We start from the raw sequence: 56,458 nt of genomic DNA on the forward strand, positions 1-56,458 counted from the left end.
TTTCACCCTTTTTAAGTTTTTTTGCAGCGTTATAATACTCTGGCACTAAATCACTTGCTGTTGCATACGGTAAATCACCGCCATTATTTTTTGCACTTGGGTCAATTGATTTTGTTTTTGCTAATTCGCTGAATTTATCATCAAGCTTTTTACCTTTTAAGCCTTTTAATTGAGCAATTATGTCCTTTGCTTCTTTTTCACTTTTTACTAAAATATGCTTTGTTTTAACTGCTTCTGGTAATACAAAGTCTTGTAAATGTGAATTATAATAATCTTTTATTTCTTTATCACTTATTTTAATACTTTTAAATTGTTGTAATAAGTATTCTTGAGCTAATAAAATTTCTTTAGCACTTGCTAAGATTGTTTTAAATTCTTTGCTTTGGTCGTATTTATTTTTAATAGCTTCTTTTGCTAATAATTTTTTTATTAAAATTTCTTTTATTAAACCTTCTTGAGCTTCTTTTGGTAGCACAGAAATATCTTGAATTTGATTTTGAGTTAATTGTGCTAAATATGGTGCTACTTCTTCGCTAGTAATCTCACCACCATTATAAGTTGCAATTGTAGCTGCATTTAGGCTAAGACCACAAAAAATTCCTGCTAAAACTAATGATAATTTTTTCATTTTTTCTTCCTTTTTTATTAAAAATTTATATTGATTTTACAAATCTTGCGTAAAAATTTAGTAAGATAAGCTTATGCAAAGAAAGTTAGAAATTAAAAAAAGAATTTTAGAGCATTTTAAAGATGCTAAAACAGAACTAGTGTTTTCAAATGATTATGAATTATTAATTGCGGTTATGCTATCAGCTCAATGTCTTGATAGTAGAGTAAATTTAATAACTCCTAGTCTATTTTCACATTACAAAAATGCGCAAGAATTGGCAAATGCGAATTTGATGAGTGTAAAAGAATTAATTAAATCTTGCAATTTTTATCAAAATAAAGCAAAGAATTTAATCTTAATGGCTAAGGAAGTTTGCAATAAACATAACGGAAAAATACCTTTAAATTACGATGATTTAATATCTTTAGCAGGAGTTGGTAAAAAGACTGCTAAAGTAGTTTTAGCTGAAAGCTTGGGGCTTAATTATTTTCCTGTAGATACGCATATTTTTAGAGTTGCACATAGATTAAAATTAAGTAATAAAAAAACTCCCGATGAATGCTCAACTCATTTAGAAAAAGTCTTTAAAAGTGATTTAGCAAAGCTTCATCAAGCTATGGTTTTATTTGGTAGATATATTTGTAAGGCTAAAAAACCAGAATGTTCTAAATGCTTTTTAAGTGATTTGTGTAATGCAACTTGCAAGCAAGAGAATTTATAAATTACAAAAAAGACATTTTGCCTTTATTTATTTTGTTTTATTTGTAGTTTTTTGCCTTAATGTGCATTTAAAATTTTTAGATTTTTGTGAATTTTTAATGCAGGATAGATATATTTTAAAAGTTTTAAAAAATTATGAAAAAAGCAAAAATAACAAAAATTATTATGTCTTACACCTTGCTTATAAAGATGTAATAATCTATACAACCACAAAGCAAAAAATCAACTCAAATAAAATAAGTATAAATTTTGCTGCTAAAAATAAACTAGATTTTTATGATTATTTAAAGGCTAGATTTTATTTACCTAGTTATAAAATACAAGAAGAAAAACAAGAAGATGAAAAGGCATTAATTAGCTATTTTAAAAAGCAGCATAGTGATAAAAAAATGCAAGAATTTTATCTTGCTTTATTTTTTGCAAAGCCAATTTCAAACGAACTTAGAACTGATGTTAATTATTATGGAATTGCACATTTATTAGCAATTTCTGGATATCACTTAGGGCTTATTTATTCAATATTATTTTTTACGCTTATGTATTTTTATAAATACTTACAAAAAAGATTTTTTCCTTATCGTTCAATACATTTGGATTTGGCTATAGTGATTTTTATATTTTTATTCTTTTATTTTATTTTAATTGGGCAAGTGGCTAGTTTTTTTCGTTCTTTTGTAATGGCAATTGTGGCTTTTTATTTTGTGCTTAAATCTATAAAACTGCTTTCTTTTTCGCATTTATTTTTATGTTTTATGATTTGTATTAGTCTTAATCCATCTTTTTTATTTAATATAGGTTTTTTCTTTTCTTGTCTTGGAGTGTTTTATATATTTTTATTTTTACATCATTTTAAATTTAAATCTTTGCTTAATGCTTTGTATTTTGAAAGCTTTGTGTTTTTAGCGATGATTATTCCTGTTTTATATTTTTTTCCACTAATTAGTTTTCAACAATTTTTAGCTATTTTAATTACGCCTTTATTTGTTGTTTTTTACCCTTTAGTTTTATTTTTACATATTATAAATTGTGGTGCTTTATTTGATGGATATTTATTAAAATTCTTAGCTTTTAAAATGGCAGGAGATTATTTTCATTTGGAATTTAAATATTTTATTTTATACTTAATTTTATCTTTTTTAGCTATTTTTAATAAACACTTGCTTATTATTATAAGTATCATAAATATTTTATGTTTTATAGTTTTATTATGAGGGTTAGGATGAAAATTTTAAGCATATTTACAAGTTCAATATTATTTGCAGGAGCTATTGCTCCTAATGTTATGTATCAGGATTATTTGGATTTAGCTTATGGCTTTAAAAAAGAGTTAAAAGTATATAAAAATGATTTAAGTGTAATTGATTTTAAAATACAAGCACCTAGTTTTTATGCTTCAAATAATTCAGGAAAATTCAAAAGAGAATTTACAAACATAGGTGCTTCTTATATAATCGGAGCTAGTCATTTAATACAAGATTATCTTAAGCAAAACGGAGTTTTAGAATTTTCTAATATTCCTACTTATGTTATAAATTCAAATAATAATTTTAAAAAACAAGACCCAAACTCTCAAAGAGATTTTTCTATTTTTAGAACTCATAAAATAAATATAAATGAAAGTGCTAATTTATTTAAAAAAGATTTTTATGTAATTCAAAATGCAAATTCTAGTGATGAAATAGAAAAATATCAAGATAATATGCAAACAAAAAAAGAGCTATTAGATGAAAAGCGTTACTCTTTATATGTTAGAAGTGGTACTGGGGTTAATTATCTTGGTTTTGATGATTTTGAAAAAGGTGTTGTGAAATTAAACGATTCAGATGTAATAGCAAGTGCTGGAATTTTATATCTTGATAAAGATAAACTTACTGATATAAATATAGGAAGACTTGATTTTAATGCAGGAAAGAACTCTAGACTAGATTTTACAAATAATATAGCCCCTGGTGATAGCGGTAGTGCTATTTATGTTTATGATAGTGTAGATAAAAAATATTATGTAATAGGAGTTGCAAGCAAAAGTGATTGCAAAAATCCTTATTCATACCCGTATAATTGTACATATTCAAAATATGAAACTATTAATTCTTTTATAATAAACGATTTTAAAAATTCATATACTATAAATACAAACGAAAGTGATTTTAAAATCACAAATGCGAATTTAAGTGCAAAAAATACAATCTTAAATGCAAAAAGCAATGATATTGCCTTTAATCATACCTACACTAATTATTTAAGCAAAGATACTTTTAATAAAAGACTTGAAAGCTTAAAAGACGATAAAGATGTTGTTTTTAATAAAGCAAGTAAAATTGTCCTAGAAAGTGATGCTGATTTTGGCTCAAGCGTATTTTATTTTAACGAAGATAGCAGCATAGTTGGAAACAAAAAACTATTATTAGGCGGAATTGTAGTTAATAAAAATGCAACTTTATCATACGATGCACTTAGTGCTAAAAATGATTTTTTACATAAAATTGGCGATGGCGTTTTAATAATTAATAATTCAAGCCAAGGGGCTGGAATAAATATTGGTGGCGGAGAAGTAATATTAAATAATAAAGATAATAAAAATAGCTTTAGCAATGTTTATATTACAAATCAAGCAAAACTAAGTTTAAATCAAGCAAATACACTAGATACAAATAATTTATACATAGCAGATAACGCAGCTACAATTAATTTAAATTCAAACGACTTAAGCTTTACTAGCACCCTTAAAAATACAAGCTATGATACAGTTTTTACAGGTAGTGCAAAGCTTAATTTTAATATAAAAGAAAAAAATATTTTCAATGCTAAAATAAACTCTTTAAGCCTTAATGCGGATAATTCTACTATAATTTTTGATAATACAATAAATGCTAATGATTTTGTAGTAAATAATTCAAATATCACTTTACAAGCTCAAGCTTCACAACATTATTATTTAGATAGCATAAATCAAAATATTGCAAATAAAAATAATCTTTCATATCTTAGCTCTCCAAGAGAATTTAAAGAAAATAATTTTACTTTTAATACAATAAATCTTAATAATAATTCAAGCCTAACTTTAAACAACTCAAACTTAAATGCAAAAGAAATTAAGCTAAAAGATAGCTCTTTAAACCTTGCAGAAAATGCTGCTTTTTATGCTATTAACAATATAAAAAATAATGCTGGAATTAATTTTTCTGATGCAGGTTATAGCGTAGATAAAACATTTAGCTTTACTCAAGAATTAAAAGAAAGTACTTTTAATAACACCTTTGCTAATTTAAAAGCTAATTTAAGCTTAGATAATTCAAGCATAAAACTAAACAAAAACTCAAGTTTTACAGGCAAGATAACAGGAGTAAATAATTCAAGCTTAATTGCACAAAATGCTATTTTAAACTCTAGTATAAATATTGAAAATATAAATGCTAATAATTCTATTTTTAATATAAATGCAAATTCTCAAAGCATAATTTCAACAAAATCAAGTTCAGGGCAAAATAACGCTTTAAATGTAATAATAAATCCTGATGAAGATAAAGATAAAATCCTACTAGCTTCTTTAGCAAATACACAGGATAAAAACTTTTTTACAAGTTTAAAATTAAAAGATGCTTTTAGCATTAGCAGAGCAAATATAGTTTATGAACAAGAAGAAAATACTGCAAATTGGTACTTGCAAAAAACAAAAGAAGGTAAAACTCAAGATTTAATTACAAAATACTTCATCACAGAAGAAAACAAAGAAGCAACAAAGGCAGTAAATACCTCACTTGAACAAGCCTTTTTTTCTTTTGTCTTAGAGTGGAACAATCTTACAAAAAGAATGGGAGATTTAAGAAAACATTATTTACTTAATAATGATGATTATGCTGGTTTTTGGGCAAGATTATATCACGGACAAAGCTCTTATTTAAAAAGCAATAAATCAGTGTTTTTAGAAAGTCAATTTGGGGTAGATAAAAGATATTTAAGCGATAATGCTCAAATCTTTTCAGGGGTGGTATTTAATATTGCAAATTATAAATTTAATAGCCCTAATTTAGATGGAAATTCTAATTCTTTTGGGCTTGGAATTTACTCATCAATATTATTTGATAATGGCTTTTATTTAGATTTAATTGCAAAATATTTAATGTATAAAAATAATTATGATTTTATAATAACAACAAGTAATACAAGCGTTAAAAATAACAAAATAAATCATAATTTTATCGCATCAATTGAAGCTGGATTTTATGCTTATTTAAATGATTATGTATATTTTAATCCTCAACTTGAATTAATAAGCGGATATCTAAGCAAACAAGAAATTGAATCTAATTTTATAAAACTTAGCTCAAAATCAACCATTCCATTAAGTCTTAAAAGTGCTGTTTTTGCAGGTTATGATAATGAATATTTAGGTATTCGTTTTGGTTTAGGACTTGCTAGTGACTTAAAAAATAGTGCTGATAAAATAGTAAGCGATAGGGTTTTTAGCAAGACTTATGCAGGTAAAAAAGATACAAGAATGTTTGTAAATTTAGGTACTTCTTATGTAATTGATAAAAAGCAATCTTTTAATTTTGAATTTGAAAAGAGCTTTTTTGGAGACTTAAATATTGATTACAGTATAAACTTAGTTTATAGATACGCATTTTAATCCTTTTAAAAAGGATTAAAATTATTTTACTTTATTAAATCTATCAAAAAATTCTTGAATTTTTTGCTTAAATATATTAAATTGCTCGTCCTTAAAATAAGTACAAGCAAAATAACATTTATTTTCAAAATAAGCATAAGATACACCTAAACCATCGCTACAAACAGGATGAAAATAAAACACATCACAATATTCATTTTTACCTAAAGAGCTTGTTGAAACAACGCTAGAACAAACATCTAAATACATTTTAGAATTAAAAAATTCCTTTGCTTTATTATCCTTTATGCAAGGGATTAATTTTTCTAACATAAACAAATGTCTATCTATTCCTAAACCCTTTTTGCAATCTTTAATGCGATTTTTATGTTCATTATTTGCTAATAAAAAATCTTCTTTTGTAAAAGTTTTTAAAGCTTGTAATAATTCAACACTAATTGCCCTAAGGCATTCTGTTCTAGCATAATTATATTCTCTTACATCAACTGCTTCATACATTGATACATATTTTGAATACACAAAATAACTAGCATAAGCAATAGCAGCTTGCATAATAAAATCCTTAGAAAAAGAATCTAAATTAAACAAATCAACACAAAACATTTGATTTTTACTTTGCTCTTTTTTGTATTCTTCATATTCAGCCTTAACGTTTTTTACAAATTCATCATCAAAATACTGCTCAATGTATTCTAACTTTACAAAACTATCAGCTTTTTTTAAATTTTTATGTATGTATTCTAAAATAAAAGCAACACTAGCACCATCAAAAAAACTATGCTCTGCGTTAATATAAATATTTTTACTGTTTTTATTATAAATAAAGTTTAAACTTTTGTAATGATAAATTACTGCGTTATAAAGCATATAATTTTGTTCTTCATTTAAATCTTTAAACTCTTTATCAATTATGCAAATATTAAAACGAGAATTTTCCATAATCTCAAAAAAACAATTGTAATCTTCATATTTATCATACAAATAAGCAGCCTTGCTTTGCTTGCAAAAAGATAAATGTGCTAGGCTAAATTCTTTTGCTTCTTCTTTAAAATCAAAATCTACAGCACTGATTTTATCTTTTAAAATCCTAGCCTTGTAAAGATTATTATTGTGTAAAATACTAATATAATCAGTCTTTAAAAAAGAAAGTGCAAAATCATCATTTAAAAGCTTAGGAATTCTGCAAGCTCCTTTTAAAACATCAAATTGCCTAGAACATACTTTTTTATTTTGTGTATTTTTAAATTCTAAAAGATTGTTTTCATAATCTTTTATCAAGTGTGCAAGGGTAAAAATAAAATCATTTAAATCGTATTGACAAGGTAATTTAAAGGAAAAATTACTTTGTATTGCTAAAGCCTTTTTTGTGCTTAAATAAGATTTTCTCCAAGCTCTTTGAAGGTATGAACTTTGCATTGCTGTATCATATTGTATTAATTTTTCTTGCAACTTTACTGCATAATTATCAAAGAATTCATCAAATAATTTTTTATCAAAGCTATCATAAGCTAAAGCGTGTTTATAAAAACTATCTTTTGTTTGTTTTATACTTGGTATTTGCAATTTCATTATTCTTTCTCCAATGCTAATTTAACACTCCATACAATAAAAACTATTGTTAAAATAATCAAAACACTTTCTAAAGCATTATGAAAAACATTATCGCTAACATAATAAAACATTTTTTCTTTATCTAAAAACTTTGCAAAAGTATTCATTTTGTATCCTTTCTAAGCTGTTTAAACAATGCAGCTCCCATAATAAAAAGCAAATACACGAAAATAAAACCAGTAAAAGAACCCATAGCCTTAATTCCTTCAATTTTTCCTGTAACAACTACCGCAAAAGAAACTAAAGCAATAATTATGCACCAAAAGGCTGCTTTAAATTTATTTTCACTTTTTGCATCATCACTAGTCATAATGCCTAAAGATATTGCCGCTGAAGTTATTGTTGTAATAACAAAGGAAATAAATAAAAAAACTGTTATTATTTGAGTGAGTTTTGAAAATGGAAAATCTTGCAAAATTCTATAAATAGTGCCTTCGTAATTGCTTGAATTTGCCATTGCAACAATTTCTTTACTCATTTGCACCTCATCAAGCAAACCATAACCAGAAAATACACTAAACCAAACAACCATAAAACCAGTAGGAATCATAATTGAGCATAAAATAAATTCTTTTAGCGTTCTTCCTCTTGATATTTTTGCTAAAAACACTCCTACAAATGGCGTCCAAGTAATCCACCAAACAATGTAAGCTAAAGGATACCAAACAAGCCAATCTCTACTTTTAAAAATATACAAATTAAAGCTATGTGATATTGTTTTTGTAATAACTTCGCCTATTGAAGTAACAATAACGCTTATAAAATAATGCGTTGGTCCGCTAATAAAAACAAATAAAAGTAAAATTATAGAAATTATCATTGTCCAATCGCCTAAAATCTTCATTCCCTTAGAAATAGGTAAAATAGAAGCTAGTGTAAAGGCTAAAGATAAGCATATTAATATTATTATTTTGTAAAAATCAGAGCTAAAATCAGTATCAAAAATAATCTTTAAACCACTACTTACTTGACCTACCGCCATAGCAACACTAGCACTAACGCTAAGTGCAATGCTAATTATTGCACCTAAAATAATTATTTTTGATATAGGCTTAGTAAAAATTCTATTTTTAAAGGCTATTTCAACACAAGCTTGTGGAGCAAAAGCCCCATTGTGTCTATAAGCAAAATATGCAATTATAATCCCACCAAAAGTATATAAAGCCCAAGCAGGCAAGCCCCACACAAATAAGCTTATACTCATAGCATTTTGCATTGCTTCTTGTTGGTCGTAATTTCCATTAATACCAATAGGAGAAGTTTGATAATGCCACAAAGCTTCCAATGGTCCGTAAAATACAATTCCAACCCCAATACCAGCTGTAAAAAGCATACTCATCCAAGAAAAGGTTGAATATTCAGGCTCATGAGAAGATAATTTAATTTTTCCATATTTAGAAAAAGCAATGAACAAGCCTAAAACTAAGGCTAAAAGCGGAAGCCACAATATAAACCAATCAAAACTAACATAAAAAAATGTAGTAACCATAATTACAAAATTCGTTAGTTCTTTGGGATAAATAATAGAGATAATTGCTATAACTAAAACAAAGGGGGCGGATATTTTAAATAAATTACTCTTTTTCATTTTAAACTCCTAAATGATTATTTTTATCAAATATTGTAGTTTAAAATGCTTAGTTAAAAATTATGAAGAAAAAGCCTAAGTTAATAGGCTTTTAAGAAATTATAGTTTGTCGCTATTGTTTGCTAGATAATCAGCTACACCTTTTGGGTCTGCTTTCATAGCTTTTTCACCTTTATGCCAACCAGCTGGGCAAACTTCACCATGCTCGTTTGTAAATAGCATTGTATCTACCATTCTAATCATTTCATCAATGTTTCTTCCTAGTGGTAAATCGTTAATTACTGCGTGTCTTACTGTACCATCTTTGTCTAATAAGAATGAACCTCTAAGAGCTACTGCTTCATCAAATAATACATCAAAACCTCTTGCGATATCTTTTGTTAAATCAGCTACAAGTGGGAATTGTACATTACCAATACCACCTTGATTTACTGGAGTGTTTTTCCATGCAAAATGGCAAAATTCGTTATCGCCACTAATTCCGATTACATTAATTCCTCTTTCTTGGAAATCTTTAAATCTTTTGTCAAAAGCAATAATTTCACTTGGGCATACAAAGGTAAAATCTTTTGGATAAAAGAATACTACTGTTCCGTTTTTACCCATATTTTTGTATAGGTTGAAATTATTTTCTATTGTATTGTTTCCTAATACAGCTGGAGCTGTAAAATCTGGTGCTTTTTTTGTTACTAACATTTTTGTCTCCTTAAATAATAATTTTTATTAACAAACAAATTATAAAAATTACAGTTAATAATTTGGTTAATAAAAAGAATATTTTTATCCTAATTAAAAAATTGTATTATAAAACAAATTGTTTAAAAAGGAAAGTTTATGTTAAGTGTAGAAAATATTTTAAAAGCAAAAATAACTGAAATAATCTCAAATGATGTAAGTGCTATTTTAAAATGCCAAGTTGAAAGCAAATTCTTTTTTGTTTTACTATCTAAACATATTTTAGATGAGTTAAGATTAAAAAAAGATGATACTTCATATTTAATTTTTAATGCTTTAGATGTTGTGCTTTCTAAAAATGAATGTGCTACAAGAATTGCTTGTGAAAATGAATTTAATGGCAAAATAACGCAAATTCAAAACACAAATTCTTTTAGCTTAATTACAGTATTATGCAATAACTTTGAGATTAAAGTTCAATGCAGTTTGCAAAAAGCTAAGCAAATGAATTTAAATATTGCCGATAATGTAAATGTATTAATTAATGCTAATAATATTTTACTTGGTATAAATGATGGCTAAAAATAAAATCTAAAAGAGCTTAAAAATCTATTTTTTTGATATTTTGAGATTTTATAATCTAAAAAAATATCAAAATTTCTTGCAATTTGTCTTTGGAATTTAATATAAATATCATCATCTTGCATTTTATTTTTATAAAAATTTCTTTCATAAAGCAAAGAAAAGGTGTTAGTGTTTTTAAAATAAGAAAAAATAAAAGAATTATCAAAACTCAAATTATTTTTAAAAGCTTTAGTGCCTAATAAATAAGCAAATAAATAATTATTGCTAATCTTAGCTAAACCTAATTTTAATTTTAAATTTATTTTATTTTGAGATAAAATATCACCATAATCTAAAGAAAAAGAATAAGATAAAGGATAAAAAAGCATATTAAAATCACTCAAGCTAGTAATTGATAGTAAAGAAAATTCATCAATTTTTAATGAGTTATGATTAATTTTAAAAGAACTTTTAAAAAACTCAATTGTATTGCCCTTTGTAAAAGCATAATTATTTTCAAAGATATCGTGCATTGCAGGACGCAAAGAAAGGTGTAAGTAGTTTTGTCCTTGATGTAAAAAACCATACGAAATTCTACTTTGATAATTTGTATTTAATATGCTTATTTGCTCTTTTGCTCTTTTTAATTTTTCTTTTTTAGTCTTGGAAAGATTTAAAGATATATTGTGTGTAGTCTTTTTATAAGTTTCAATATCAAGCTTTTTTTTGCTTGCATAATACATACTAAGTTCATTTGCAAGAGCTAAAACTTTATAATTATTGCTTATTATTTCATTGTTTAATGCAATTTTTTTTGCTATTTTTACATCTTTTATGCTTAAATCATCACTTAAAGCTAAAATAGTATTTGCCCTACTTGCTCTAAAAGAATATTTAGTAAGTAATTTATTTTTATTCATTGAATGCAAGGTTTGTAATAAAAAACACTAATAAAAAAATCCTTTCTTAAATCTAAATCTTTTTTAGCATTTTCAAGCAACCACAAAATATTGTATGAGCAATTATTGCTTAAAAATAAATAAGAAGAAGAGCTATCTTTTAGCTCCCAAAAATGCTTTAACAATCTTTCAAGCTCTATTTTAGTAAGTTTTAAATCATATTCATATAAATCTCTATTTTCGTTATCTTTATAGCTTTTAATCATATCATAATAAGCTCTTATTGAATACTTACCTAAATATCCACCAAATAAACCTTTATACATAAGCACAAAAGGATTTTGCTTATTTTCATCAACATCAGCAGCAAAATTAATCGCATAAGATAATAATTTATTATTACTAGCATCATTAAAAAGTAAAAAAGTATGCCCAAACATTGAAGCAGGAGAATTTATATACGAAGACGCAAATACAATACTAGCGGAATTAATATTTAAATAATCTTTTAATTTATTAAAATCACTACAATTTAAGCTTAAAAGATTAGTTAAATTCAATTTTTTTTCTAAAAACTCCTTTCTTAATGCAAAACGACAAATAGCATGTAAATTATCATTGCTGTAATCAAAAATTAAAGCACTTTGTTTATTTATATTTTTAATCTTTTTATTTTTATAAAAATCTTTTTTTATGTATAAGGCAAATAAAGTTGCTAACAGTTCTTCCTTTGCATCTTTATTGGTGTTTGAATAAAAGAATTTATTTATTTTATAAACTTTTTTTTTCTTTTTCATCATAGACATTAAAATATTCGTTATTAATCTGGCTTTTTTTATTATTAAAATGCAGTAAATTAAGCCATTCTTTATCTTTGTATAATTGTAGTTTTAAAGCCTTATTGCTAAGTTTTACAAACTCATCTTTGCTAATGTAAAGTAAAGAAAAATAATAAAAATACTTTTTTAAAGTATAGAAATCGCATCAACTATATTAGCACCTTGAGTATTTTTATCTTTATAAATTGCAATATAATTAGCTCTTAACTTTTCTTTAAATTCATCATTGTTTTGAATGTCTAAAAGAGCTAATAAGGTATCTAAATATTCTCCTTGACCTAATGCAATTTCATTTGATAAAGCATCGGCATTTGCATTAGCAAAGTTAAGTGCTTTTTCATTGCTTACAAGTTCTGTTTTTTGACAATTAAGAGTTCCTGAGCTAATACCAAAGGTTTGATTAGCACTAGTTGAGTTAAATGTAGCTTGCAAAGCATATAAAATAGCATTATTTGGATTTTGAATAATCACACTACCTAAACCACAACCTGTTTGAGAATTTGCAGCAGCAAATCAAAAACTAGCTAAAATAGCTGAAAATAAAATCTTTTTCTTAACTTTTCTCTTTTTTTAAAAAAAACTTATTATATATTTACTAATTAATATCTTTGTAAGAAATTTTATTACACAAATTATATTTACTAAATTAGATTACATTCTATTTTTAATAAAAAAGGATTTTTATGTTTAAATACTACGCATTAATTACAACTTTAGCTTTTGCAAGCAGCATTGCCCCGCTTTCAACTGATATGTATTTACCAGCCTTAAGCTTGGTTGAAAACGACTTTGACACAAGTGCTTTTTATACCCAGCTTTCGCTTACAAGTTTTTTTTGTGCCTTTGCTTTTGGACAATTAATTTATGGTCCTTTAAGCGATGCTTATGGTAGAAAAAAGCCCTTAATTATTGGTTTAATTTTATTTATTATTTCTAGTATTATTTGCATTAGTGTTGAAAATATTTATATTTTTATTTTATGCAGATTTTTACAAGCTCTTGGTGGATGTGCTGGGGTTGTAATAGCAAGAGCAATAGTAAATGATTTATTTGATAGCAAAAAAGCACTTAGCGTATTTGCGATAATGATGGTTATAAGTTCTTTAGCCCCTATGCTTTCTCCTAGTTTTGGAGGATTGTTATTAAAATTCTTTTCTTGGCATAGTATTTTTATTTGCTTATTTGTTTTAGGAATAATTTTGCTTTTAATGGTCTTTTTATTTTTAGATGAAAGCTTAAAAAGCAAAAGTGAATTTTCTTTACGACAAAGTTTTACAAACTATAAAATAGTATTAAATGATAAAATCTTTTTAAGCTGTGTTTTACTAGCTTCTTTTGCTATTTCTTCAATGTTTGCTTATATTACAAGCTCTTCTTTTATTTTTATTAAAGAATTTAATTTAAGCGAACAAGCTTATGCGATTTTGTTTGGAGCTAATGCTCTTGGTTTTGTTATTTTTGCAAATATAAACGCATATTTAGCAAAGAAAATTCAAATACAAAAACTATTAAGCTATGCAGTAAAAATTATGTTTTTAGCAAGTATTTTAATGCTTATTGTAGCAAGTTTAAAAATATTTATTTTATTTGAAATGGCTCTTTTTGTTTCTTTAGCTATGCTTGGTTTTATCATGCCTAATACAACAGTTATTGCTATGCAAAGATTTAAAGCCTTATCAGGAAGTGCTAGTGCTTTAATTGGCGCTATACAATTTGCTTTTGCTACCTTTGTATCATTTTTAGTAGGTTTTTTACAAGCAAATAGTGCAATTGCTTTAGCAAGCGTAGTGATAATTTGTATGCTTTTAGCAAATATTATTTTTACTCTTGCTTTTAAAAATAATAATTAGAGCTTATTTTACTCTAATTATTTATGTCTATAAGTAATGCGACCTTTATCAAGGCTATAAGGCGTAAGTTCAACTTTAACCCTATCGCCAGGCATAATTTTAATATAGTGCATTCTCATCTTACCTGCGATATGGCATAAAACAATATGTTTATTATCAAGTTCTACCTTAAAAGTTGCATTTGGTAATGCTTCAATTACATTTCCATCTATTTCTATTACATCATCTTTTGCCATTTTTACTCCTTTCTTTAAATTGATAAAATTTCTGCTTTATTGTTTATAATTGCAACACAATGTTCATAATGTGCAGTATTTAAACCATCATAACACTGCGTCTCCCAATCTCCACGAACATTTTTAGGACGACCATCTTTTTGACAAATCATAGGTTCAATACAAAATACCATTCCATTTTTTATTTTTGGACCTCCTTTTGCATTATCTCCTGCTGATAAATAGTTTGGAATTTCAGGCTCTGCGTGTGGTTTTTTGCCAATTCCATGACCGCAAAAACCAAGCAAGGGTGTAAAACCTGCTTTTGTAATATAATCTTGTAAAATTTTACTAAGTTCTTTAAATCTCATTCCTTCTTTAATATTATCAATCGCATTTAGCAATGCTCCTTTTGCACAAGAGATTAATTCTTCATCTTTTTTACTAATTTTTCCTATGCCAAAAGTTCTTGCTGCATCACCATAATATCCATCAATAATAGTGCCAACATCACAACCTAAAATATCGCCTTCTTTTAAAATCCTATCATCAGGAATTCCGTGAATGCAAGTTTGATTTAAACTAAGACAAATTGCACCTGGAAAACCATAAAGACCTTTAAATGCACATTTTGCATTGTGGCTTAAAATAAATTCTTCAGCCATTTTATCAACCTGCTTTAAGCTCATACCTACTTTTGTGTTTTGCTCTAAAAAATCAAGCGTCTTTGCTACAAGTTCATTTGCTTTTCTTATTTTTTCAATTTGTTCTAATTTGTATATATCTATCATTCGTTCTCCTTTGAAACTTTATACCCTAAAAAAACTAAAAATAAAGCCATTATAATTTGTAAAATATGCTCACTTTTATTACTTAAATTTGTTTGTAAATATATGCCGTTAAACATAAAAATAAATGCCCCCGTGTAAATTAATAATTTACTTAAAAAACCTGTTTTTGCAAACCTAGTGCAAGGGCAATAATGTGATAATCTTTCTATTTTTTCACTTTTACTTGAATTTGCTTTAAAAAACCAAGCCATTAGACCAAAGAAAGTAAGCACACTAAGAATTATTAGCATTAATATACCTTATCCAAGAATCAAGATGAAGCTTTTCATCGCTTGTATTTGTGCTAATTCCGTGACCTGGATATAAAATAAAATTATCTTTTAAATTCTTTGCTTTATTTAAGCTATTAATCATAGCCTTTGCATCAGAGTAAGGAAAATCCCATCTACCAATGCTTTTATAAAATAAAAAATCTCCACTAAAATAGCAATTTTCAAACTCAATTATACTACAACCTGGAGTATGCCCTGCAAAATGATGAAAAGTAAATTCAAGCTCGTCAAATATTAATTTTTCTTTATCTTGTACGGCTTTTGCATATTTTGAATGCTTTTTAAAACCTTTAGAAAAATTATCATCAAGCATAAAAATATCATCGCTAGGGCAATAAATTTCACAATTGAAATATTCTTTTACATCTAAATTATCCCACACATGGTCATAATGCCCATGAGTGTTTAAAATGGCTGCAAGTTTTGTGCAATGTTGTTTAATAAAATCTAAAGCTTTATAACCTGGGTCAATTACAACATCTACATTTTTACCTTTAACAATATAACAATTTGTCTCATAAACTCCACACGCTTGTTTAATTATGTTCATTTTGCATCCTTAAAAATTGTTCTTTTATGCTATTTGCACTACTTAAAAAATCTATTTTAAGCTCTTTTGCTGAATTTATTTTTTCTTTTAAGTCTTTTACTAATAATTTTGCTGGGTCAATTAAATTAGCCTGTGGAAAATATTTTGCAAATTCTTTATGTAAAAAAGGATAATGCGTGCAAGCAAAAAGTATGTTTTCATAATCTTTTTTTACAAAATATTTTGGCATAAGCTCGTATGCTTTTTGCTTATTTGCTTCTTCTACTAAAGAAGCAAATTCAACTGGCGCTATAATATTAGCATTTATATTCGCATCAAAACAAGCCTTTTGATAAAGACCTGAATTTAAAGTTGCTTGAGTGCAAAGAATTAAGCTTGAATTGTTTAATTTTTTTATTGCCTTTATCGTATAATCACTTATAAAAATCAATGGAATTTTGCTTTTTAATTCATCTTTTATAGTACAAGCAGTATTACAAGCTATTATTATAAAATCAAATTCTTTTTTGTTTAAAAAATCTAAAGAATCTTGACAAATCTTAATAAGTTCTGTTTTGTTTTTATTTCCAAAGGGCATATTTTTATTATCTGCATAGTAAAAAATTTCATTTTTTAAATTATTTTTTATTATTTCAAATAAAACACTAAAACCACCTATTCCGCTGTCAAAAATAGCAAAACTCATAAATACCTTCTTGCAAATAAATATCTTTTAGCCCAGTAAGGAGTGTATAAATTTTGCACTCTTGCCCCACCGTGAGTTGATAAATGTATAAATCTATGATTATTTAAATAAATACCTACATGCAAACCATTTGGACCTGTGCTTTTAAAGAAAACTAAATCTCCAGTTTTTAAATTTACTTGCTTTACAAATTTTCCACCTTTTTTTTGAAAAGTGGTTGTTCTTGCTAAATTAATATTAAAGGCTTCTTTAAAAACACTTTGAGTAAAAGCTGAGCAATCAGTACCCTTTATATGACTTACTCCGCCCAATCTGTAAGGTGTATATTTATATTTTTTTGCTGCTTTTAAAATTTTTTCTTGCAATATATATTTATCATCTAAATAATTATCTTTTCTGTAATCAATGAATTCTTTATTTAAAATAGGATATTCTGCCTTTGGCGTATTATTTTCATAGCTACAAGCCACAAATAATAAAACCAAAGGCAAAAAAAATTGCCAACGCAAATTATAGCCCCACTGCACTTAAAGTTTTATATTTACTCATATACATTTGAGCTTCAATTTTTCTCATTGTATCAAGTGCTACTTGAACAACAATTAAAACCGATGTTCCACCAAAATAAAATGGAACTCCCATAAAATGTGCTAACAACCAAGGTAAAGTAGCTATTATTGCTAAATAAATTGAGCCGCTTAAGGTTAATCTTGAAGCGATTTCATTTAAATAATTTGCTGTTCCTTCTCCTGGACGAATTCCAGGTATAAAACCACCTTGCTTTTTAAGATTTTCTGAAATATCTTTTGCATTAAACACTATTGAAGAGTAAAAATAAGCAAAAAAGATAACAAAAATAAAAGTAAAAATGTGAAATACAAAACCATTAGGATTTAAAAAATCACTAATTTTCATAATCACAGGATTTGTACTTGCTTGCAAAATAGTAGCCGGAAAAGTTAAAATAGCAGATGCAAAAATAGGAGGAATTACACCACTAAGATTTAATTTAATAGGAATATAATTCATAATTCTTTTATTTTGATTTTGCATTAAAACCTTACGACTATAAGAAACAGGAATTCTTCTTTCTCCTAATTCAACATAAATAATCGCAGCAACAGCTAAAATAATAACAAGAGCAATACCAATAACTACTAAGAAATTTAATTCTCCTGTATTTACTAGATTAATAGTACTAGAAATAGCATGTGGAATTCCTGATACTATACCTGCAAAAATAATTAATGATATACCGTTACCAACACCTCTTTGAGTAATTTGCTCTCCAAGCCACATAAGTAGCATTGTTCCTGCTAACATACTAATTGTACTAAGCATTAAAAAGGTTGAAAAATCTATCATTATTGCTGCTTCACCAGTGCGAGAATGTAAGCTTTGTAGTCCTATTGAAACTCCTATGCTTTGAACAATAGTTATTACAATAGTAGCAATACGAATGATTTGCATATACTTAACCATTCCATCACGCTCTTTTTTCATTCTGCCTATATTAGGAAATGTAGCTGCTAATAACTCCATAATAATTGATGAAGTAATATAAGGCATAATTCCAAGTGAAATTATAGATAATCTCTCCGCTGCCTTACCACTAAACATATTAAACATTCCTAAAGCATTATTAGTGTTAGATGAAAAAAATTCTTTAATAACATCTATATTTACTCCAGGAACTGGCACATAGGCTAGTATCCTGTAAGCAAATAATAAAGCCAAAGTTATAAAAATTTTATTGGCTAGTGTTTTATTCATTACTTACTTCCGCTTGTAATGATATTTTCATCTTTAATTTTTGCTTTAAGCTCGCTTGCACCTTTGCCAATTAGCTTAATTTTTTTAATGCTTGAAGCAAATTTATGCACGCTTTGAATGCTTTCAAATGTAATTTCTTTTAATTCTTTAATGCTTGGATTTTTTTCTACATTGATTGCATAAGCTTTTTCAAATTTAGATGTAAATCCAACCTTTGGTAATCTTCTTTGAAGTGGTTGTTGTCCGCCTTCAAAACCTCTTTTTTCATTATAACCTTTTCTTGCTGTTTGACCTTTGCCACCTTTAGTAGCTGTTTTGCCCCAGCCAGAACCTTGACCACGTCCAATTCTCTTAGTTTTATGAGTTGAACCTGCTGCTTTTTGTAAATTTTCAAGTCCCATATTATTATCCTTTTAACATACTTAAAGCTTTTAAAGTAGCGCGAACAACATTGCCCGGATTACTTGAACCTAATGACTTAGTTAAAATATCTTTAATACCCGCAAGCTCTATAATAGGACGGCTTGAACCACCAGCAATAACCCCAGTACCTTTACTAGCAGGTTTTAATAAAATACGAGAAGCATTGTATTTTACTTCAACATCATGTGGAATTGTTTGACCACGAAGTTTAACACTAATGATATTTTTAAACGCATCATCAACTGCTTTTTTAATAGCATCAGGAACTTCTTTTGCTTTACCATATCCAACACCTACAAGCCCGTTTTTATTACCAACAATAACAAGTGCTGTAAATCTAAAGCGGCGACCACCCTTTACAACCTTAGTTACTCTGCCGATATCAACAATTACTTCTTCGAATTCTTCTCTATTATATTTTTCCATAATTTATCCTTATAATTTGATACCGTTATCTCTTAAAGCTTGTGCAAAAGCTGCAATAACACCATGATATAAATAACCATTTCTATCAAACACAACTTCTTCAATTTTTAGCTTTTTAAGCGAATTAGCAAATTCAGCTGCCATTTTTTTAGCACCTTCAATATTTGCTTTTACACCTATTTTTTTACCATTAACAGAAGCTAAAGTATGTGCTTTAACATCATCAATCGCTTGAACATATAAAGTTCTATTTGATTTATAAATAGAAACTCTTGGTAAAACTGAGCTTCCGCTAATTTTTGCACGAATTCTCTTTTTTCTCTTAATTCTAAGAGATAATTTTCTTTTTAAGATATTTGCTCTCATTTTTTATCCCTTACTTCTTAGATGTTTTACCAGCTTTGCGGATTATGCGCTCTTCTTGGTACTTAATACCCTTACCTTTATATGGCTCAGGTGGTCTAAACTCACGGATTATAGCCGCAACTTGTCCTACAACTTGCTTATCATCACCACTAATAATAATAGTGTTTTTTTCAACTGCAATTGTTATTCCTTCAGGTGCATCATAAATAACAGGATGAGAATAACCTAATGCTAATTCTAAAGTTTTACCCTTCATAGCTGCTTTGTATCCAACACCGTTAATTTCTAAAACTTTTTTAAAGCCCACTGATAAACCAATAACAATATTATTTGCTAATGCTCTATAAGTGCCCCAAAAAGCTCTTTGACTTCTATCATCACCTTTTGGAGTAAAGATAATTTGATTATCTTTTACTTCAACATTTACATTGCCTTTAAAATCAAGGTCTTTTTTAACACTACCTTTTGATATTGTTAAAACATTTCCACTTACACTAGCGCTAAGTCCGCTTGGTAGTGCGATTGGTTGTTTTCCTATTCTTGACATATTTTTTTCCTTTTTATTTGTCTATGGAATAATTTCCAAATGCCATAAAAAGCACTATTACCAAATAGTACAAAGCACTTCGCCACCTATACCTTCTTTATAGGCAACATCGTTACTTAAAACGCCTTTACTAGTGCTTACTACAATTGTACCATAACCATTTTTGAAGCGTTTAATATCTTCTTTACCACGATAAATTCTTCTACCTGGCTTGCTTACTCTTTTGATTTCATTAATAACGCTTCTACCTTTTTCATCATATTTTAAAACAACATTGATGAATTTCTTTTTATTATCTTCAATAACATTATAATCTTCAATATAACCCTTAGTTTTAAAAATTTCAACTAAAGACTCAATTACTCTTGAATGTAGTAATTGAGTATTGTCTAATCTTCTTAAAGCAGCATTTCTAATGCGTGTTATTGAATCTGAAATTAAATCATTTATCATACTTTTCTCCTCTTACCAGCTTGCTTTTTTAAGACCTGGGATTAAACCCTCATTAGCCATTTTTCTAAGACAAACACGGCAAATACCAAAATCTCTATATACAGAGTGCGGACGACCACAAATTTGGCATCTTGTATAAGCTCTTACTTTAAATTTAGCTGGACGAGCAGCTTTTGCTATCATTGATTTTTTAGCCATCTTACTTTCCTTTTGTGAAAGGCACACCAAATAATTCTAATAATTTGAGTGCTTGTTTATCATTTTGTGCTGTTGTAACAATACTAATATTCATACCATGTGTTCTTAAAATATTATCATAAACAACTTCTGGGAACATTAACTGTTCATCTAAACCAAAATTATAATTTCCACGACCATCAAAACCATCACGGCTTAAACCTCTAAAGTCTTTAACTCTTGGTAAAGCTATTGAAACTAACTTATCTAAAAACGCATACATATTTGTTTTTCTTAAAGTTACCATTACACCAACTGGGAAACCATCACGAACCTTAAAGCCCGCAACTGATTTTTTTGCTTTTGTAACTACAGCTTTTTGTCCTGAAATAAGACTTATTGTATCAACAACGCTTTGTAAAACTTTTTGGTCTTTTGTAAAATCTGCATTTAAACCAACGCTAATAACTACCTTTTCAATAGCTGGAATTAACATTGGATTTTTAATATCAAATTCTTTTGCTAATTCAGCTTTAATGCTATTTGCATATTTTTCTTTTAGTCTCATCTTAGCCTTCCACCTTTGCAACATTTGAAATATCCATTGGCATTTCTTTATTTATAAAGCCGCCATTTTGGTGTTTTTCACTTGGTTTAACAGCTTTTTTTGCTATTTTACAACCTTCAACAATAACTTGATGTTTTTTAGGTAAAACTGCCTTTACAACACCTGTCTTACCCTTATCATCACCAGCAATTACTTTTACATTATCACCTTTTTTAATTTTGAACTTAATTGCCATTATAAAACCTCCGGTGCAAGTGAAACAATTTTCATAAAGCCACCATATCTTACTTCTCTACCAACAGGTCCAAAAATACGAGTACCAATAGGTTCTCTTTTGTTGTCAAGAATTACAGCAGCATTTTCATCAAAACGAATTAATGAACCATTTTCTCTTTGAACTTCTTTAGTTGTTCTTACAATTACTGCTTTTACAACTTGACCTTTTTTAACTTTTCCATTTGGTAAAGCTTTTTTAACAGATGCAACAATAACATCACCTACAGTAGCATATCTTCTTTTACTACCACCTAAAACTTTAATACACATTAATTCTTTTGCGCCGCTATTATCAGCAACTACAAGCCTTGTAAAACTTTGTATCATTACTCAACTCCTGCTGCTACTATTGTTTTTAAACGAAAAGATTTGCGTTTTGAAATAGGTCTGCACTCAATTGCAATAATTGTATCGCCTACTTTTGCACTATTCTTTTCATCATGCACTAAATACTTTTTAAAGCGTTTTACTATTTTTCTATATCTTGGATGAACAACTTTGCGTTCAACTAAAACGCTAATAGTTTTATCCCCAGTTTTAGTAACGATTACGCCTTGAATTTCTCTTTTAAATGTCATCTTCTAGCTCCTATTATTTCATAGCTGAAATTGCAGTATTAATTTTTGCAATATCTTTTCTTACTACGCGAAGCTCATTTGTATTTGTAAGCTGCATCGTTTTAAGCTTTTGTTTAAGAGTAAATAAAAGCAACTTTTTTTCTTTTAACATAGTGTTTAATTCTTCTACACTTTTATCTTTTAGCTCAGTATATTTCATTTTCACTCTCTCTTGTTACAAACTTAGTTTTAAACGGCAATTTACTCATAGCAAGTGCTAGAGCTGATCTAGCCATCTCTTCGCTAACGCCTGTCATTTCAAAAAGAATTCTACCTGGCTGAATATTCATTACCCATTCTTCAACACTACCCTTACCTTTACCCATTCTTGTTTCAAGTGGTTTTTTAGTAAGTGGTTTATCTGGGAATACTCTAATCCAAGTTTTTCCTTGTCTTTTAACAAAACGAGTTAATGCAACCCTTGCCGCTTCAATTTGGCGAGAATTTACGCGTCCTGCTTCAGTAGCTTTTAATGCATAATCACCTAAAGCTAACTTTGTTCCACGGCAAGCGTAACCCCAGTTGCGGCCCTTCATCATTTTTCTATATTTTGTTCTTTTTGGCATCAACATAATTATTTACCTCTTCTTGCTCTTCTTGGTTTTTTTGCTGCTTCATCATTTTTTTCTGCTGCTACAACACCTTTTTGCAATACTTCACCTTTAAATATCCACACTTTAATACCTATATTTCCATAAGTTGTATGTGCTTCTGCAAAACCATAATCAATTCTTGCTCTTAAAGTATGAAGTGGCACACGACCTTCTAAATACCATTCAGTTCTAGCCATTTCAGCTCCACCTAAACGACCTGAAACAGAAACTTTAATACCTTTAGCACCTGCTTTTTGTGCATTTTGGATAACTTTCTTCATTGCACGACGGAAAGCTACACGCTTTTCAAGTTGTGTTGCAACACTTTCTGCAGCTAATTGTGCTGAAGCATTAGCTTTTCTTTCTTCTTTAATATTAAGATTTACTTCTTTATTGATAATTTTTTGTAATTTTGATTTTAATACCTCAACATCACTACCTTTTTTACCAATAATAATTCCAGGACGAGCTGCAACTACAGTAACTCTTAATTTTTTAGCAGTTCTTTCAATAATTATTTGAGAAATTCCTGCATAATAAAGCTCTTTTTTAAGAAAAGCTCTAATTTTGTAATCTTCACCAATGCTTTGTGCTAAAGAAGCTTTTGCAGGAAACCATCTTGATTCCCAATTTCTATAAATACCTAATCTAAGGCCTATTGGATTTACTTTTTGTCCCATTTTAGCTTTCCTTACTTTCTTTATTTGCTCTGCTAACTTCTACTAAAATATGAGCAGTTGGTTTTCTAATGCGACTTGCACTACCTCTTGCTCTTGGTCTAAATCTTTTTAGCACAGCACCTGCATCAACACGGCAAGAACTAACAATAACTTCACTTGGCTCATAACCACCGTTTGCAACTGCACTTGAAATTGCATTGCAAATATGTTTAGCCGCCTTATTTGGCATAAATTTTAAACTTGCCATAGCAAGCTCTGCATTCATTCCTTGAACTTCTCTTGCAATTAGTCTAGCTTTAATTGGAGATAGTCTTATGAATTTAATTAATGCTCTACTCATTTTCCTACGCTCCCTTACTTACCAATTTTCTTTTGCACAGAGCCTTTATGCCCTTTAAATGTGCGAGTTGGCGCAAATTCGCCTAATTTATATCCAATGTGATTTTCTGTTACATATACAGGAATAAAACTTTTACCATTATGCACATTAAATGTAAGTCCTATCATATCAGGAGTAATTGTGCTTCTTCTTGACCAAGTTTTAATTGGTTTATTATCGTTAGCTTTTTTTGCTGCGACAACTTTTTTCATAACATGAGAATCTACAAAAGGACCTTTTTTTAATGATCTAGCCATCTTTTATTTTCCTTTTCTTCTTGAAATTATTAGCTTATCGCTAGCCTTTTTACGGCGAGTTTTCGCACCTTTAGTTGGTTTACCCCATGGAGTTACTGGATGACGGCCAGAATTTTTCTTACCTTCACCACCACCGTGTGGGTGATCTACTGGGTTCATTGCAGAACCTCTTGTTTGTGGGCGGATACCTCTATGGCGATTTCTACCTGCTTTACCGATAGTAATGTTAGCCCATTCTTCGTTTCCAACTTCACCAATACTTGCCATACACTCAGCTAATACTCTTCTCATTTCACCTGATTGAAGACGAATAATTACATATTTTTCTTCTTTACCCATAAGTTGAGCGAATGCTCCTGCTGAACGAATCATTTGCGCACCCTTACCTGGCTTTAATTCAACATTGTGAATAACTGTACCAACAGGGATTGATTTTAATTTCATTGCATTACCTGGTTTAATATCTAAACCTTCTTCAGCACTGCAAACTACATCACCAACTTCTAAGCCACGAGGTTGAATAATATATCTTTTTTCACCATCTTTATAAGCAACAAGAGCAATACGGCAATTTCTAAATGGGTCGTACTCAATAGCTTGAACTTTACCTTCAATACCGAATTTATTTCTTTTAAAATCAATGATTCTGTAAAGTTTTTTAGCACCTGCTTGTTTATGGCGGCTTGTAATTCTTCCTTGATTGTTTCTACCTGCACTAGCTGGTAATTTCACAAGTAATGAACGAACGCTAGCTTTTGCAGTAATATCATCACTACTAATACCAGTAATATATCTTCTACTTGGAGTATAAGGTTTATAAGTTTTAATAGCCATCTTAACCTTCCTTACTTTCTAAGCTAACACCCTCTGGTAGCTTTACATAAAACTTTTTAAAATCGTTTCTTTGACCTTCTCTGCCTCTAAATCTTTTAACTTTTCCTTCCATTCTTAAAGAATTTATTCTTAATGGAACTATACCAAAATACTCTTTTAGCACTTGTTTTAAAGCATTCTTTGTCATTTTTGGACTTGCTTGGATTACAACAACTCCACTTTCTTGAAGGCCTAGAGTTTTTTCTGTATAAAGTATATTTTTTATATCTGTAATATCAGCCATTTTAGCCCTCTTTCGTAATTGATGCTAAAGCATCTTTTTCTATAATAACAGCATTAAATACACTTAGTAAATATGCATTTACTTCAGTAATATCAACTACATAACAATTTGCAAGATTTCTAAATGCTAATAATGTCTTTTCATCTAATAATGATTTTACAATTAAAGCATCTTTTACGCCTAATTTTGCAATAATTGCTCTTGCATCTTTTGTTTTACCACTTTCAATAGTAATATTATCAACAGCAAAAAGTGCATTTGCGTTAGCTTTATCTGCTAAAGCTCTTTCAAAAGCTAATCTTTTTTGTTTTTTATTTACTTTTTGAAAATAATTTCTATTTGTAGTTGGACCAAAAGCAACAGCACCGCCTACCCAAACGTTAGTTCTAGTTGAACCCGCTCTAGCGCCACCACGACCTTTTTGTCTCCAAGGCTTTTTACCACCACCGCTTACTTCACTTCTGCCTTTTGTGCTTGCAGTATTTGCACGCAAACTAGCTTGGTATGATTTAACATACAAATAAAGGTTATGCGGATTAACTTCAGCGTATTTAGCTGGTAAGTCTAACTCGCTAGCTTTTTCGTAATTTTCATTTAATACGCATACTTTCATTTTACAATCCTTATTTTACCCATTGCACCATTAAATCCAGCTACTGAACCTTTTAAAACTAATACTCCATTTTGTGCATCAAATGAAATAACTTCGTTCTTAACAGTAATTTTTTCATTTCCATAATGACCTGCCATTTTGCGTCCTTTTTGAACACGACCTGGCCATTCTCTATTACCAATAGAACCTGATCTTCTATGAAATCTACTACCGTGAGATGCTGGACCACCTGCAAAGCCGTGTCTTTTAACAACGCCGGCATAACCACGACCTTTAGAATTAAAGCTTACTTTTAATACCTTTGCTTCACTTAAAGGAGCTACATCTATATCACCAGCTTCTTTGTTTGATACTTCTAAAGTTGCAAATTTGTTAAATTCTGCACTTAGATTGTATTTTTTTTGCTGTCCTGCAATACATTTATTCTTATGCTTACCTTTTGCATATGCAACAATAGCTTTACCATCTTCTTTAACTTCACAAACTTTAGTTTGGATAAGTTTTAATAAAGTTACTGGAGTGCTAGAAGTGCTAATTGTTCTGCTCATTCCGATTTTTTCAACAATATATTCCATCTTCTATCCTTACTTGCCCATTGCACGAACTTCTACATTTACTTCTGGTGCTAGGTCTAACTTTGTTAGGCTATCCACTGTATCAGTTGTAGCGGCCACAATATCTATCATACGAGCGTGAATTCTCATCTCAAATTGTTCTCTTGAATCTTTGTTGATGTATGGAGATTTTAAGACTGTATAACGCTTAATCTTAGTAGGCATTGGCACAGGACCTCTGATTTCAGCACCTGTTCTTTTAACAGCTTCTACAATTGCTGCAACTGTGCGATCTAGAACTCTATGGTCATAAGCTTTTAACTTTAACCTAATTCTTTCCATGTTTTTTCCTTTTTAAAGAACTTGTTGGTTTTACCCAACCCATTAAAGAACATACGATAAGTCTTAAAAAGACTTCTTGCTATCGTAAAAATTTAATAGGTATGGAACTTTATTAAAACTTGGTTGATTTGTCAAGAATTTTAGATGAATTTGTAAAATTTTTATTATATTTTTATCTCTTTTTTAAAGACAAGAATAAAATTTTTGCACAAAAAATACAAAGCTATGAAATGTAAAATAAAAATAAAAAATAATGAAAACTAAAAAAAAGGAGAATGGCCGGGAGAAAGGGATTCGAACCCCTGGAGGTGTTACCCTCAACGGTTTTCAAGACCGCCGCTTTCGACCACTCAGCCATCTCCCGTAAAAGTATTAAAACAAGCGATAAAAACGTGGAGGTGATACTCGGATTTGAACCGAGGATCGAGGCTTTGCAGGCCCATGCCTTACCGCTTGGCTATATCACCAATGGTGCCCAAGGCCGGACTTGAACCGGCACGGTAAAAACTACCGAGGGATTTTAAGTCCCTTGCGTCTACCATTCCGCCACTTGGGCAACAAAAATAAAATAAAGTGGAGCGGGAAACGAGGTTCGAACTCGCGACCCCAACCTTGGCAAGGTTGTGCTCTACCACTGAGCTATTCCCGCATATAAAACTGAAAATAAAGACTGAATTATAAAACAGAAAACTTAAAGAAAAATAAAAAATCAAAAAATATTTTTATTTTTTTTCTTATATACTTTATTTTAAAATAAATATAGCAAATAAAATTAGATTAATTACTTAAAAATAAATTAAAAAAAATTATTCTTTTTAAATTAATATATTCTAATTATTTAACTATATATTCATTAATATATTTTATTCTAAATATTATTTTTTACAAGGAGAAAAGATGAAAAAATTTGTTTTAACTTGTATTATTGCAAGTTTTTGTTTAGCAGGTGAAAATTTTTATTCATCACAAGTTATTGACTTGTACTTGAATAAAAACGATACTAAAGCTAGTGGAAAACTTCTTCCTACTAATGCTTTTAAAATTCAAAAAGAAAAAAATATGTCAAAAATAGAACTTGAAGGTTTTTATAATGAAAAAACCCCAAATATTTTATATTTTACTGATAAAAGTCGTATTTTACTTAGCGCTTTTAGCAAACAAACAAAACTAAATATAAAAAAAATAAAAGACCTAAAAAATGGCTATTTTTTAGCAAAAACAACAGTTTATGCAAAAAATGAAGATTTAAAAAATTTAGAAAAAGACAATAATAAATTATTCAAAAAAGCAAATGAACTTTTTACTGAAAACTGTGGAATTTGCCATCCACTTCATAAAATCAGTGAATTTAGCGCTAATGCTTGGCCAGCGCAATTTCGTGCAATGCAAACAAGAACTGCTATTGATAAAAAAGATTATCAATTAGTAATTATGTACCTACAAAAACAAGCACTAAAAGGAGAAGAAAAATGAAAAGAAGAACTTTTTTAAAACTAGGTTGTGCTAGTTCAAGTCTGGCTTTATTGCCTACTAATATCTTTGCAAATTCTACAAAAAATTCAATTTTAAAAAATGCTCAAGTTAATACAGCAGCTCATTGGGGCGTTTTGCAACTAAGTGTTAAAAATGGAAAGCTTGTTGATTCAAAACCATACTATAAAAATAAAAGATACAATGATTTACAATATTACACCCAAGATTTAATATATAAAAATCGTATAAAATATCCTTATGTTAGAAAAAGCTTTTTGAAAAATCCAAATGACAACAAACCAGAACTTCGTGGTAAAGACGAATGGGTAAGAGTAAGCTGGGAAGATGCTTTAAAATTAGTTTCAAAGCAATTACTTAAAACTAGAAAAACTCACGGAGCTAATGGAATTTTTGCAGGTTCTTACGGCTGGAAATCTCCTGGCAATATCCATAATAGCCGTACTTTACTTCATAGATTTATGAATCTTACTGGCGGTTTTGTTGGTTCTTTAGGAGATTATTCAACCGGAGCTTCGCAGGTTATTATGCCACATGTTGTTGGTAGTATTGAAGTGTATGAGCAACAAACAAATTATGAATTAGTACTTGAAAATACAAAACTTTTAGTAATTTGGGGTGCAAATCCTATTGATACTTTAAAAATAGCTTGGACTGTTAGCGATGAGCAAGGTTTAGACTATATGCAAAAAATAAAAGATAGCAATATAAAAGTAATTTGTATTGACCCTTACGCTAGTACAACAGTAAAATTCTTTGATAAAGCACAACACATTCGCCCAAGGCCAAATACCGATACAGCTATAATGCTTGCTATGATGACATATTTGTATGAAAACAATTTATACGATAAAGAATTTATTGAAAATTACACAGTAGGTTTTGAGAAATTTTTACCTTACTTACTAGGTAAAAACGATGGCATTAAAAAAGATATCACTTGGGCTAGTAAAATTTCAGGTGTTGATGAACAAACTCTAATTGAACTTACAAAAAGTCTAAAAAACAATCTAAGCTTAATTATGAGTGGCTGGGGTATGCAAAGAGCTCATCATGGCGAACAACCTCACTGGGCTATGGTAACACTATGTGCTATGCTAGGGCATATTGGCAAGGCTGGTGGTGGTTTTGGCTTGAGCTATCATTATTCAAACGGTGGAGTTGCAACAACCAACGCTCCTGTTGTTGGTGGAGTAAATGCTAATTTGGTTGGAAAATGGAGCAATGATGAGTTTTTAGGAATAATGGGGGCTAAATTTGATAGCAACGGGCATTTAATACAAGGCGATGAAGATGAAAGTATTAAAAATACTGGTCAAAGTTGGCTAGCAAAAACAAGCGATGCTGCAATTCCTGTTGCAAGAATTGCTGATATGTTGTTAAATCCAAATAAAACAATAGAACATAATGGCAAAAAAATAACTTATAGTGATATTGATTTTATTTACTGGGTTGGCGGTAATCCTTTTGTACATCATCAAGATTTAAAAGCTTTAAGAAAGGCTTGGCAAAAACCTAGCACTATAGTTATGAATGAAATTTATTGGACTCCAAGCGCTAAAATGGCTGATATAGTATTGCCAGTAACTTCGCTTTATGAAAGAGATGATATAAGTATGAGTGGAGATTATTCAAATTATAGCATAGTTCCTATGAAAGCAGCTGTAAATAAATACGAAGAAAGCAAAGACGATATTGAAATATTTTACGAATTATTAAAATACTATGCTTTCTACTTTAGCACACAAAATAATAAAGATGAAAATTACGCTGCAACTTTAGCAAAAAAATTACAAAATGCTTATTTAGACAATGCAAAAAATTCTTTTGAATTGGTAGAAAAATATTATTCTCAAGCACTAGCAAGAACTTCTTTAGAGCTTCCAAATTTTCAAGCATTTTGGCAAGAAAACAAAGCTTTAGAATTTGAAGCTACTCAAGATTCTTTTGAATTTGTGCGTTTTGCTGATTTTATAGATGACCCTATTTTAAATCCACTTGGAACACCTAGCGGATTAATAGAAATTTATAGCACAACAATAGAAAAGATGAACTATGACGATTGTAAGGCTCATCCAATGTGGTTTGAACCAATTGAATATTTAGCAAACACAAGTAATCCATCAAGTTTTCATTTACTAAGCCCACATCCTAGCCATAGATTGCATTCTCAACTTTGCCACACAAGTTTAAAAGATACTTACACAATTAAAGGGCATGAGCCTTGCTTAATGAACCCTGAAGATGCAAAAGAATTAAATATTAAAGATGGGGATTTAATTGAATTAAGCAATGAAAGAGGTAGTGTAATCGCAGGTGCAAAACTTGATGAAGGAGTGTTAAATAAGGTTGTAGTTTTAGCAGAAGGTGCTTGGTATGACCCTGATGAAAACGGTAATTGCAAGTATGGTTGCCCGAATGTTTTAACTCTTGATTTACCTACAAGCAAGTTAGCAAACGGTAATATTTCACATACAGCCTTAGTAAATGTGAAAAAATACACAGGCAAAAAAGTAAAAATCACAGCCTTTACTCCACCAAAGGGTGCAAAATAATTTTTAAAAAGAGTTTAAAATTTTATATTTTAAACTCTCATATCAATCTTTTTTGTATTATCTAATATATTAATAAAAGCTATGCAAAATTCACAAAAGCCATCTAGCTTATTTTTACTTTGTAATTCTTTTTCTTTGTCTTTACTAATTTTTAAAATCTCAGCATTTTTAAATATTTTTATATCTTGTTGTAATTTTCTTAAATAAATATTTGTATTACTTAAAATATATTCTTTTATTGCATCTTTATTTTCTATTTTACTAGCTTTGTTTGAAGTGGCGTTTTTGTAAGCATTATCTAAATCGTTTAAATATTTTTCTTTATCTTCATCAAGCATAAATTCAGCCAATGTTAAATTGCCATCTTTATTTTTATCCTTTAAAATATTTTCGCTAATTTGCTAACTTCATAAATTTAGCAGCAACTTCACCAAACCATCCTGCTACATAGTTTGCTGCGTCTCCTTTTAAAATAATATTGCCTTTCTCTTTTAAAAAATCACTATCTTTAAAAAAGCTTTTTAAATCATTTAAAACTTTATCGCTTGTTTGATATAAAAAATTATTTGCTTTTATATCTTTTCATATTTGATTTAGATTTAGTGTGCTATTTACATCTTTGCTTTATTTACACTTGTGTTTAAAAAGTTACTTATATCTGCATTAAAACTATCAATTTTTAGCATTTATTCTCCTTTATTTTCTATATCGGCATTTTTATTTTTGTAAATATTTTAAAAAATAAAAAAAGAAAATGTTTTAACTATAACTTCAATTTTAATCTTAATCTACAAGCAAGCTTGTTTGAGCCTTATGAGACTAGATACAAAAGACCACATACAAAATACGCTATTACATCTCGTGGTACTTTATTTTGTAGCCCTTATATTAATGATTAATATAAAATAATTTAGTCTAATATTTTAAATTATAATTTTATTTAAATATGTAGATTTTACTATAGTTTTTATCTATATATTTACATTATTAATATAAATTTTATTTTTAAATAATAAGCTTTAATTCAAAATTAATTAAATATTATTAATCACTTAAATCAAATTTTAAAAAGCTTTTTATTTAAAGGAGCAACAATGAAAGTAAATGCAACAGGAATTCATACAACTATTACAGTAAAAAAATCTACTAAGAATGATTTAAATTTTGGTGACTTTTTAAACAATAATGAAAAAACTCAAGCAATAATTAACGAACAAAAATCCAATAAAGCATTTAATACATTAAGCACTTCTTCAATCTTTAATCCACTTTATGGTTATAGCGTGGATAATAATGGCTTTATGGGTGCTGATTTTAATAAGGCTGCAGGCTTGCCAGATGATTTTAAAATACACTCAAGCACTCTAAAAGAAATAGAAAGATACAATGAAACAATGAATGTTTATTCAGTTATGAAAAGAAATCTAGGCTCTGCAAAATATAAAAAAACCTTTGATAATATTGATATGGCAGATACAATAAAGCAGTATTACAAGCTTTTTAGCACTATTACACACGATAATAAAGACTACCCAATGGGTGTTAGTATAGATACTGGTAGCACTGGATTTAGTTTTGATTATATAGGCGATGTAAGCAAGTATAAAGTTACTAATATTTATAAAACTAATGAAGAATTAAATTATGCAAAAAGCATTGATGCAATAGGCTTTAATGTATTTGAGCTTAGCTTTGTACCAAAAAATGTTGCAGAAGATGATAAAGAATTTAGCTTTAGCCCTGATTTTTCTATGTACAATGAAAAAGAACGCAATTTTATAGGCTTTTTACAAAGCATTGAACCACATGCTAGTAAAAGTGGTAACACTAGATTAAGTCAAAGTGCTTTAAGTTATGCTCTAATGACAAAAGCAGACCATGAAAATATACAAGCACAAATGCGCAGCCACAATATCTTATTAAAAACTGCAGAAGAAATAAAAAATAGTGGCATTGATGAGTTGTTAAAAACAAATAATGAAGTAGCTAGATTTTTAGAAAAAACTAAGGTTTGATATAAGTATAAATTAAAATCTTTAGCGCCTTTACTAATATTACTTTAAATATTAAGCTTGATTAAAACAAATCAAAATAATTAAAAAAGCAAATTACAAATATCTTAAATATACCCCACAAAGATAAGTGGGGGTGCTTATTAGCTTATAAAAATAGCGAGAATTTATACGATAAAAGGGTTTAAAAATATATAAATAAAAATTCAATTTATCTATTGTAAATTTTTTATTATTTTTGCCGATGTTAGTTAACTAAAGGAGAAGTTATGTTTAAAAAAACATTAAAAACTTTATCTTTACTAACTATTTTAAGCTTAGCTGCTAATGCTAATGATTTATTAGCAGAGATTACTAATAATGCTATAAGTGATAATTCATTAGGTGTTAAAGTTTTAAATAAAGAACAAATGAGTAAAGTTCGTGGCGGGTATACTTTTACTTATCATTCAAAATTAGTAGATACTTTGTATTCAAGACAAGTTTACTATGTATTAGAATTAAACACAAATGAAAAATTAGGAAAAGGAATTTGTTATTTTAATAGAGATTGTATAACTAGTAATTTAGGTTTATCAGAAAAGAGAAATCTTGATAATGCCTTAAGTGGTTTACTTTCAAATGAACTACCAGCAATAGCATTCACTCAGACAAAAACACCACAGTTTTTTGGATATACGTATAATTACAGTTATAATCCAAGGGCTGTGAATATTCAAACTGGTAAAGTTAGAACTTGGGCTGGAAATTCTTGGATAAGAAATGCAACACTAAATAAATCAATAAAAAACCATATTTTTATTGATTCTGGAAATAAATTTGGAAGATTTTATTAATATTTTAGGGCTCATTTGAGCCCAAAGGAATAATTATGAAAATAATGGCTAATTCTTACACAATGTATCAAACAACCAATGTGAGTAAAAAAGAAACTAACAATGAAATTAAAAAAGTAGATGATAAAAAAGTAGGAGAAGTATTAGGATACGGAGTTGATAAAGATGGCTTTTTTACAAGCGATTTTAACAAAGCCGCAGGTATTCCAGATAATTTTAAAATACATAGTGATACTTTAAAAAATCTAGTAAATGATAATGAAAATTCATATTTAGCATATAAACCATTTTATGAAATTGATATAGCAAAAAGTGTAGGAAATGCTTATAAAATCTTAAGCCAAGTTGTAGGAGATGATATATTAAACTCTAAAGAATTTTTTAATACCGAAGATATAAAGCAATTTCCACAAGGTTATATTCAAGCAAGAAGCGATGAAATCAAAATTAACAAAATTTTACATTCATCTGATGATTATGAAAACAATCACGGAATGACTTTTCAAAATGAACTTTATCAAACTCATCATCCTTTATTTTATTCTTTTGATAATGATGATAGAACAAAACCAAACACAAATGTTTTTCCACCTGACAATGCCAAGCAAGACCCTAGATTTAGTGGATATTTTGGTGATTATGATGTGGCAAAACAAAAGTATATAAATGAAAATGGCGAAATATCAAAAGGTGGACTTTTAATAGGTATATTAAAATCAAACCCAACTTTAATTGAAGGAGAAAGCACATATAAAGGTAAATTAAGTGGTTATGATAGAAAAATTAGCTCAGCTACATTTTTTGCATTTGATAAAGCGTTAGGAATGCAAGTACTGGCAAGGGGCGAAAATGGTTTTACAAGTGCTGAAGTTGAAAATATGCCAAGATGGCTGAAAGATTATGTTCGATTAAATGCTTACGATAAACCAATAAGCCAAAGAAGTACTATAGTTGGAAGTGATAATTATACTAAAACCTTATATAGCCCTACTAGTGGATTTTTTAGTGACAATAAAAAGGCTGAAGAAAAACAACTTGATGAATTTATGAGAAAAATAAGAGAATTAATAGGTATGGAAAATCCAAATAAAAACATTAGCGAATTAAATTATGATGAGTTTTTAAAACTAGCTTTTAGTTTTAGCCAAAATAAAATGCTAAACATGAAAGTCTAATCAAAGGAATAATTATGAAAATAATGGCTAATTCTTACACAATGTATCAAACAACCAATGTGAGTAAAAAAGAAACTAACAATGAAATTAAAAAAGTAGATGATAAAAAAGTAGGAGAAGTATTAGGATACGGAATTGATAAGGATGGCTTTTTTACAAGTGATTTTAACAAAGCTGCAGGTATACCAGAAGATTTTAAAATACATAGTGATAGTTTAAAATCTCTAGTAGAACATAATGAAAATGCAATATCGCTTTATAAAACTTGTAAATCAATTGATATAGCAAAAAGCGTTGGTAATGCTTATAATGTTGTAAGACAAGTTGTAGGAGATGAATTTTTAAATTCAAACGATAGTTTTTCTAAAGATACTTTATCAAATACCCCGCATTTATATGAAATGAGAAAAAGCACCTTAGAAATTACTCAAATATTTAATAATGATGAAAAATTTAATGATTATTTTAAATCTAAAGATTATTCTAATATTTTTTCAAAACACAAAGACACATACGCATTATCAACTATTTTTGGTGCAAATGATAATATTTTTAATTATTATGAAACACGAGATGATAATATTTACGCTAAATGGCTTAGTAGCTCTGCTTCAATTTGCTGGAATCCACATGAAGAACATTATAAAACTGAAAACAACGAATACACAAAAGGTGGCTTATTAATTGCAGCTCTTAAAAGCAATTATTTTTTAGTAGAAGGTGAGAGAACTGATTATGCTAAGCAAATAGGAGAGGATAGATTTACCCCTATGGATAGGTTAAATTATGGTGCCGTGCCTAAAGATCTTAGCTCATTAAAATTACAAAATGTAGATGGGTTTGATGGTAAAGAATTTGAAAATATTATGAAATGGTATGAAAAGCTATTATACGAAATGCTAAATGCTAACAAATTAAGAGCACCTAAAAAATTAGATGATTACGAAACATTTGAAGAGTTTTTAAAAGCAGCTTTGCAATATAGCCAAAAAAATATAAGTTTATTTGATATGAAGGTATAGTAAAAGGAGAGATTATGCAAATTAATTCCAATATGAATATTAATTACAATGCAATAACAAATTCAAACAATGAAAAGCTAAAAGCTTCAAATCAAGATAATGTAAAGGAACAACTTGAAAATTTTCAAGATAATCTAAAAAAACAAGCTGCAAATTTATTAAAAGATGTAGCACAAGATGAATGTGGCACCTATGATCCAACTATTACACATAAAATACTTTTAACTATGAATAAATCCGATAATCCAGAACTTTACGATATTATTGATGGCGAGTTTGTAGAAGGTATGCTTTATTATGGAATGAGTAAAGAAGAACGAGAGGCTTGGATAGAGCATAGTAAGAGTGTTGGGGCTGAGGAAGTAGTAAAGGTGGTTAATTCTTTACACCCTGCATTTTTCAACGATAACGATGATTTAAAAGCTCTTAAGAAATTAGATGCTTTACAAACAGATACAAAGGCTAATAATATTTATAATCAAGCATTCATTAAAAACGATTCAAAACTTTTAGAGTTTTTAAAGCAAAACGAGATTGTGGGCATTAGATTTGCTACTAATGATACAAAGTTTGGTGATACTAGCGTGCCTGAGTTTTATTTAAGCAGATTTGATAAAGGCAATATAAAGCTAGGAGATGTTTTTTGTGGGAGCGGTGGCTTTATGGATAGGCTTATGGATTTATTTGCCCTTGATGATATAAATAAATTTAAAGATGGGTATTTAGCTTTAAAAAAAGAAGTTGATGGACAACTAAAACAAAATGACTTAGCAAAACAAGCTACAGAAAAAATGCAAAATTCACAGGAAAAAGAAGAAGAACAAAAACCATTCAAAACTATAGAAGCAAAAAGCACTAATGTTCGTGAAAGTATGCAAGATATTTTAAAAAAGATTGATATTAATAAGATAAAAGATGAAAGAGAATTATTAATCATCTTATTAGCTTATAAAAATAGCGAGAATTTATACGATAAAAGGGTTTAAAAATATATAAATAAAAATTCAATTTATCTATTGTAAATTTTTTATTATTTTTGCCGATGTTAGTTAACTAAAGGAGAAGTTATGTTTAAAAAAACATTAAAAACTTTATCTTTACTAACTATTTTAAGCTTAGCTGCTAATGCTAATGATTTATTAGCAGAGATTACTAATAATGCTATAAGTGATAATTCATTAGGTGTTAAAGTTTTAAATAAAGAACAAATGAGTAAAATTCGTGGCGGGTATGTACCTTATGATTTTACGATTGGTAATTTAGGTTTAGTTATTGCTTTTACTTCCAATAATACAGAATTAGGTGCTAGATATACAAATGATGGGGACTTATTAAGAAATAGCATAGGGCTTTGTCCCATGGGACAATCTCAATGCTATTTTAACCCTGAAACTAAAATGCACAATGAATTAAACACTAAAAGGCTATTTGAATATTGGGCTGCATTAGGCAATTATTATAAAGTTACTCAATATTATTTAGCTTATGGAGTACAAAAAGAAATACATCACTCTAAATATGTAGGCCCTTTTACTGTTTTTAAATATAAAGTATTTGCAGTAGATAAGAATAATTATAGTTTGCATGATATTACAAATTCATATAATTTAAATGATAATATGATTGTAAATGAGTTAAAACGTGAATATAAAACAAGATTGGAACTTAAATTAGGTGGAATGTAATAATGATAAATAATGTAAATTATACAATGCCTACTTTATATACCCAAAAAACAAATCAAAATAATGTAAAAGAACAAATCACAAAGATCTTAAAAGATGTCTCGCAAGATGAGTGGGGTACTTATGAGCCAAACGCAGTACTAAATAAATTAGGAGCTTTTAAAAAAGATAGCGATATTTACAAAGCCTTAGAGAACGAAATGCTAAAAGGAATAATTACTTACAAAAAAGACCCAAACGAAGAAATATTAAGCACCAAAGAATTACTTACTGTAAATAAGAGCGAAGCTGCTTGGGTTGTAGCACTTAAGCTAGAAGTTCAACCTTTATTTAATTTTAAAAACAATTCAATCTATCAAAGAGCTTTTAATCAAAATAACGACGATTCAAAAGAGCTTTTAGAATTTTTAAAAGAAAATCCTATAGATAAATTATCTTTAAGTGATAAAAAAATTAAAAAAACTTTTGAAGACAATGATAATAGACTAGAAATACTGTTTGCAAATGAAGAAATAAGCATAAAAGACTTTAAAAAAGAATATTTAAAATTAAAAGCTCTTTATGATGACAAAAAACTAAAAGAAGAAAACAAAGAAAAAACTGAAGAGCAAAAAATACTTAAACCTATAGAAGCAAAAAGCACTAATGTTCGTGAAAGTATGCAAGATATTTTAAAAAAAATTGATATTAATAAGATAAAAGATGAAAGAGAATTATTAATCATCTTATTAGCTTATAAAAATAGCGAGAATTTATATGATAAAAGGGTTTAAAATGCAAATTGATAATAGTAATTTTATTTTAAGAGATTGGAATGATGCTTATAAGGATTATAAAAAAGCAAAAACACAAGAAGAAGAAAGCAAATATTTAAAAGAATTAACTGATATTGCCGTATTTAAAGGCTGGAATGATACTCAAACAAACAGCAGCAATACAACACCAACGGATATTAGTAATACTTCTATGTTTTATATTTATATGCTTGATTGTAATTATGCTAAGCTTCATCCTGAGACATTTATCTCAAAACTCTTGCAAAATAACGATGAAGCAAAAGACATTAAGACATTTTTAAAAGAAAACGCCTTAAATAATGATTACACCGCTAATTATGATTATAAAATTAAAGAGCTTTTTGCAAGCAATATTAGCATAGATGATTTTAAGCAAAAATATTTAAATCGCATAAGCGAACTAAAGCAAGAAAACCTAAAAAATAATATAAAAGCAATTAACAAAGAAATTAATAAAACAGATAATTTTAAACCTATAGAAGCAAAAAGCACTAATGTTCGTGAAAGTATGCAAGATATTTTAAAAAAGATTGATATTAATAAGATAAAAGATGAAAGAGATTTATTGGCTTTAATTCTAGCTTATAAAAATAGCGAGAATTTATATGATAAAAGGGTTTAAAAATATATAAATAAAAATTCAATTTATCTATTGTAAACTTTTTATTATTTTTGCCGATGTTAGTTAATTAAAGGAGAAGTTATGTTTAAAAAAACATTAAAAACTTTATCTTTACTAACTATTTTAAGCTTAGCTGCTAATGCTAATGATTTATTAGCAGAGATTACTAATAATGCTATAAGTGATAATTCATTAGGTGTTAAAGTTTTAAATACTGAACAAATGAGTAAAGTTCGTGGCGGGTATGTTTTAACCGATATATATACATATGGTGGCATGGCATTTGTATTGGCTATTCCAAACGAATTTACTGAATTAGGAAGGGGTTTACCAAATTTACAAAAGCATCGTGGATTATGTCCCTTAGGGCAAACACAATGTTACGCAAATCCAAGCACTTTTGAACACATTGATAGAAATCAAGGCAGGCTTGTATACTATTTGCAAGCACTAGGTGGCAGAACCGTAACAGGTCATGTTTTATTATATGGTATAAAAAATATAAATGTAGGAAATGGAGCAATAGCACCAACTACTCATGTATATGCTGTAGAAAAAGAGTATTTAAATTTTTCAAATGCTAGCACATTACAAGAAAAAATATATATGCTTAATCGTTGGTTTGACCATGAGACAACAGATAGTTTTCAATTAGAATACAATCAAGTATTAAGAGAAATAAAACAAGCTGTAGGAATAGATTTAATAAGATTAGCAAGATAAGGATTTGGTATGATAGTTAATGGAATAAATAATTTTTCAAACATTTATATAAACAATCAAAGTAAAGTTAATAAACCTTACTATGAAGATGGAAAGGCTAGTTTAGAATATCTTAAACTAGCCCAAGAAAAGTTAGAAAACGATCCTATTTACAATCCTTTAAATGATAAAAACTTAGGTAAAAGCGAAATACTTAATCTAGCTTTATTTGGAGCATTAGACCCAGATATTGTAGAACAAAGAAAAATAGAATGGGAAAATACTCCAAAAATTGATACAGAAGAATTAGTAAAAACCCTAAATAAATTTTTCAAAAATTTAGATAAATTAACTTCAGATAGCATAAGCAATGAAGAAAAAAATAAATTAATGAAAAGTATTTTTTCTAATACAAATGAAGATATACAAATATCGCAATCTAAAGAAGAAATTAAGCAAGAAGAAAACAAAGAAAAAACTGAAGATAAAAAAGAAAAACCATTCAAAGCCATAGAAGCAAAAAGCACTAATGTTCGTGAAAGTATGCAAGATATTTTAAACAAACTTGATATTCGTAATATTAAAGATGAAAGAGATTTATTGGCTTTAATTCTAACTTATAAAAATAGCGAGAATTTATATGATAAAAGGGTTTAAAAATATATAAATAAAAATTCAATTTATCTATTGTAAACTTTTTATTATTTTTGCCGATGTTATTTTAAATATTAAGTTTTATTTAAAATAAATTAAAGCATTATGGTATTTTATTTAAATTTAAAGGAGAAAAAAATGTTTAAAAAAACATTAAAAACTTTATCTTTACTAACTATTTTAAGCTTAGCTGCTAATGCTAATGATTTATTAGCAGAGATTACTAATAATGCTATAAGTGATAATTCATTAGGTGTTAAAGTTTTAAATACTGAACAAATGAGTAAAGTTCGTGGCGGGTATATTGTAAGCTATTTTAATACTACATTTTATAGTACAAATTTATTGCAAACAAATCATGTAGTATTGTTTGGCGATAATGAATTAGATAAAAAAGCAGTATATATGTATGGTTATGATTTTCAAAAAACTGATAATGCTTCATATATGCAAAAAAATGAATTTATTGAAGCAACAATTGGATTAATGAGCGGAGAATTGTTGGCAATTTCTTTTACTCAAACAAAAATTCCTCAATTTATAGGAAGTCAATACAGTTATAGTTATGATCCAAAAGCTGTAAATTACTATACTGGTAAAACTAGAGCCATGACGGGTAATTCTTGGCTTAAAAATTTAGCACTTAACAAAGCAATTAGAAATGATATTTACATGCAAGTTATAAAAGAACATGGTAATTTTGCATTAGGGTTTTAAAAAACCATATTTAAAGGAATAATTATGAAAATAATGGCTAATTCTTACACAATGTATCAAACAACCAATGTGAGCAAAAAAGAAACTAACAATGAAATTAAAAAAGTAGATGATAAAAAAGTAGGAGAGGTATTAGGATACGGAGTTGATAAAGATGGCTTTTTTACAAGTGATTTTAACAAAGCCGCAGGTATTCCAGAAAATTTTAAAATCCATAGCGATAGTTTAAAATCTCTAGTAGAACAAAACAATAAAGCTCATATAATAGGTAAAAGATTTATGAATATTGACATAGCAAAAAGCGTTGGAAATGCTTATAAGGTCTTAAGCCAAGTTGTAAGTGAAGAGTTTTTAAATTCTAAAGAATTTTTTAGTAAAGAAGATATTAAAAATATGCCATGTGGCTTTGAGATAGATAATAGCACTTTTAGCGTAGGCAAGATTTTACAAAGTAGATATGATTTTGAAGATTATAATGATAAAGATATTCATGCAAGGGATTTTCAAAGAATAAAAGGTGCCGATACGCTATTTCATTATGATGGCGATGGCAAAATGGATATGTTTCCTGTACATAATGATAATTTTTCTCAAGGTTATTCTATTTTATGGGACGCTAAAGGCGATAATTACAAAAACAATCAAGGAGATGTAAGTCGTGGTGGAATATTAATAGCTGTATTAAGAAATAATCATTTTTTAGTAGAGGGCGAAAGAACTTATTGGGGCAAGATGAGTGGTGGGGATAGATTTGTAGATTATAAAGAATTTGCACAAAATGTCGCAAAACCACTTAATTCTATGGTAGCAAAAGGTTTAATAACACAAAGCGATATTTCAAAAATGCCAAAATGGTTAGCAGATGAAGCAAATAGATTATCACAAGATTTTAAAAGAGCAAGAAGCAAAGAATTAGCAAAAGAATTTGAAAATATTATGAAATGGTATGAAAAGCTATTATACGAAATGCTAAATGCTAACAAATTAAAAGCACCTAAAAAATTAGATGATTACGAAACCTTTGAAGAGTTTTTAAAAGCAGCTTTGCAATATAGCCAAAAAAATATAAGTTTATTTGATATGAAGGTTTAAATTCCTATTTTAAATTTCATAATTTTTAAAAATAGTTTAAAATAGGAATTAGAAGGGTTACTAAATGAAACATAATAAAAGTTTTTAACTTGATATTAAGTTTTACTTAAATTTATTTAAAATATTATGAGATTGTATTTCAAAATAAAGGAGAAGTTATGTTTAAAAAAACATTAAAAACTTTATCTTTACTAACTATTTTAAGCTTAGCTGCTAATGCTAATGATTTATTAGCAGAGATTACTAATAATGCTATAAGTGATAATTCATTAGGTGTTAAAGTTTTAAATACTGAACAAATGAGTAAAGTTCGTGGCGGGTATACTTTTAAATATATAGGAGCTACTATCAGTAACTCAACAATGTTACAAACAATTTTTAAGGTAGAGTATGATTATAATGAAAAGATGCTTAAAGCTATTTCAGGATATAATACTGATTTTAGCTTAGGTAGTAATCCTACAATTTTTCAAAAAAATGCTTATAATGATTCAATAAAAGCTTTATTACCGAATGAAGTTGTCGCAATAGCATTCACTCAAACAAAAACACCACAATTATTTGGAAGTGCTTATAGTTATAGTTTAAATGCAAGAGCTATTGATGTTACAACTGGCAAAGCTAGGGGTATAATTAATTCTTGGGTAGAAAGTGCTGCAAAAAATTTACAAGCAAAAAATTATATTTATACAGAAACGGCTAGAAGGCATGGTAATTTTGCATTAGGGTTTTAAAAAACCATATTTAAAGGAATAATTATGAAAATAATGGCTAATTCTTACACAATGTATCAAACAACTAATGTGAGTAAAAAAGAAACTAACAATGAAATTAAAAAAGTAGATGATAAAAAAATAGGAGAAGTATTAGGATACGGAGTTGATAAAGATGGCTTTTTTACAAGCGATTTTAACAAAGCTGCAGGTATACCAGAAGATTTTAAAATCCACAGCGATAGTTTAAAAAATCTAGTAGATAGAAATAACAATTCTTTAAGAGTGTATAGAAAGTATTATGAGATTGATATTGCAAAAACTGTTAATAACGCTTATACTCTTTTTAGCCAAATTGTAAGCGAAGATTTTTTAAACTCTAAAGAATTTTTTAATACCGAAGATATAAAGCAATTTCCACAAGGTTATGTTATCAAAAAAGGAACTTTTGAAGTAACAAAAATATTACAAAGCCCATATGAGTTTTCAAATGCTAATTTTGATAAAAGAACAGAAGATGTTGGTGGTATGTTTTTTCATTATAGAAATGAAGATAAAACTAAGCCAAATACCGTTGTTTTTCGTAGTAAGGAAATATTAGAAGAAGATAAATTGCATATAAGCAATTTTGACCCCGCAGAAGATAGATATAAAAATGAAAAAGGAGAATTCACAAAAGGTGGGCTTCTTATGGGATTTTTATCAAGCGATATAAGAGCAGTTATAGAAGCAGAGACTACTTACGATGGTAAATTTAGCGGTTATGATAGAAATATAAATAGGCAAGATTTTCATGCATTTGATATGGCACTTGGAGCACAGCTTATTAGTAGGGGTGAAAATGGCTTTACGAGCGCTGAAGTTGAGCGTATGCCAAGATGGCTGAAAGATTATGTAAAATTTAATAGATTTGATAAGAGTTTAAAGGAAAGAAGCGCTTTTTCTTCTTACGATACATATTCAAAACTAATGTTTAGCCCTATAAAAGATGGTGATTTTGAGGGAAAAAATATCACAAGTACTTTAGCTGGAAATAATAACCTTATATTAACTCCAGAGCAAATCAAAGCAGAAAGAGAGGCTTTAGAAAAATTTATGAAAAAGATAAGAGAATTAATGGGCATAGAAAACCATAGTAAAGCATCTAATATAATGAGTTTTGAAGATTTATTAAAACTAGCTTTTAGTTTTAGCCAAAAAAATATAAGTTTATTTGATATGAAGGTTTAAATTCCTATTTTAAATTTCATAATTTTTAAAAGGGTTTAGAATAGGAATTAGAAGGGTTACTAAATGAAACATAATAAAAGTTTTTAGCTTGATATTAAGTTTTATTTAAGATTATTTAAAATATTATGAGATTGTATTTCAAAATAAAGGAGAGGTTATGTTTAAAAAAACATTAAAAACTTTATCTTTACTAACTATTTTAAGCTTAGCTGCTAATGCTAATGATTTATTAGCAGAGATTACTAATAATGCTATAAGTGATAATTCATTAGGTGTTAAAGTTTTAAATCAAGAACAAATGAGTAAAGTTCGTGGCGGGTATGCTGTATATACTCAAACTTATGGAGATTCTTTAGCGATTGTATTAGCAATACCCGATAAGATTAATGAGCTTGGGATTATTGAAGGAGATGTCATAGCTAGTTTAGAGCATAGTAGAGGTATTTGCCCTATGGGACAAACTGAATGTTATAGCAATTATTCTTTACAACAACACAGCATGAGTAATACCCAAAGATTGGAAGAGTATAAAACAGCTTTAGGTGGATTATCTCCTTATAGATTTATGCTAGGGTATGGAGTAGTAAATAACAAAGCAATTTCTGGCACTGGACAAGAGTATAATTATTTTACTCCTATAATTTTAGCAATAGATTATAAAACAAGCGATATACACTATCCTATAGTTACTGAAACTATGTTAAACACACAAATAATAAGAGAAATTCGTGCTAAATATCAACAAGATATGCAGAATAGTTTAGGTGGATTAAGATAAAATTTAAAGGAGTAAAATATGAAAATCAGTTCAAATAATTATAATTTACCATTACAAAAGGCAAATAACAATCAAGCATTAGTTCAAGGAAGACTTGAAAATAAAGAAAATGCAAAAAGATATGATGATTTTATTAAAATGTTTTACCCCGATACTCACGATAGTTTGGACTTTAATTACCCAACTAATAGCAATGAAGCAAAAATCCAAAGTATGGTTATTTATATGTTACTTGAACATAAAGATGCTTTATATGGTGATATGTATACAAATACAATCTATGAAAGAGCTTTTAGCCCTAAAGCAAATCAAGATGTGCAAAAAGATTTAAAAGATTTTTTAAAGGAGCATTCGGACAGCTTAGGAGATTATAAATGGGATCAAGATGTAATAATAGCAAAGCTATTTAATGCAAGAAATATTAGCGAAGATGAGTTTAAACAAAGATATCTAGCAAGAATTGATGAAATAAAGCAAGACAAAGAGCATAAAAATATTCAAAATAGTGAAAATATTCAAAATAGTGAAAATATTCAAGATAGTAAAAACACAAAGCCAAGTAATGAAATATCAAGTATAAATGAAAACAAAGAAAAAACTGAAGATAAAAAAGAAAAACCATTCAAAGCCATAGAAGCAAAAAGCACTAATGTTCGTGAAAGTATGCAAGATATTTTAAAAAAGATTGATATTAATAAGATAAAAGATGAAAGAGAATTATTAATCATCTTATTAGCTTATAAAAATAGCGAGAATTTATACGATAAAAGGGTTTAAAATTTTATATTTTAATTAAAAGGAAGAGTTTGAAAAAGTTATTTTTTATAGCATTTACTTTAAGCTTTTTATTTGGCTCTGATGCTATTACTATTGATAGTCTTTTTAAAAGACAAGTCGGACTTAGAAGCATTACAAGTCTTAGTTTAATCACTAGCGGCAATGCCAATATCTACACAAGCTATCCAAGTCTAATAATAGGAGGTGACCCTGTGATTTGGACTGATAATAAAAGGCTTAGCTTAAATGAAACTTTAATATACTCATTTAATAACAAGCTTGATTTTATAGCTTCTTTTAGTGCTAACGCTACTAGAAATGAATATAGTAATTTTTTTACAGGCGAGCCAAAAAGCGAAAATCATTATTCCTTTGAGAGCTTGTGGCTTGGCTTTAATTATAGATTTAATAGCTTTGATGATAAAATACTTAGCTTTAGCTATCAAGCAGGATTAATTCAAAGAGAAAAAGCACTTGATGTAAATAAAAGCTTTTATTTTAAATCGCACTCAGCTAAATTAAATCTAAGAGGTTATAGCGACCCTGCTATTTGGGGCATTTATATGGGATTTACATATAATGATACTAGGGCTTTTGATAAACTAGCAATAAATTATGGAAATTCTTATAATTTTGGAGCAAATCTTAGTATTATATTAAGCCCTAAAATCAGTTTAGATTTAGAAGCTTCGCAAAGCTTTCAAACAGCTCAAAAAATTAATGGCATAAAATATACAAATCTAAGAAGTATTCCAACTTATAGCATAGGCTCAACTTATAGTATAAATGATGATACAAGTGTAAGTTTTAATGCTAGTTTAGGTGGTGGTTCGGCTGCTCCTGATAGTGTATTTAATATTAGTTTATGGCAAAAATTCTAATTATTTTCTTAACATTAAGCTATCTTAATGCCGAGTTTGCGGTTAAATCTCTTCAAGAAACAAAATACACTAATGTAATAAAACAAAACTATGAAGAATCCTGCGGGGCAAGTAGTGTAGCAACATTGCTAAATCTAATAAGCATCAAGCGTTTTAATGAAAATGATATTTTAAAGCTTTTAAATAAAAATACAAATATGCTAAGTTTTAATGAATTAAATAATGCCTTAAACAAACTTGGCTTTGAAGCTAAAGCATATAAACTAAATAGAAGTATTTTTGAGCAAATTTTTATACCAATAATTGTAAAGATTGAAAACGACCCAAGATTTCCACACTTTGTAGTTGTGTTAAATTATGATGGAGATTTTTTAAAAGTATATGACCCAAGCTTTGGCGAATATTTAAGCTCAAAAAAAGAATTTTATAGCGTATGGGATAAAGATGGCTTAGGAGGCTATGCGCTAATAGTAAAAGCAAAATTATTAAAAAATATAAATATAAATAAAATAAACACTACTTTTTTTAATTATTTTTTATAAACATTTACAAGCAAGAAGAACTTCTCCTTGCTTAAATTAATAAAGAAATATTTTATCAATGCCCTTAGTTTGACAAGCCATTAAAAGAGCAGTGTAATCTAATTCAAAATACACAAAATCCCCTAATTTTAATAAAGAATTATCAGGAATTTCTAATATCGTATGGTCGCTTGTTTGTCCTAAAATCACATAATTATCATCTACTGGAGTTATATTTTCACTTGGAATATCTTGGCGACCAAAAGCAAGTAAAGCACGACGCTTTATGCCTCTATCTTCAAAATGTTTTACTTTTAAAAAGGCGTCTACTCCAAGTTCTCCTACTGGAACTGTTGGCTTAGTATTAATTTCAATAATTTCTGCTCTTAACACATAAAGTGGGCTGCAAGCACGATTTACATCTTTACTTGAATGATGAAAATTATTTACATATTTCATATCAACATACTCAATTCCAAACTGATGAAGTCCGCCTATTCTTAAGTGATTTAATTTTTTATCCCATAATGCCTTATCAATAAGATGATAACTTGTGCAATTACCAGCGCTAAGTCTTGGAATTTTAATATCAACTATTTTGCTCATTTTTTCTGCAAGTTTTATAAAATCTTTAGAATTTTTTACACTTGGCAATACAGTTCCATAACAATTATAATTTGTTCCAAGCCCGAAAAGTTCTAAATTACTTGCTTTTTTTATATACATCATTGCTTTTTTTATCTCATCTTCTTTTTCAAACCAAATTCCTTCTCTTAAATCACCCATATCAATCATTAAAAGCACTTGATGTATTTTGTTTTGTTTTAAAGCTGCTGCATTTAGTTCTTTTAATATTTTTAGTTCACTATTTAAACTAATATCCGCATAACGCACAGTTTCATCAATTTCACTTAATAATGGACTTCTAAGCAAACAAGTAATACATCCTAATTCATTTTTTATATTTTTAAGATTATATAATCTGCTTTCAGCAATTACCTTTATTCCACCATCTAAAAGTGCTTTTGCGCTTTGTATGCAGCCATCAAACACCTTATTTACCCCCATTACCTCAACACCTTCTTTTTTTAAAAGCTCAACTTCAACTTCTACATTTTCTTTTAGTTTTTTTAAATCAATAATAAGCGCTGGTTTCATTTATTCTCCTTTATTTATATCATTTCTTTTAAGCGCCATAGAATAAGTTATTAACGCTGTTGCAATAGCTATTACTCCACCTAAAAAAATCTTAAAAAAATACCAAAATTTATCTATAAATGTAGCGTCGTTTGAGCTTAATTCTGCTGGTGGTATAAATATTAAAAATACAGCAAAAGACACGCTTAAAAATCCTAAAACAGGAAAAATTATAGGCAATATTTTACCTGGTATTTTAAATACTCTATGTACATCAGGTTTAATTTTTCTAAGATATATAAACGCTGGAAACATTATAAGGTAAGGTATAAAATAACATATAGTCGTAAGTGCAGTTAAAAACCAATATGCTTTAGCTATACTTTCACTTAAAAATGTAGACAAACATAAAACACAAACAATTATAGCTTGATAAATCAAAGCCTTATGTGGAGTTTGATATTTTGGATGGAGTTTTGATATCCCATCTCCTAAAATTTTATCTTCTTTACTTGCTTCTTGAAGCATATAAATAGGCCCTACAAGCCAAGAATTAACCTGCCCTACAACTCCAACAAATAAACAAATAGCAATAATTTGTAAAAGCCAAGGCATACTAAGAGCATTACCAGCAAAAGCAATTGCTTGAGTTATTCCTTCTACAATATCTGTTTTATCACTAGGATATATAGTATTTAATGCCCAAGTTCCTACCATATAAATACCAACTATACAAATAGCACTGTAAAACATAGCCCTAGGAAAATCTTTTTGTGGATTTGCTGTGCGACCTGCAACCATTCCTGATATTTCAAGCCCAGCAAAAGCAAACATCATAGAAGAAGCAAATACTATTGTATTCCAATCGCTTAAATTAGGCAAATAATTATCTAAACTAAATTCGTATTTACTTTGCATGCTGTAGCCACTTAAAAGCCATAAAAAAGCTAAAATTATAATAAGTGCTGTAGGTATAAAAATACCACAATAAGCGCTAATTGAATTAATGATTTTTGTCCATTTCATACCTAATATATTCAAAAATGTTAAAACGCAAAACATAACAATAGAACCTATGCCAATAAAATATTTCATAAAAATAGCATTATCTGTAAGCTCTTTTGGCATAAGATATGCAATAGCTGCAAAAGCAAATTGCAACATCATAGGAAAGAATATTACGCAAGAAAACAAATAACATACAGTTGCTATCCAACCCATTTTTTTACCAAAAGCTTCTTTTATCCAAACAAAAATTCCCCCATCTTTTGGCCAAGCTGTTGAAAGTTCTCCGCAAACCATAGCTAAAGGAATAAAAAAACAAAAAGCAGCAATAATCCATAAAATCATTGCACTAGCCCCATATGGGGCTACATTAGGAATTTGCCTAAGACTTAAAATACCAATTACATTCATAAAGACAATGTCTTTAGCTCCTAAAAGATTGTTACTCATAATTTATCCTTAATCAATAAATATCATAAGATAAAATATCAGCATATGTATCTTCACGGCGAATAAGCCTATCATTGCCATTCTTATCTATAATTACTACTGCTGTTCTTGGACGATTATTATATGTTGTTTGACTTTCTATCGTATATGCTCCAGCATCAATAAATACAATAAAATCCCCAACAGTGCTTTCCTTTGGTAATAAAAATTCTCTATCTCCATTTGTTCCAATTCTAAACCAATCGCCGCCATCACAAAGTGGTCCAGCTAAACGCACAGAATAATTATGCTTTTCATTAATCTTACTTGCGTTATAAACATAAAAAAACCAGTTAAAATGTTGGCTATCAGATAAAACTGAATATCCAGCATCAATAAACTTCCACTCAATATGAGTTATAGGGTCTTTTGCATTTAATGGGTGGAGGGTTTTATTTTTTTGACAACTTAGCTCGCTTATTAAAATAGCTGCAGAACTAACAACCTTTCTTCCTGGCTCAATACAAATTTCAATATCTTTATTCCATTTATGAATTTCCTTTATCATAGCGTTTGCAAAATCTTTTGCGGAAAATCCTATATGCATATTTGACTCTACTGTTTTAATTTTATCTTTTTCATATTTATATGCTGTTGATATACCACCACCAACATTAATTAGCTCAAACTTAATTCCAAGCTCTTTTTCTATACTCATACTTTCTTCTACAAGTACTCTGCACGCATCGGCAAAAGGTTCTACAATAGGAAGCTGGTCACCAACATGCATATGAAGACCTTTAAGTTTTACATAAGGCATTTGTAAAATTCTCTTACAAATATCAATCGCTTGCTCTCTATCAAGACCCGCCTTGGCGTGAAAACTTGTATCAAGCTGCTCATGCGTTCCTGCTGCTTTTACACTTGGCTCAATACGAACACAAACATTTGCAACTTTTTTAAGTCTTGTTGAAATTTCTTCTATATTGTTAAGCTCAAATTCACTATCAACATTTATTAAATATAAATCATTAGAAATTGCCACTTCTAAATCTTTTACTTTCTTTACAACACCATTAAAAACAATTTGCTCTCCTTTAAAGCCGATTTCAAGTGCTTTTTTTACTTCATATAAAGAATTTGCTTCAACACAAATTCCGCTATCTTTTACAGCTTTTAAAATGCCCATTACGCTGCAAGCTTTACTAGCAAAAAATATTTTTGTTTTTTGATGAGAATTAAAAGCTTCTTTTATCTCATCAATATTGCGAACAATCTCTTTTTCACTAAACACGTAAAACGGAGTACCATATTTTTTAGCAAGCTCTACAACATCAACACCATCAAAACATAAATGACCATTTTTTGATGAAAACCTTCTATCGTTTTTTATTAAATCCATTCTTAATTCTTCATAATTATCAATTACTGTTTGCATATTTTCTCCTTAATTTTATTTTTTTTATTTTAAGAACAATCTAAAAACTAATAATAGCCCTCCCATAAATACCAAACCCTAATTTTCATTCAACCCCCTTAAGCTAAACAATGATAAAACCAACAACAATATAGGAAGAATAAAAATTGAAAGCTCATATTTTAAAAAAGCAGTATCGCTAATATTTAATTCTTTAGGTGGAATTAAAATTAAAATTATTGCAAATAAAACAGATAAAAAACCTACACTAGCTGCAATATAAGAAATTATATTGCTATAAATTTTGTATGTATTAATACTTTGTTTTTGTCTTAATATTAAATAACTTGGAAAAATAACCAAATAAGGTATAAAATAACATAAAGAACATAAAGAAATAAAAGAATAATAAAGATGTTCTATATTTTTATTTAAAACAATTGCAGATAATAAAATACATACTAACAATGCTTGAAAAATTAAAGCATTTATAGGTGTTTTATATTTTTTATGAATTTTAGATAAAAAATATAAATATTTATTTCTTTTGCTAGCTATACTAAGCATTTGCATCGGAGCTAAAAGCCAAGAATTAACCTGAGCTAAAACACCTAAAGCTAAACTTATTTCAAAAATAATATCTATATATTTAATGTTATACCTAAAAGCAATAGCTTTTATAGCTACTGAATATCCGTTTAAAATACTTGTATCGTGTGCTGGATAAATTGCATTTAAGCAAAATGTTAAAAAAATATAAATACATACTATTATTAAAGCACTTAATAAAATTGATTTTGTAAAAATGTATTTAGGTTTATTTATTGTTGATACTATCATTGTAGAAATTTCAAGCCCAGCAAAAGCAAACATCATAGAGCTTAAAAAAACTATGGTATTAAAATTACAAAAATTAGGTATATAAGATTTTAAACTAACATAATCAGTTAATACCCCCCCCCATAAATATTTGAACTAAAGCTAAAAAACACAAAATTAATATAGGAATAAAAATACCAAGATAAATAAAAATTTTATTTAATATATTTACATATCTAATACCCAAAATATTAAAGTAAGTAAATGCACAAAAACTTATTATCCCACATAACATAATTAAAAAATGATTATTTTCCACCTGTAATAAATTAAAAAATGAATTAAAAGCAAAAAATAATAACATAGGAAAAAATACAATGCAAGACATCAAATAATATACACTAACAACCCAAGCAGTTTTTATTCCAAACGCTTCTTTGACCCAAATAAATATTCCGCCATTAACTGGATATTTAATACAAAGTTCGCAGCAGACCATAGCAAGAGGTATAAAAAAACAAAAAGCCGCAATACACCACAATATAACCTGACTTGCTCCGTAGGGTGCTGCGTTTAAAACCTGTCTTAAACTAACTATGCTTATAATATTCATAAACACTATATCTTTAATAGATAAAAAAGTTTTTTTATTATTCATATCCGTTTTCTTTCATATAACACTTAAAAACATTATATATTATAAATTATTTTGATTAATCTTAAAAATTAATATTTTTTTAAGTTAAATATAATGTTTAAAAAGCAATCTAAGATTTTATTTGAATTTATATGTTTTTGCGTATTTAGAAAAATTCTAATAATTTTATAAAAATATTTAAAACAATGATAAAACAAGCCTTAAAGGGCTTGTTTGCTAGTATCGTTTAAAAGAGTGTTTAGATGAATTGTATTATTTAATGTATGCAAGGTGCATTCAAAAGAATTTTTTGTTATTTCTAAATCAAAGATATTTACACAGGTGTTATCTTGTTTAATATTCCAAAAAGAAAGCAAAGGAAGTTTTAAAAAATAGCTTAAAATTACTTTATTTACAGCATCGTGAGCTACAACACAAATTGTTTTATTATCAAATTTTTTTGCATAATCATAAATAGCATTTACACTTCTTTTTTGCACATCAAATAAACTTTCAGCTAAAGCAATATTTAAAGCACAAGGATTGCTTTTCCATAATGCAAGTTCTTCTTCGTTTATTTCGCTGCTTAACTTTCCTTCCCAAGGACCGTGATTTATTTCTTTTAATCTTTCATCTAAAATTAAATCTTTGCTTATTTTACTTGCGGTAATCATAGCTCTTTTTAAAGGGCTTGCTATTACGCAATCAAAATTATAATCTTTAAAAAAACTGCCTAATTTTTCAGCTTGTTCTAAACCAAGTTCGCTAAGTTCAGTGTCAATTTGCCCTTGATATCTGCCTTCTTTATTCCATTGTGTTTGACCGTGTCTAATTAAATAAATTCTAATCATTTATCTTCTCACAATCAATCATTTTAAGCCCGTGAATTCCTGCTATTTTGTTTAAATCATTAAACACATCTTTGCTTGGTTTTAAGCTTAATAAAACTGCCATAATGTTTTCACCATTATTGTTTGTCTTGCTTACTTGCATACTTTTTATATTTATATTTGCCTTGCCTAAAATTGTACCAATTTGACCTATCATACCTGGAACATTATCATGCGGTATTAATAAAATAACGCCTAAAGCTTCAAAATTAATATAATACTCATCAATTTTGCTTATATAAACCTCATTATTTAAAATACTACCTTCTATGCAATGAGAATTATTTTTATCTTTAATATGCACTCTAATATAAAAATTTTCATCGCTTTTTTGCTCTTTTAAATGTATTTTCAAATCCTTTGCTAAAACAGGTGCATTAATCAAATTCACATCTTGAACTAAGATATTTTTTAAAGCACCACAAAGTGCCATTGTGCTTAAAATTCTTGTATCCATTTCTTGCATTTTAAGACCAAATTCTACGCACAATTCATCAAAAGCACTATGCATAATATTTGATGCTATAAAACCAAGACTTTGAGCTAAATGAAAATATGGCTTAACCTTATTTAGCATTTGTTCGCTTAAAGCAACTGCATTTAAAGCACTTGAAACCATTTGCCCATTTAAAACATCTTTAATTGAGTAAGCAACATCAACCCCAACCCCAACCTGTGCTTCAATAGTTGATGCACCTAAGTGCGGCGTTAAAACAACATTATCTAAGCTGGTAATTTTATGATTATTTAAAGGTTCGCTTTCAAACACATCAAGCCCTGCCCCAGATACTTTTTTGCTAAGCAAAGCATCATATAAATCATCTAAAACTATACATTCTCCTCTTGCTGCGTTGATAATTTTAATTCCATCTTTCATCTTTGCTATGCTATTTTTATTTATCATTCCCCTTGTTTCATCAGTAAGTGGCAAATGCAAACTTAAAAAATCGCTATTTGCTAAAACATAATCAAGCTCGCATTTTTCAACTTGTAATTCCTTAGCTCTTTCATCACTTAAATAAGGGTCGTATGCTAAAATCTTCATCTCAAAAGCCTGTGCTCTAATCGCTAAAGCAGCACCTATTCTTCCAAGTCCTAAAATTCCTAAAGTTTTTCCTTTTAATTCAACACCTAAAAAGCTTTTTCTATCCCATAAACCATTTTGAATACTTTTATGCGCTTGCGGGATATGTCTTGCTAATGAAAGCATTAAAGCAAAAGCGTGTTCTGTAGCTGCATTTGTATTACCATTTGGTGCATTTACAACTACAATTCCTTTTTTTGTAGCTTCTTTAATATCAATATTATCTACTCCAACCCCTGCTCTACCAATTACTTTTAAATTATGTGCTTTATCTAAAATATCTTTTGTTATTTTTGTTGCACTTCTTAAAATAACAGCATCAAATTCAGCAATAATTTGCTCTAATTCTTCTTTGCTACAATTTGGCTTTTCTACTATTTTATATTCGTTTTTTAAAACATCTACTGCACTAGCACTAACACCATCAAGAACTAAAATCTTTTTCATCTTGCCTCCTTAAAAATAAAAACAAATATTAGCGTAATTATTTTTTATTTTTGCTTTACTTATGTAAAATATTTAAAAAACATTTAGGAAAATTATGAACAAATTAAATTGTGCGATTTATCAAAATGAACTTTTATTAATAGAAATTGAAGCAAAACTTATAAATTCTTTACCTCAAATTAAAATTGCAGGTTTAGCAGACAGCAGCATAAAAGAAAGCATAGATAGAATAAGTGCAGCCTTTTGCAACATTGAAAATTACAAAATGCCACCTAAAAAAATAATTATAAATCTAAGTCCTAGCGATGTGCCTAAAAGCGGTAGTTATTTTGATTTAGCAATTGCTTTGCTAATTTATTTTGCAAATATTGAAGAAGAAAGTGAATTTTTTGTTTTTGGCGAGCTTGGTTTAGATGCTAGTATAAAAAGTACTAATATTTTATTTTCTATTCTTTTATTTTTAAGCGGAGTAAGAAAAAATGCTAAAGTGTTAATTCCTAAGCAAATGCAAAAAGAAGCGAGTTTAATTTTTAATCTTGATTGCTATGCGGTTTCTTCTTTAAAAGAAGCAATTGAATTTTTTAAAAGCGAAGATAAGGAGCAATTTAAAGTAAAAAAAGATGATAATTTGTTTAACAACAGCATTTGCATTAATAATGAAATTTATTTAAAAAATACAGAATTCACTTTAGATTTTAAAGATGTAAAAGGGCAAGAAAATGCAAAATACGCCCTTAAACTAGCTGCACTAGGAATGCATAATATTATGCTTGAGGGCAGTCCAGGTTGTGGCAAAAGTATGTGTGCTAAGCGTTTAGTTTATATTATGCCGCCTTTAAAATTATCCGAATTACTAGAACAAAATGCACATAAAAGTTTAAATCAAGAAGAAGTTGATATAAAAGCTTTAAGAAGTTTTAGAAGTCCGCATAGAAGTTCAACAATTAGCTCAATTTTAGGCGGCGGGACAAAAAATGCAAAAATAGGCGAGTTAGCTTTAGCACATTTAGGAGTTTTGTTTTTTGATGAATTTGCTTATTTTAACAAGCAAATTATTGAAAGCTTAAGAGAACCTTTAGAAGATAATTGCATAAATATTTCAAGGGTAAATTCTAAAACTTTTTACAAAACAAAATTCTTATTTTGTGCTGCTTTAAACCCTTGCCCGTGCGGGAATTTGTTTAAAAAAGACCAAAGTTGTAATTGTATGCAAAATATGATTATTAAATACAAAAGCAGAATTTCAAAACCAATTTATGATAGGATTGATATTTATCTTGCTATGGATGAGGTTGGTCCTGATGCAAAAAGTAGCATTAGCAGCAAAGAATTAGCTCAAGAAATTTTAGAAGCATTTATCTTTCAAAAAGAAATAAGAAAACAAGATGAATACAATGCTAAATTAAGCGATGAAGATATTAAAAAATTTTGTATTTTAGATGAAGAAGCACAAAATGTATTAAATAAAGCTCAAAATGTTTATAATTTAAGCGCTAGAAGTGTTAATAAGGTTTTAAAACTAGCTAGAAGCATTGCTGATTTTGATAAAAGCGTAAAAATATCTCAAACTCATATAAAAAAGGCTTTATCTTTTAGGTTTAGATAAAGCCTTA

Annotated in this window: 68 protein-coding genes, 4 tRNA genes and 1 pseudogene (1 of these 73 only partly in view); 26 read left to right on the forward strand and 47 right to left on the reverse strand. The window is 28.3% G+C overall.

The window, feature by feature from the left end; genetic code table 11:
• Positions 1 to 628: the 5' portion of a peptidylprolyl isomerase gene (locus CCANL266_RS08920; RefSeq protein WP_172234143.1), read on the reverse strand. It extends 191 nt beyond the left edge of the window; the window shows 628 of its 819 coding nt (coding positions 1-628); it begins with the start codon at positions 626 to 628; the stop codon falls past the left edge of the window.
• A 73-nt stretch (positions 629 to 701) separates the two neighbouring features.
• On the opposite strand from CCANL266_RS08920, the gene nth reads away from it, so the two are divergent.
• From nth to CCANL266_RS08935, 3 genes are read left to right on the forward strand one after another with little or no spacing between them, the layout of a single operon-like run.
• Entirely contained in the window at positions 702 to 1,331 is a 630-nt protein-coding gene (nth, locus tag CCANL266_RS08925; RefSeq protein WP_172234145.1) for an endonuclease III, read from the forward strand.
• Entirely contained in the window at positions 1,291 to 2,541 is a 1,251-nt protein-coding gene (locus tag CCANL266_RS08930) for a ComEC/Rec2 family competence protein (protein WP_216657293.1), read from the forward strand. Before nth ends, CCANL266_RS08930 begins: the two co-directional genes overlap by 41 nt.
• An 8-nt stretch (positions 2,542 to 2,549) precedes the next feature.
• The gene (locus CCANL266_RS08935) at positions 2,550 to 5,960 is read left to right on the forward strand and encodes an autotransporter outer membrane beta-barrel domain-containing protein (RefSeq protein ID WP_172234150.1); all 3,411 of its coding nucleotides are present in this window, start codon (positions 2,550 to 2,552) and stop codon (positions 5,958 to 5,960) included.
• 21 nt (positions 5,961 to 5,981) lie between these two features.
• On the opposite strand, the gene CCANL266_RS08940 is transcribed toward CCANL266_RS08935, so the two are convergent.
• The 4 genes from CCANL266_RS08940 to CCANL266_RS08955 all read right to left on the reverse strand — a co-directional run bounded on the left by CCANL266_RS08940 (position 5,982) and on the right by CCANL266_RS08955 (position 9,855).
• The gene (locus CCANL266_RS08940; protein WP_172234152.1) at positions 5,982 to 7,529 is read right to left on the reverse strand and encodes a choline/carnitine O-acyltransferase; all 1,548 of its coding nucleotides are present in this window, start codon (positions 7,527 to 7,529) and stop codon (positions 5,982 to 5,984) included.
• Positions 7,529 to 7,678, reverse strand: a complete 150-nt coding sequence (locus CCANL266_RS08945; protein ID WP_172234154.1) for a hypothetical protein — start codon at positions 7,676 to 7,678, stop codon at positions 7,529 to 7,531. The genes CCANL266_RS08940 and CCANL266_RS08945 overlap by 1 nt, the downstream gene beginning before the upstream one ends.
• On the reverse strand, positions 7,675 to 9,159 hold the full coding sequence (locus CCANL266_RS08950) for a BCCT family transporter (protein WP_172234156.1): 1,485 nt from the start codon (positions 9,157 to 9,159) through the stop codon (positions 7,675 to 7,677). The genes CCANL266_RS08945 and CCANL266_RS08950 overlap by 4 nt, the downstream gene beginning before the upstream one ends.
• A 99-nt stretch (positions 9,160 to 9,258) precedes the next feature.
• Positions 9,259 to 9,855: a peroxiredoxin gene (locus tag CCANL266_RS08955; protein WP_172234158.1), complete on the reverse strand. Its 597-nt coding sequence runs from the start codon at positions 9,853 to 9,855 to the stop codon at positions 9,259 to 9,261.
• Between the two features lie 138 nt (positions 9,856 to 9,993).
• On the opposite strand from CCANL266_RS08955, the gene CCANL266_RS08960 reads away from it, so the two are divergent.
• Complete coding sequence (locus tag CCANL266_RS08960) at positions 9,994 to 10,416, forward strand: ATP-binding cassette domain-containing protein (protein ID WP_172234160.1); 423 nt, start codon at positions 9,994 to 9,996, stop codon at positions 10,414 to 10,416.
• Here CCANL266_RS08960 and CCANL266_RS08965 read toward each other — a convergent pair.
• The 3 genes and pseudogenes from CCANL266_RS08965 to CCANL266_RS08975 all read right to left on the reverse strand — a co-directional run.
• Positions 10,413 to 11,318, reverse strand: coding sequence for a DUF7840 domain-containing protein (locus tag CCANL266_RS08965; protein WP_172234162.1), 906 nt, complete (start codon positions 11,316 to 11,318; stop codon positions 10,413 to 10,415). The two genes, CCANL266_RS08960 and CCANL266_RS08965, sit on opposite strands and share 4 nt — an antisense overlap.
• Positions 11,315 to 12,094: an Lnb N-terminal periplasmic domain-containing protein gene (locus tag CCANL266_RS08970; RefSeq protein ID WP_172234164.1), complete on the reverse strand. Its 780-nt coding sequence runs from the start codon at positions 12,092 to 12,094 to the stop codon at positions 11,315 to 11,317. The genes CCANL266_RS08965 and CCANL266_RS08970 overlap by 4 nt, the downstream gene beginning before the upstream one ends.
• Positions 12,095 to 12,262: 168 nt before the next feature.
• Positions 12,263 to 12,631 (reverse strand): annotated as a pseudogene (locus tag CCANL266_RS08975) (DUF3015 family protein); the annotation flags it as partial.
• A 188-nt stretch (positions 12,632 to 12,819) separates the two neighbouring features.
• On the opposite strand from CCANL266_RS08975, the gene CCANL266_RS08980 reads away from it, so the two are divergent.
• The gene (locus CCANL266_RS08980; protein ID WP_172234168.1) at positions 12,820 to 13,986 is read left to right on the forward strand and encodes a multidrug effflux MFS transporter; all 1,167 of its coding nucleotides are present in this window, start codon (positions 12,820 to 12,822) and stop codon (positions 13,984 to 13,986) included.
• 17 nt (positions 13,987 to 14,003) lie between these two features.
• Here CCANL266_RS08980 and infA read toward each other — a convergent pair whose 3' ends face one another.
• The 31 genes from infA to CCANL266_RS09135 all read right to left on the reverse strand — a co-directional run bounded on the left by infA (position 14,004) and on the right by CCANL266_RS09135 (position 27,369).
• On the reverse strand, positions 14,004 to 14,222 hold the full coding sequence (infA, locus tag CCANL266_RS08985) for a translation initiation factor IF-1 (protein WP_172234170.1): 219 nt from the start codon (positions 14,220 to 14,222) through the stop codon (positions 14,004 to 14,006).
• Between the two features lie 14 nt (positions 14,223 to 14,236).
• Positions 14,237 to 14,992: a type I methionyl aminopeptidase gene (gene map, locus CCANL266_RS08990; RefSeq protein WP_172234172.1), complete on the reverse strand. Its 756-nt coding sequence runs from the start codon at positions 14,990 to 14,992 to the stop codon at positions 14,237 to 14,239.
• Entirely contained in the window at positions 14,989 to 15,282 is a 294-nt protein-coding gene (locus tag CCANL266_RS08995) for a hypothetical protein (protein WP_172234174.1), read from the reverse strand. Before CCANL266_RS08995 ends, map begins: the two co-directional genes overlap by 4 nt.
• Positions 15,266 to 15,874, reverse strand: a complete 609-nt coding sequence (locus CCANL266_RS09000) for an MBL fold metallo-hydrolase (RefSeq protein ID WP_172234176.1) — start codon at positions 15,872 to 15,874, stop codon at positions 15,266 to 15,268. The genes CCANL266_RS08995 and CCANL266_RS09000 overlap by 17 nt, the downstream gene beginning before the upstream one ends.
• The gene (locus CCANL266_RS09005) at positions 15,861 to 16,559 is read right to left on the reverse strand and encodes a glutamate racemase (protein WP_172234178.1); all 699 of its coding nucleotides are present in this window, start codon (positions 16,557 to 16,559) and stop codon (positions 15,861 to 15,863) included. Before CCANL266_RS09005 ends, CCANL266_RS09000 begins: the two co-directional genes overlap by 14 nt.
• On the reverse strand, positions 16,556 to 17,068 hold the full coding sequence (locus CCANL266_RS09010) for a C40 family peptidase (protein ID WP_172234180.1): 513 nt from the start codon (positions 17,066 to 17,068) through the stop codon (positions 16,556 to 16,558). The genes CCANL266_RS09005 and CCANL266_RS09010 overlap by 4 nt, the downstream gene beginning before the upstream one ends.
• Position 17,069: 1 nt before the next feature.
• A complete protein-coding gene (gene secY, locus CCANL266_RS09015) occupies positions 17,070 to 18,332 on the reverse strand; it encodes a preprotein translocase subunit SecY (protein ID WP_172234182.1) in 1,263 nt (420 codons plus the stop codon).
• Entirely contained in the window at positions 18,332 to 18,733 is a 402-nt protein-coding gene (gene rplO / locus CCANL266_RS09020; RefSeq protein ID WP_172234184.1) for a 50S ribosomal protein L15, read from the reverse strand. Before rplO ends, secY begins: the two co-directional genes overlap by 1 nt.
• 4 nt (positions 18,734 to 18,737) lie before the next feature.
• Positions 18,738 to 19,181 carry a 30S ribosomal protein S5 gene (gene rpsE, locus CCANL266_RS09025; protein WP_172234186.1) on the reverse strand — a complete coding sequence of 148 codons (444 nt, stop codon included), beginning with the start codon at positions 19,179 to 19,181 and terminating at the stop codon, positions 18,738 to 18,740.
• 9 nt (positions 19,182 to 19,190) lie between these two features.
• Positions 19,191 to 19,547 (reverse strand): 50S ribosomal protein L18, encoded by a 357-nt coding sequence (gene rplR, locus CCANL266_RS09030; RefSeq protein ID WP_172234188.1) that lies wholly within the window; start codon positions 19,545 to 19,547, stop codon positions 19,191 to 19,193.
• A gap of 10 nt (positions 19,548 to 19,557) precedes the next feature.
• Complete coding sequence (rplF, locus tag CCANL266_RS09035; protein WP_172234190.1) at positions 19,558 to 20,094, reverse strand: 50S ribosomal protein L6; 537 nt, start codon at positions 20,092 to 20,094, stop codon at positions 19,558 to 19,560.
• A 57-nt stretch (positions 20,095 to 20,151) separates the two neighbouring features.
• Entirely contained in the window at positions 20,152 to 20,547 is a 396-nt protein-coding gene (gene rpsH / locus CCANL266_RS09040) for a 30S ribosomal protein S8 (RefSeq protein ID WP_172234192.1), read from the reverse strand.
• 12 nt (positions 20,548 to 20,559) lie between these two features.
• Positions 20,560 to 20,745, reverse strand: a complete 186-nt coding sequence (locus tag CCANL266_RS09045) for a type Z 30S ribosomal protein S14 (RefSeq protein ID WP_172234194.1) — start codon at positions 20,743 to 20,745, stop codon at positions 20,560 to 20,562.
• 1 nt (position 20,746) lies between these two features.
• The gene (gene rplE / locus CCANL266_RS09050; RefSeq protein ID WP_172234196.1) at positions 20,747 to 21,292 is read right to left on the reverse strand and encodes a 50S ribosomal protein L5; all 546 of its coding nucleotides are present in this window, start codon (positions 21,290 to 21,292) and stop codon (positions 20,747 to 20,749) included.
• A 1-nt stretch (position 21,293) separates the two neighbouring features.
• Positions 21,294 to 21,527 (reverse strand): 50S ribosomal protein L24, encoded by a 234-nt coding sequence (gene rplX, locus CCANL266_RS09055; protein ID WP_172234198.1) that lies wholly within the window; start codon positions 21,525 to 21,527, stop codon positions 21,294 to 21,296.
• Complete coding sequence (rplN, locus tag CCANL266_RS09060; protein WP_172234200.1) at positions 21,527 to 21,895, reverse strand: 50S ribosomal protein L14; 369 nt, start codon at positions 21,893 to 21,895, stop codon at positions 21,527 to 21,529. The genes rplX and rplN overlap by 1 nt, the downstream gene beginning before the upstream one ends.
• Complete coding sequence (gene rpsQ, locus CCANL266_RS09065; protein WP_172234202.1) at positions 21,895 to 22,146, reverse strand: 30S ribosomal protein S17; 252 nt, start codon at positions 22,144 to 22,146, stop codon at positions 21,895 to 21,897. The genes rplN and rpsQ overlap by 1 nt, the downstream gene beginning before the upstream one ends.
• A 13-nt stretch (positions 22,147 to 22,159) precedes the next feature.
• On the reverse strand, positions 22,160 to 22,345 hold the full coding sequence (gene rpmC, locus CCANL266_RS09070) for a 50S ribosomal protein L29 (protein WP_172234204.1): 186 nt from the start codon (positions 22,343 to 22,345) through the stop codon (positions 22,160 to 22,162).
• Positions 22,332 to 22,757 (reverse strand): 50S ribosomal protein L16, encoded by a 426-nt coding sequence (gene rplP, locus CCANL266_RS09075; protein WP_172234206.1) that lies wholly within the window; start codon positions 22,755 to 22,757, stop codon positions 22,332 to 22,334. Before rplP ends, rpmC begins: the two co-directional genes overlap by 14 nt.
• 2 nt (positions 22,758 to 22,759) lie before the next feature.
• Positions 22,760 to 23,458 carry a 30S ribosomal protein S3 gene (rpsC, locus tag CCANL266_RS09080; protein WP_172234208.1) on the reverse strand — a complete coding sequence of 233 codons (699 nt, stop codon included), beginning with the start codon at positions 23,456 to 23,458 and terminating at the stop codon, positions 22,760 to 22,762.
• A gap of 1 nt (position 23,459) precedes the next feature.
• A complete protein-coding gene (rplV, locus tag CCANL266_RS09085; protein ID WP_172234210.1) occupies positions 23,460 to 23,798 on the reverse strand; it encodes a 50S ribosomal protein L22 in 339 nt (112 codons plus the stop codon).
• Positions 23,799 to 23,812: 14 nt separating this feature from the next.
• On the reverse strand, positions 23,813 to 24,094 hold the full coding sequence (rpsS, locus tag CCANL266_RS09090) for a 30S ribosomal protein S19 (RefSeq protein WP_172234212.1): 282 nt from the start codon (positions 24,092 to 24,094) through the stop codon (positions 23,813 to 23,815).
• A gap of 3 nt (positions 24,095 to 24,097) precedes the next feature.
• On the reverse strand, positions 24,098 to 24,928 hold the full coding sequence (rplB, locus tag CCANL266_RS09095; protein WP_172234214.1) for a 50S ribosomal protein L2: 831 nt from the start codon (positions 24,926 to 24,928) through the stop codon (positions 24,098 to 24,100).
• Between the two features lies 1 nt (position 24,929).
• Positions 24,930 to 25,211 (reverse strand): 50S ribosomal protein L23, encoded by a 282-nt coding sequence (locus CCANL266_RS09100; RefSeq protein WP_172234216.1) that lies wholly within the window; start codon positions 25,209 to 25,211, stop codon positions 24,930 to 24,932.
• Position 25,212: 1 nt separating this feature from the next.
• A complete protein-coding gene (rplD, locus tag CCANL266_RS09105) occupies positions 25,213 to 25,824 on the reverse strand; it encodes a 50S ribosomal protein L4 (RefSeq protein WP_172234218.1) in 612 nt (203 codons plus the stop codon).
• A complete protein-coding gene (gene rplC / locus CCANL266_RS09110) occupies positions 25,821 to 26,399 on the reverse strand; it encodes a 50S ribosomal protein L3 (protein ID WP_172234220.1) in 579 nt (192 codons plus the stop codon). Before rplC ends, rplD begins: the two co-directional genes overlap by 4 nt.
• Positions 26,400 to 26,408: 9 nt before the next feature.
• Positions 26,409 to 26,720 (reverse strand): 30S ribosomal protein S10, encoded by a 312-nt coding sequence (gene rpsJ / locus CCANL266_RS09115; RefSeq protein ID WP_172234222.1) that lies wholly within the window; start codon positions 26,718 to 26,720, stop codon positions 26,409 to 26,411.
• 276 nt (positions 26,721 to 26,996) lie between these two features.
• Positions 26,997 to 27,084 (reverse strand) — tRNA-Ser (locus CCANL266_RS09120).
• Between the two features lie 29 nt (positions 27,085 to 27,113).
• Positions 27,114 to 27,187: transfer RNA gene (locus CCANL266_RS09125), tRNA-Cys, on the reverse strand.
• A 2-nt stretch (positions 27,188 to 27,189) separates the two neighbouring features.
• Positions 27,190 to 27,276: transfer RNA gene (locus CCANL266_RS09130), tRNA-Leu, on the reverse strand.
• Between the two features lie 18 nt (positions 27,277 to 27,294).
• A tRNA-Gly gene (locus CCANL266_RS09135) sits at positions 27,295 to 27,369 on the reverse strand.
• Positions 27,370 to 27,617: 248 nt separating this feature from the next.
• Between CCANL266_RS09135 and CCANL266_RS09140 the strand changes: the two genes are divergently transcribed.
• Positions 27,618 to 28,193, forward strand: coding sequence for a cytochrome C (locus tag CCANL266_RS09140; protein WP_172234224.1), 576 nt, complete (start codon positions 27,618 to 27,620; stop codon positions 28,191 to 28,193).
• Positions 28,190 to 30,766: a molybdopterin-dependent oxidoreductase gene (locus tag CCANL266_RS09145; RefSeq protein ID WP_172234226.1), complete on the forward strand. Its 2,577-nt coding sequence runs from the start codon at positions 28,190 to 28,192 to the stop codon at positions 30,764 to 30,766. Before CCANL266_RS09140 ends, CCANL266_RS09145 begins: the two co-directional genes overlap by 4 nt.
• A 29-nt stretch (positions 30,767 to 30,795) precedes the next feature.
• On the opposite strand, the gene CCANL266_RS09150 is transcribed toward CCANL266_RS09145, so the two are convergent.
• Positions 30,796 to 31,116: a hypothetical protein gene (locus CCANL266_RS09150; protein WP_172234228.1), complete on the reverse strand. Its 321-nt coding sequence runs from the start codon at positions 31,114 to 31,116 to the stop codon at positions 30,796 to 30,798.
• A 744-nt stretch (positions 31,117 to 31,860) separates the two neighbouring features.
• Here CCANL266_RS09150 and CCANL266_RS09155 point away from each other — a divergent pair.
• The 18 genes from CCANL266_RS09155 (at position 31,861) to CCANL266_RS09240 (ending at position 47,001) form a co-directional block, all read left to right on the forward strand.
• Positions 31,861 to 32,781 carry a Cj0814 family flagellar-dependent secreted protein gene (locus tag CCANL266_RS09155; RefSeq protein WP_172234230.1) on the forward strand — a complete coding sequence of 307 codons (921 nt, stop codon included), beginning with the start codon at positions 31,861 to 31,863 and terminating at the stop codon, positions 32,779 to 32,781.
• A gap of 266 nt (positions 32,782 to 33,047) precedes the next feature.
• A complete protein-coding gene (locus tag CCANL266_RS09160; RefSeq protein ID WP_172234232.1) occupies positions 33,048 to 33,614 on the forward strand; it encodes a hypothetical protein in 567 nt (188 codons plus the stop codon).
• A gap of 35 nt (positions 33,615 to 33,649) precedes the next feature.
• Entirely contained in the window at positions 33,650 to 34,789 is a 1,140-nt protein-coding gene (locus tag CCANL266_RS09165; protein ID WP_172234234.1) for a Cj0814 family flagellar-dependent secreted protein, read from the forward strand.
• Between the two features lie 14 nt (positions 34,790 to 34,803).
• The gene (locus CCANL266_RS09170) at positions 34,804 to 35,811 is read left to right on the forward strand and encodes a Cj0814 family flagellar-dependent secreted protein (protein WP_172229576.1); all 1,008 of its coding nucleotides are present in this window, start codon (positions 34,804 to 34,806) and stop codon (positions 35,809 to 35,811) included.
• A 14-nt stretch (positions 35,812 to 35,825) separates the two neighbouring features.
• Positions 35,826 to 36,797 carry a hypothetical protein gene (locus CCANL266_RS09175; protein ID WP_172234236.1) on the forward strand — a complete coding sequence of 324 codons (972 nt, stop codon included), beginning with the start codon at positions 35,826 to 35,828 and terminating at the stop codon, positions 36,795 to 36,797.
• An 81-nt stretch (positions 36,798 to 36,878) separates the two neighbouring features.
• The gene (locus tag CCANL266_RS09180) at positions 36,879 to 37,496 is read left to right on the forward strand and encodes a hypothetical protein (protein ID WP_172234238.1); all 618 of its coding nucleotides are present in this window, start codon (positions 36,879 to 36,881) and stop codon (positions 37,494 to 37,496) included.
• Positions 37,497 to 37,498: 2 nt separating this feature from the next.
• On the forward strand, positions 37,499 to 38,269 hold the full coding sequence (locus tag CCANL266_RS09185; RefSeq protein ID WP_172234240.1) for a hypothetical protein: 771 nt from the start codon (positions 37,499 to 37,501) through the stop codon (positions 38,267 to 38,269).
• A 1-nt stretch (position 38,270) separates the two neighbouring features.
• Positions 38,271 to 38,915 carry a hypothetical protein gene (locus CCANL266_RS09190; protein ID WP_172234242.1) on the forward strand — a complete coding sequence of 215 codons (645 nt, stop codon included), beginning with the start codon at positions 38,271 to 38,273 and terminating at the stop codon, positions 38,913 to 38,915.
• Positions 38,916 to 38,996: 81 nt separating this feature from the next.
• The gene (locus tag CCANL266_RS09195) at positions 38,997 to 39,638 is read left to right on the forward strand and encodes a hypothetical protein (protein ID WP_172234244.1); all 642 of its coding nucleotides are present in this window, start codon (positions 38,997 to 38,999) and stop codon (positions 39,636 to 39,638) included.
• 9 nt (positions 39,639 to 39,647) lie between these two features.
• On the forward strand, positions 39,648 to 40,274 hold the full coding sequence (locus CCANL266_RS09200; RefSeq protein WP_172234246.1) for a hypothetical protein: 627 nt from the start codon (positions 39,648 to 39,650) through the stop codon (positions 40,272 to 40,274).
• 135 nt (positions 40,275 to 40,409) lie between these two features.
• Positions 40,410 to 40,988, forward strand: a complete 579-nt coding sequence (locus tag CCANL266_RS09205; RefSeq protein ID WP_172234248.1) for a hypothetical protein — start codon at positions 40,410 to 40,412, stop codon at positions 40,986 to 40,988.
• A 24-nt stretch (positions 40,989 to 41,012) separates the two neighbouring features.
• Positions 41,013 to 42,080, forward strand: a complete 1,068-nt coding sequence (locus CCANL266_RS09210; protein WP_172234250.1) for a Cj0814 family flagellar-dependent secreted protein — start codon at positions 41,013 to 41,015, stop codon at positions 42,078 to 42,080.
• A gap of 158 nt (positions 42,081 to 42,238) precedes the next feature.
• Entirely contained in the window at positions 42,239 to 42,814 is a 576-nt protein-coding gene (locus CCANL266_RS09215; protein ID WP_172234252.1) for a hypothetical protein, read from the forward strand.
• 24 nt (positions 42,815 to 42,838) lie between these two features.
• Complete coding sequence (locus CCANL266_RS09220; RefSeq protein ID WP_172234254.1) at positions 42,839 to 44,023, forward strand: Cj0814 family flagellar-dependent secreted protein; 1,185 nt, start codon at positions 42,839 to 42,841, stop codon at positions 44,021 to 44,023.
• Between the two features lie 157 nt (positions 44,024 to 44,180).
• Positions 44,181 to 44,801 (forward strand): hypothetical protein, encoded by a 621-nt coding sequence (locus CCANL266_RS09225; RefSeq protein WP_172234256.1) that lies wholly within the window; start codon positions 44,181 to 44,183, stop codon positions 44,799 to 44,801.
• Between the two features lie 18 nt (positions 44,802 to 44,819).
• On the forward strand, positions 44,820 to 45,578 hold the full coding sequence (locus CCANL266_RS09230) for a hypothetical protein (RefSeq protein WP_172234258.1): 759 nt from the start codon (positions 44,820 to 44,822) through the stop codon (positions 45,576 to 45,578).
• A 29-nt stretch (positions 45,579 to 45,607) separates the two neighbouring features.
• The gene (locus CCANL266_RS09235; RefSeq protein ID WP_172234260.1) at positions 45,608 to 46,459 is read left to right on the forward strand and encodes a hypothetical protein; all 852 of its coding nucleotides are present in this window, start codon (positions 45,608 to 45,610) and stop codon (positions 46,457 to 46,459) included.
• Positions 46,444 to 47,001 carry a C39 family peptidase gene (locus CCANL266_RS09240; RefSeq protein ID WP_172234262.1) on the forward strand — a complete coding sequence of 186 codons (558 nt, stop codon included), beginning with the start codon at positions 46,444 to 46,446 and terminating at the stop codon, positions 46,999 to 47,001. Before CCANL266_RS09235 ends, CCANL266_RS09240 begins: the two co-directional genes overlap by 16 nt.
• Before the next feature lie 36 nt (positions 47,002 to 47,037).
• On the opposite strand, the gene CCANL266_RS09245 is transcribed toward CCANL266_RS09240, so the two are convergent.
• The 7 genes from CCANL266_RS09245 to serA form a co-directional block, all read right to left on the reverse strand.
• A complete protein-coding gene (locus CCANL266_RS09245; RefSeq protein ID WP_172234264.1) occupies positions 47,038 to 48,138 on the reverse strand; it encodes an alanine/ornithine racemase family PLP-dependent enzyme in 1,101 nt (366 codons plus the stop codon).
• The gene (locus tag CCANL266_RS09250) at positions 48,139 to 49,572 is read right to left on the reverse strand and encodes an APC family permease (RefSeq protein WP_172234266.1); all 1,434 of its coding nucleotides are present in this window, start codon (positions 49,570 to 49,572) and stop codon (positions 48,139 to 48,141) included.
• A gap of 13 nt (positions 49,573 to 49,585) precedes the next feature.
• On the reverse strand, positions 49,586 to 50,989 hold the full coding sequence (dokD, locus tag CCANL266_RS09255) for an ornithine/lysine decarboxylase DokD (RefSeq protein WP_172234268.1): 1,404 nt from the start codon (positions 50,987 to 50,989) through the stop codon (positions 49,586 to 49,588).
• Positions 50,990 to 51,067: 78 nt separating this feature from the next.
• Positions 51,068 to 51,889: an APC family permease gene (locus CCANL266_RS09710; RefSeq protein ID WP_280525486.1), complete on the reverse strand. Its 822-nt coding sequence runs from the start codon at positions 51,887 to 51,889 to the stop codon at positions 51,068 to 51,070.
• Positions 51,890 to 51,911: 22 nt separating this feature from the next.
• Entirely contained in the window at positions 51,912 to 52,445 is a 534-nt protein-coding gene (locus CCANL266_RS09715; protein ID WP_172234270.1) for an amino acid permease, read from the reverse strand.
• A gap of 200 nt (positions 52,446 to 52,645) precedes the next feature.
• A complete protein-coding gene (locus CCANL266_RS09270; RefSeq protein WP_172234272.1) occupies positions 52,646 to 53,275 on the reverse strand; it encodes a histidine phosphatase family protein in 630 nt (209 codons plus the stop codon).
• The gene (gene serA, locus CCANL266_RS09275; protein ID WP_172234274.1) at positions 53,268 to 54,845 is read right to left on the reverse strand and encodes a phosphoglycerate dehydrogenase; all 1,578 of its coding nucleotides are present in this window, start codon (positions 54,843 to 54,845) and stop codon (positions 53,268 to 53,270) included. Before serA ends, CCANL266_RS09270 begins: the two co-directional genes overlap by 8 nt.
• 94 nt (positions 54,846 to 54,939) lie before the next feature.
• On the opposite strand from serA, the gene CCANL266_RS09280 reads away from it, so the two are divergent.
• The gene (locus CCANL266_RS09280; protein ID WP_172234276.1) at positions 54,940 to 56,451 is read left to right on the forward strand and encodes a YifB family Mg chelatase-like AAA ATPase; all 1,512 of its coding nucleotides are present in this window, start codon (positions 54,940 to 54,942) and stop codon (positions 56,449 to 56,451) included.
• Positions 56,452 to 56,458: the final 7 nt, after the last annotated feature.

The sequence above is a fragment of the Campylobacter canadensis genome (assembly GCF_013177655.1).
In the GTDB taxonomy this organism is placed as follows: domain Bacteria; phylum Campylobacterota; class Campylobacteria; order Campylobacterales; family Campylobacteraceae; genus Campylobacter_E; species Campylobacter_E canadensis.

Coding starts and splice junctions, on each gene's coding strand:
- rplX (WP_172234198.1), bottom strand. CDS start 21,527: ATGGCAATTAAGTTCAAAATTAAAAAAGGTGATAATGTAAAAGTAATT.
- infA (WP_172234170.1), bottom strand. CDS start 14,222: ATGGCAAAAGATGATGTAATAGAAATAGATGGAAATGTAATTGAAGCA.
- serA (WP_172234274.1), bottom strand. CDS start 54,845: ATGAAAAAGATTTTAGTTCTTGATGGTGTTAGTGCTAGTGCAGTAGAT.
- CCANL266_RS08970 (WP_172234164.1), bottom strand. CDS start 12,094: ATGAAAAAGAAAAAAAAAGTTTATAAAATAAATAAATTCTTTTATTCA.
- rpsJ (WP_172234222.1), bottom strand. CDS start 26,720: ATGGAAAGAATTAGGTTAAAGTTAAAAGCTTATGACCATAGAGTTCTA.
- nth (WP_172234145.1), top strand. CDS start 702: ATGCAAAGAAAGTTAGAAATTAAAAAAAGAATTTTAGAGCATTTTAAA.
- CCANL266_RS09190 (WP_172234242.1), top strand. CDS start 38,271: ATGCAAATTGATAATAGTAATTTTATTTTAAGAGATTGGAATGATGCT.
- CCANL266_RS09100 (WP_172234216.1), bottom strand. CDS start 25,211: ATGGCTGATATTACAGATATAAAAAATATACTTTATACAGAAAAAACT.
- rplP (WP_172234206.1), bottom strand. CDS start 22,757: ATGTTGATGCCAAAAAGAACAAAATATAGAAAAATGATGAAGGGCCGC.
- dokD (WP_172234268.1), bottom strand. CDS start 50,989: ATGCAAACAGTAATTGATAATTATGAAGAATTAAGAATGGATTTAATA.
- CCANL266_RS09005 (WP_172234178.1), bottom strand. CDS start 16,559: ATGAGTTTTGCTATTTTTGACAGCGGAATAGGTGGTTTTAGTGTTTTA.
- CCANL266_RS09200 (WP_172234246.1), top strand. CDS start 39,648: ATGATAGTTAATGGAATAAATAATTTTTCAAACATTTATATAAACAAT.
- rplO (WP_172234184.1), bottom strand. CDS start 18,733: ATGGGACTTGAAAATTTACAAAAAGCAGCAGGTTCAACTCATAAAACT.
- rplF (WP_172234190.1), bottom strand. CDS start 20,094: ATGTCAAGAATAGGAAAACAACCAATCGCACTACCAAGCGGACTTAGC.
- rplB (WP_172234214.1), bottom strand. CDS start 24,928: ATGGCTATTAAAACTTATAAACCTTATACTCCAAGTAGAAGATATATT.
- rpsQ (WP_172234202.1), bottom strand. CDS start 22,146: ATGACATTTAAAAGAGAAATTCAAGGCGTAATCGTTACTAAAACTGGG.
- CCANL266_RS09210 (WP_172234250.1), top strand. CDS start 41,013: ATGAAAATAATGGCTAATTCTTACACAATGTATCAAACAACCAATGTG.
- rplR (WP_172234188.1), bottom strand. CDS start 19,547: ATGAGAGCAAATATCTTAAAAAGAAAATTATCTCTTAGAATTAAGAGA.
- CCANL266_RS08955 (WP_172234158.1), bottom strand. CDS start 9,855: ATGTTAGTAACAAAAAAAGCACCAGATTTTACAGCTCCAGCTGTATTA.
- CCANL266_RS09715 (WP_172234270.1), bottom strand. CDS start 52,445: ATGAATAATAAAAAAACTTTTTTATCTATTAAAGATATAGTGTTTATG.
- secY (WP_172234182.1), bottom strand. CDS start 18,332: ATGAATAAAACACTAGCCAATAAAATTTTTATAACTTTGGCTTTATTA.
- CCANL266_RS09240 (WP_172234262.1), top strand. CDS start 46,444: ATGGCAAAAATTCTAATTATTTTCTTAACATTAAGCTATCTTAATGCC.
- CCANL266_RS09045 (WP_172234194.1), bottom strand. CDS start 20,745: ATGGCTAAAAAATCAATGATAGCAAAAGCTGCTCGTCCAGCTAAATTT.
- CCANL266_RS09230 (WP_172234258.1), top strand. CDS start 44,820: ATGAAAATCAGTTCAAATAATTATAATTTACCATTACAAAAGGCAAAT.
- map (WP_172234172.1), bottom strand. CDS start 14,992: ATGATAGATATATACAAATTAGAACAAATTGAAAAAATAAGAAAAGCA.
- CCANL266_RS08950 (WP_172234156.1), bottom strand. CDS start 9,159: ATGAAAAAGAGTAATTTATTTAAAATATCCGCCCCCTTTGTTTTAGTT.
- rpsC (WP_172234208.1), bottom strand. CDS start 23,458: ATGGGACAAAAAGTAAATCCAATAGGCCTTAGATTAGGTATTTATAGA.
- CCANL266_RS08940 (WP_172234152.1), bottom strand. CDS start 7,529: ATGAAATTGCAAATACCAAGTATAAAACAAACAAAAGATAGTTTTTAT.
- CCANL266_RS09140 (WP_172234224.1), top strand. CDS start 27,618: ATGAAAAAATTTGTTTTAACTTGTATTATTGCAAGTTTTTGTTTAGCA.
- CCANL266_RS09160 (WP_172234232.1), top strand. CDS start 33,048: ATGTTTAAAAAAACATTAAAAACTTTATCTTTACTAACTATTTTAAGC.
- CCANL266_RS09185 (WP_172234240.1), top strand. CDS start 37,499: ATGATAAATAATGTAAATTATACAATGCCTACTTTATATACCCAAAAA.
- CCANL266_RS08980 (WP_172234168.1), top strand. CDS start 12,820: ATGTTTAAATACTACGCATTAATTACAACTTTAGCTTTTGCAAGCAGC.
- CCANL266_RS09205 (WP_172234248.1), top strand. CDS start 40,410: ATGTTTAAAAAAACATTAAAAACTTTATCTTTACTAACTATTTTAAGC.
- rplE (WP_172234196.1), bottom strand. CDS start 21,292: ATGAGACTAAAAGAAAAATATGCAAATAGCATTAAAGCTGAATTAGCA.
- CCANL266_RS09165 (WP_172234234.1), top strand. CDS start 33,650: ATGAAAATAATGGCTAATTCTTACACAATGTATCAAACAACCAATGTG.
- rpsE (WP_172234186.1), bottom strand. CDS start 19,181: ATGGAAAAATATAATAGAGAAGAATTCGAAGAAGTAATTGTTGATATC.
- CCANL266_RS08960 (WP_172234160.1), top strand. CDS start 9,994: ATGTTAAGTGTAGAAAATATTTTAAAAGCAAAAATAACTGAAATAATC.
- CCANL266_RS09000 (WP_172234176.1), bottom strand. CDS start 15,874: ATGAACATAATTAAACAAGCGTGTGGAGTTTATGAGACAAATTGTTAT.
- rplV (WP_172234210.1), bottom strand. CDS start 23,798: ATGAGTAGAGCATTAATTAAATTCATAAGACTATCTCCAATTAAAGCT.
- CCANL266_RS09195 (WP_172234244.1), top strand. CDS start 38,997: ATGTTTAAAAAAACATTAAAAACTTTATCTTTACTAACTATTTTAAGC.
- rpmC (WP_172234204.1), bottom strand. CDS start 22,345: ATGAAATATACTGAGCTAAAAGATAAAAGTGTAGAAGAATTAAACACT.
- CCANL266_RS08965 (WP_172234162.1), bottom strand. CDS start 11,318: ATGAATAAAAATAAATTACTTACTAAATATTCTTTTAGAGCAAGTAGG.
- rplC (WP_172234220.1), bottom strand. CDS start 26,399: ATGGAATATATTGTTGAAAAAATCGGAATGAGCAGAACAATTAGCACT.
- CCANL266_RS09280 (WP_172234276.1), top strand. CDS start 54,940: ATGAACAAATTAAATTGTGCGATTTATCAAAATGAACTTTTATTAATA.
- CCANL266_RS09270 (WP_172234272.1), bottom strand. CDS start 53,275: ATGATTAGAATTTATTTAATTAGACACGGTCAAACACAATGGAATAAA.
- CCANL266_RS08945 (WP_172234154.1), bottom strand. CDS start 7,678: ATGAATACTTTTGCAAAGTTTTTAGATAAAGAAAAAATGTTTTATTAT.
- CCANL266_RS08935 (WP_172234150.1), top strand. CDS start 2,550: ATGAAAATTTTAAGCATATTTACAAGTTCAATATTATTTGCAGGAGCT.
- rpsH (WP_172234192.1), bottom strand. CDS start 20,547: ATGATAAATGATTTAATTTCAGATTCAATAACACGCATTAGAAATGCT.
- CCANL266_RS09225 (WP_172234256.1), top strand. CDS start 44,181: ATGTTTAAAAAAACATTAAAAACTTTATCTTTACTAACTATTTTAAGC.
- CCANL266_RS09155 (WP_172234230.1), top strand. CDS start 31,861: ATGAAAGTAAATGCAACAGGAATTCATACAACTATTACAGTAAAAAAA.
- rplN (WP_172234200.1), bottom strand. CDS start 21,895: ATGATACAAAGTTTTACAAGGCTTGTAGTTGCTGATAATAGCGGCGCA.
- CCANL266_RS09180 (WP_172234238.1), top strand. CDS start 36,879: ATGTTTAAAAAAACATTAAAAACTTTATCTTTACTAACTATTTTAAGC.
- CCANL266_RS09175 (WP_172234236.1), top strand. CDS start 35,826: ATGCAAATTAATTCCAATATGAATATTAATTACAATGCAATAACAAAT.
- CCANL266_RS09145 (WP_172234226.1), top strand. CDS start 28,190: ATGAAAAGAAGAACTTTTTTAAAACTAGGTTGTGCTAGTTCAAGTCTG.
- rplD (WP_172234218.1), bottom strand. CDS start 25,824: ATGAAAGTATGCGTATTAAATGAAAATTACGAAAAAGCTAGCGAGTTA.
- CCANL266_RS09250 (WP_172234266.1), bottom strand. CDS start 49,572: ATGAGTAACAATCTTTTAGGAGCTAAAGACATTGTCTTTATGAATGTA.
- CCANL266_RS09220 (WP_172234254.1), top strand. CDS start 42,839: ATGAAAATAATGGCTAATTCTTACACAATGTATCAAACAACTAATGTG.
- CCANL266_RS09215 (WP_172234252.1), top strand. CDS start 42,239: ATGTTTAAAAAAACATTAAAAACTTTATCTTTACTAACTATTTTAAGC.
- CCANL266_RS08995 (WP_172234174.1), bottom strand. CDS start 15,282: ATGCTAATAATTCTTAGTGTGCTTACTTTCTTTGGTCTAATGGCTTGG.
- CCANL266_RS09245 (WP_172234264.1), bottom strand. CDS start 48,138: ATGAAACCAGCGCTTATTATTGATTTAAAAAAACTAAAAGAAAATGTA.
- CCANL266_RS09170 (WP_172229576.1), top strand. CDS start 34,804: ATGAAAATAATGGCTAATTCTTACACAATGTATCAAACAACCAATGTG.
- rpsS (WP_172234212.1), bottom strand. CDS start 24,094: ATGGCTAGATCATTAAAAAAAGGTCCTTTTGTAGATTCTCATGTTATG.